This is a genomic window from Candidatus Omnitrophota bacterium (assembly GCA_034717435.1).
Classification (GTDB): Bacteria; Omnitrophota; JAUWXU01; order JAUWXU01; family JAUWXU01; genus JAYELI01.
Window position 1 is genome coordinate 1 of the sequence record JAYELI010000020.1, and the last position, 42413, is coordinate 42413.

A 42413-nucleotide genomic window follows, 5' to 3' on the forward strand; every position below is an offset into this window, starting at 1 on the left:
TCCCTACAGATAAATTATCATTGTCCGATATTATTCATCGGTTCAAAACCCTAACAACAAAAAAATATATTGACGGTGTAAAAAATGATAATTGGGAACCGTTCAATAAACATCTATGGCAACGGTCGTTTCATGACCATATAATCAGGAACGATAAATCATTGAACGATATCCGTGAATATATAATCAATAATCCGGCCACGTGGATTGATGATGCGGATTTTGCCTGCGGCAAACCCGCTGATTTCTGTGTTATAAAAATTCCAAAAGACTTTACATCCCGCCGCATTTATACTATATTATCAACATGCTGATCAAATACTTAATCTTAGGCCTGGTCCAGGGGCTAACTGAGTTTTTGCCGGTAAGTTCATCCGGCCATTTGGTGCTCTTTCAGGACTACTTCAATTTAAACACCAACCGCTGCCTGATAGATTTAATCCTCCACGCCGGAACCTTGCTGGCTGTAATAGTTTTTTTCTTTAAGGATATAAAAAACCTGATCCGGGAAAAGAATTTAAAAATTCTCATTTATATCGCGGCTGCCACAGCTATTACCGGCATATGCGGAGTGACAGGCAGCGGATTTTTCAAAACTCTTTTTGATTCCGCAAGTTTAGTTTGTGTTATGCTTATTATAAATGGCGTAGTGTTACTGTCCACCAAGAAGTTTTTGAACGGAAAAAGGGAATTTTCCGATCTGAATATAACCGATGCCCTCTTGTTGGGAATCAGCCAGAGCCTGGCTATTATTCCCGGGATTTCCCGCTCCGGCCTGACTATAAGCGCTATGTTGTTTAAGGGGGTAAAAAAAGAAAGCGCCTTTAGATTTTCTTTTCTGGCTGCTATACCAGCAATCTTAGGCGCTTTGATTTATGAATTGAAAAGTTTGACTTGCCTTACGCTTAATACTACCAGCTATGTATTACTTGGAGCGCTGGTGGCTTTTATAAGCGGCTTATTTGCTCTTAAGATATTATATATCATAATCCGGCGGGCAAAACTACCACTTTTCGGTTATTACTGTCTGGCAACTGCTTCTATTTACCTGCTTCTTCACACTTAATCAAGAGTTCTTTCCATCTTTTGTCAACATTGGCCTGAAGTTCCTCAACCGCTTTTTTATTTTCCTCTTTTTTCAGGTGTTTAAATCTACCCTGTAAATACAACCAATCGGCCAAAGGACGAATTTGTTTAGGCTTATAACTTAACTTCCATTTACCATCTTCAATTTCATACAAAGGCCAAAATCCTGTTTCAACCGCCAGCTTAGAAACCTCAACTACTTTTTCCGATGGAAATCTCCAGCCCCGGGGGCATGGAGCTAAAACATTTAAAAATGCCGGGCCGTTAACACTAAATGCCTTCTGGGATTTAGTGACCAGGTCGTTCCAGTTAGAAATTGAAGCCTGGGCAACATAAGGAATATTATGAGCGGCTACTATGGCTGTGAGATCTTTTCTGAACTGGCTCTTTCCAAAGCTGGCCTTTCCGGCAGGCGCGGTAGTAGTAGAGGCGCCATAAGGGGTAGCGCCTGAGCGCTGAATGCCGGTATTCATATAGGCCTCATTATCATAACAAACATAAACAAAATTATGTCCTCTTTCAAGCGCGCCGGATAGGGATTGAATACCTATATCATAAGTCCCTCCGTCCCCTCCAAAGGCCACGAATTTTATATCTTTTTTTATCTTTCCCTGTTTTTTCAATGCCCGATAAGCTGTTTCAACGCCGCTTATGGTAGCAGCCACATTTTCAAACGCGTTATGAATAAAAGGAACTTCCCAGGCAGTATAAGGGTAAATAGTAGTAGCGACCTCAAGACAACCTGTAGAACAGCCTACTACCACCGGATTTTCGGTCCCCATCAATATCTGGCGGGCCGCTATCGAGGCGCCGCACCCTGCGCACAGCCTGTGACCGCTTGAAAGACGCTCCGGAATAACGCGGGAAAGTTCTTTTAAATTAGCCATCTTTTAACGCACCCCTAAATAATTGACCTTTGTCTCAAGCTTATTATCTTTTACCGCCTTAATTAAATCTCTAAAAACACTCTCTATTTCTTCTATGCCTATGTCGCGGCCGCCCAGGCCAAAAATATGGTTATTCATCAAAGGCTTGTTGTCTAATTCATAAAGCGCTGACCTGATGTCTATAAACAACGGCCCTCCCTGAGTAGAAAAAGACTCGCTTCTATCCAGTATACTGACCGCTTTCAGGCCGAAAAGTTGTTTTGCGATTTCTTCTTTGGGAAATGGCCTGAAAAAACGGGGCCTTAAAAGCCCCGCCTTAATGCCTTCTGCCCTGAGGTTATCCACTACAACCTTTGCCGTACCCGCGGTAGAGCTCATTACAACCAGCGCTATTTCGGCGTCATCCAGCCTATAGGCCTCAAACAATCCATAATTTCTTTTAAACTCTTTATTAAATTCCCCTAATACCCCGGGTATTATAGTAAGCGCGTTTTTCATTGCTTCTGACTGCTGGCGCTTGTGTTCAAAGTAGTAATCCTGCAAATCTAAAGGACCGACGGTTATCGGCCGTTCTATATCCAGAAGAGAAAACCGGGATTTATACTCTCCGATAAATTCCTTTACTTTCTTATCATCGAAGATTTCCAGGCCCTCAACAGCGTGGCTGGTAATAAAACCGTCCTGACAAACCATTATCGGCAGTTGGATATCTTTGTGTTCGGCAATTTTTACTGCCGCGATAATGCTTTCATAAACCTCCTGGGCATTTTCACAGTAAACCTGGAGCCAGCCCGAATCGCGCGCCCCCATTGTATCTGAATGGTCGCAATGGATATTAATCGGCGCAGACAATGCCCTGTTTACAGTCGGCATTACAATGGGAAGTCTTGTGGAAGCCGCGATATAAACTATCTCCCACATAAGCGCCAGCCCATTAGCTGAAGTAGCGGTCATTGCGCGCGCGCCGGCAGCTGCAGCGCCCACACAGGCGCTCATTGCGCTGTGTTCTGATTCAACCGGAATTATCTCTGTTTTAACCCGGCCGTCGGCCACAAACTGGGAAAAATTCATAGCTATCTCTGTCTGCGGGGTAATCGGATAAGCAGCGACAACATCCGGCTCAATTTGCCTCATTGCCTCGGCCGCCGCCTGATCCCCTGTCAAAGCTATAAGCTTGTTCATTTTTCCTCTTAACCGTAAACTGTAAACTAAGTTATTACCCCTTCTCCATCGTAATACATTTTACCGGACAAACAGACGCGCAGATCCCGCACCCCTTACAATAATCATAATTAAAACCGGTCATTTTACCGTCTTTAACCATAATGCAGGAATCAGGACAATATACCCAGCAGATCAAACAATTAATACATTTGGATTCATTTCTCACAGGCTTAAATGTCCGCCAATCGCCTGTTTTATATTCTTTGGCTGTTCCTCCCTGAGCGATCAATCCCCCGATCGGTATCTGCTTCCAGCCTTTTTTCTCTATTTTATTCATCCTATTTTTACCTCTTCATAGGCCTTTTTGACTGCTTCGATATTCGCCTGGGTCTTTTTTTCACCAAGTTTTTTTAAAAATTTTGCTTTTAGTTTTTCAATCACCATATCCACCGACAAAACGGGAAAAACCTTGAGAAGCGCGCCAAGCATAGGCGTGTTGGGTGTAGAAATACCTACAATGTCTAACGAAATCCGGGTAGCGTCCACTGCGGCTATTTTGCCATTTTTATAGTTCAGTTTTTCTTTTAAAGTTTGAGGGGTATCCGGTGAATTTATAACAACAATGCCGTCTTTGGCCAAACCCTCCAGAACTGAAGGCGTGGCCAGGCTTGGATCAATAATCACCATTGCTTGAGGATTTTTGACTCCGGAATGAACTCTTATCGGATGAGAACTGATCCGGGTATAAGTATTTATCGGCGCGCCCGCCCTTTCCGGGCCATACTCAGGAAACGCCTGGATATATTTACCGTCTTCTAGGGCTGCTTCTGCTAAAAACTGGGCAGCGGTCTTTGCCCCCTGCCCTCCTCTTCCGTGCCAGCGAATCTCTGTTATTTGGTCCATAAATCCTTTATTTTTTTTCCTCCGTCAAGCCCAGGTATAAACTCATAAACGTGATCATAGCCACCAAACCGAAATAGGCATTGACTCCGCTGGCTAAGATTCCTCCAATCATCTGACGCTGAGAGACAGCTACGGGAACAAGCAGTATGCCCACTACAACAGTCGCGCCAATAATCATCAGCATCATCAAGGCCAGGGTTCCCATGGCGCTCCCCAGAAATTTCCTGGCAAAACCTACGGATTTACGGACAGATTCAATAATCCCGCATTCCTCGGCTACCAGAACATAGGGCGAATAGAAAAAGAGAATACTCACGCATGCTGTTATGATTCCGAGAATCATATAGATAAAGAAACCCAGGGACTTAAGAATCGTATTACCGATAACCCGGTCTGCTAAAGCAAGGGTGCCCTGGCAAAATATAACCAGCAGCCCTATTATCAGACCGATCAGCATGCCTAAACCAAGCAGGCGCCAGAAAAATTTCTTTCCTGAAGAAAATAAATTATTTAAACGAGTTGACCCTTTTTTGATTATATCCCTGACAGAACCCAAAAGCCCTGCCTGGACAAAAATACTTAAAAACAAAAATATTATGATAACCCCTATGGCCAGTGATGATTCACTTAAAGACGGAGAAACTCCCTCCTTTATGGATTTAAGCGGAAGGCCGATCAAATTTGAGAAAATATTAAGAAGAAACAGCACTCCGACTAAAACCCAATTTTTCCCGGCGAGCATAAAACCTTTTTTAATCGCTTCTTTTGTCCCCATTTCCTACCCCCTTTTTTTCTTATTAAGTTACCAAAAAAACGGCTTGTTGTCAAGCATGGAGTTCTCCTCTGGCCTCCATTGCCTTACTTAAGGTCGCCCGATCGGCATACTCCAGGTTACTGCCGACAGGAATACCGCGGGCGATACGGCTCACCCTTACCCCTAAAGGCTTGATGAGTTTGACCAAATAGAGCGCTGTGGACTCTCCGTTTGTGTTACAGTTGGTAGCGATTATGACTTCTTTAACGCCTCCTGAATTCACCCGCTCCAAAAGCTGGTTTATTGTTAATTCAGCCGGTCCCATTCCGTCTAACGGCGAAAGCACACCCAATAAAACATGATATACACCGTTAAAACTGCCCGTTTTTTCAATGGCCGCGATATCGCTAGGCTCCTCAACCACGCAAATAATAGATTTATCCCTTCCCCCGCCCCGGCAGATCCGGCAAATAGGAGCCTCGGAAAGATTATTACAGACCACACAATAAGTTATCTTTTTCTTTACCTCGATTATTGACCGGGCAAGGGATTCTGCTTCCTGAACCGAGGATTTCAGGATATACAGGACTAATCTCTCAGCCGTCCTGGACCCTATTCCCGGGAACTTTGCCAGTTTTTTTATCAGCCCCTCTATTATCTGGTTATAACTAACCACTTCTTTTAATTATCCTTCCTTTAAATACTTCCAGGGCAGATTGAATAATCGGCGCGGAACTAGCCCGGGGGTTTTCAGGCAGTGCCTTATCAGCCAGGCTATCCACAGTAGTAATATCGATTTTTATCTTTTGACCCAACATGTGTTTGAAGCTGTTTTCAACCATGGTCCTATTTTTTATATCTTCCAAGCTTTCTTTGTGAAGCGGCATTCCGGCCGAAAAACCAAGGGTTATCACGTTGTTTTCTACCTTGACCGGTTCTCCTTCTGCTAAAAATGTCCCAACTGACATCTTTTGTTTTTTTACCCTTTCCAGCAATTCTGGCCAGATTTGTTTAACTCCGGACAGATTAAGGCCGGTTTTTTTTGGGTCTTCTAATGGTTCATCAGGCAAGTTACCAACAACAGGGTTTTGAGTTACGGAATGTTCGGTCGCAGGATCTTCGGCCACAGGGTTTTCAGCCGCAGGCCGCTCAGCCGTCCCCCCTAATTTTGATTCCAGTTCGTTCAGCTTATCTAAAACTTCATTCAGAGAAGCAACTGTTCCCCTGCGAGCTATCTTTATTGCAGCTATCTCCAGGGCTATTCTTATCGTAACTCCTTTTTTTATCGACAGTTGGGTATTGGTTAGAAGATTAATAATGTAAACAAGCTCCTCAACAGAAAATGAATGCGACTGGGCAACGACCTGGCTGATAGATTCTGGAGGCAGGTTTATCAGCTTGGAAGGATCATCGCTCAATTTGGCCATGACCAGATTACGAAAATAACCTACCAGGCCGGATAGAAACCGATCGCCGTTTCTGCCGCTATTCATCATCTGGCCGACTAGGTTTAACAAGCCCGGAGCATCTTTAGCAATCACTGCCTGAGTAAACTCAAACAGAATGCGCTGGTCAAATATACCCAGAACAGATATCACATCCTCGAAGCCGACCTCGCCTTCAGAAAAGCTGGCCACCTGGTCTAAAATGGATTCAGCGTCTCTCATGCTTCCCTGGGAGGAACGGGCTATATAAAATAGGGCATCGTCCCTGACCTTTAATTTTTCTCTGTCGATTATCTGTCTTAGCTTAGCCAGGATTTTGTCCATCGGAATTATTCTAAAATCAAACCTCTGGCACCTGGAAAGAATGGTTAAGGGAAGTTTGTAAGGCTGGGTGGTGGCAAAAATAAACTTTACGTGAGCAGGCGGCTCCTCTAAGGTCTTGAGAAGCGCATTAAACGCGTGTTCGGTCAACATATGAACTTCATCAATAATATATATTTTGAATTTTCCCTTAATCGGGGAAAATTTTACGTTTTCCCGCAAGTTCCTGATTTCATCTATCCCCCGGTTAGAGGCCCCGTCTATTTCTAAGACATCCATGCTGATCGAAGAGGCTATTTCTTTGCAGGCCTCGCATTCCCCGCAGGGCGAAACAGTCGGGCCTTTTACGCAATTTAAAGCCTTGGCCAGGATCCGGGCAGCTGACGTCTTGCCCACCCCCCGCTGGCCGCAAAACAAATAAGCATGAGCCAGGCGCTCGGTCTTGATAGCATTTTTTAAAGTAGTAACAATATGCTCCTGGCCGATTATCTGGTCAAACGTTTGAGGTCTGAATTTCCTGGCTAATACAAGGTAAGACATAACACGATCTATCCTCTTACTAGAAAAAACAAAAAGGTAAAATACCCTAAAACTAAAGCCGCGCCTTCCAGCCTGTTTATTACAAAACCCCTCTTGATTAGCGGAACCAGGGCTACGCTAAAAGCCAGCATTACCGGAAAGGTGAATCTTAACGCCCTGACATCTATGGCCAAAGAGCCTATCATGCCGGTTATGCCGATTACAAACAAAATATTAAGAATGTTGCTTCCGATAATATTGCCTACAGCAATATCTTCCTTCCCGCGAAAAGCGCTGACTACAGAAGTAGCCAACTCGGGTAAAGACGTCCCGACGGCAAACACGGTCAGGGCAATAACCCACTGTTTTATTCCTAACGCCCCGGCAATAAACGTACCTGAGTAAACCATTAAATATGCGCCGGATAGTAAAATAACCAGGCCAGCCAGACCTAAAAATATGCTTTTAAGTTTATTGTTTTTTCTGTCTAAAATCGGCCGGGCGCTTTCCTCAATTTCCGAAGCCAGGGCGGGCCTAAAAAATAGAAATCCGACAAACAATATTAGCCCAATTAAAAGGATTAGTCCATCAAAAAAATTAATCTTTAAATCCAGGGCCATTAGATATAGAAGGAACGCCGCGCCGATCATTATTGGAAGCTCTCTTCTTAAAATCCTTCTTTCTATCTTCAGGGGAGAAACCAGCGCTGTCAGGCCCAACACCAGGCCGATATTGGCAATGTTACTGCCGATAACATCACCCAGGGCAATATCAGCCGCGCCCTTGATAACCGCCACTATGCTTACTGCGGCCTCAGGAGCAGATGTTCCGAATGCGATAAAGGTAAGGGCGATAACAACCGGCTTTATACCCATAGCCCCGGCAAAGTTTGAAGAACCGCGGACCAGCCAGCCGGCTCCGGTTATTAATAATACCAGGCCGAAAATAAAAACAATAGACTGCGTAAGCACGTTGAATATAATACTCTCTTAGGCAAAATAAGTCAATTTTTTGTTTCGAAATTTAAAAAACTATGATATACTTTTTATGACGTAATTTTTTGTGAAAAAACACAAACAGCTGGAGACTTTATGATAAAATTTAAAGGAAAGCTATTGGTTATTGGTTGCGGTTCTGTTTCTCAATGCGCTATTCCGCTGATACTTGAGCTGATCGAAATGCCCCCCCAAAAAATCACCGTTATAGATTTTGTTGACAACCGCTCGCGGGTTAAAAATGCCTTGGCTAAAGGGGTAAACTATGTCCTAACGAAAGTAACCTCTGACAATTACAGCCAACTGCTTAAAAAATACGCAGGCCCTGGCGATATGATCATTGATCTTGCCTGGAATATTGATTGTAATACCATGCTCCAATGGTGCCGGGACAACCAGGTGTTATACGCAAATACTTCTGTCGAAGAGTGGAACCCTTACAAGGATTCCGAGCGCAATGACCCGACTAAATATACCCTCTATTCCCGGCATATGATACTCCGTGAAATGATAGCCAGGTGGGGGAATAATACCGGAACCACTTCTATTGTTGACCACGGAGCCAACCCCGGGCTTGTATCGCATTTTACCAAGTACGCCCTGATAGACATTGCCAAAAAGATTTTAAAAGAAAAACCTAACGACCCAAGAAAAAGTAATTTGGAAAATGCACTGCAGGATAAAAATTTTGCAAAACTGGCCCAGCTCCAAGGAGTTAAGACCATTCACATCAGCGAGCGGGACACACAGATTACCGACAAACCCAAGCAGGTAAATGAATTTGTCAACACATGGAGCATTGAGGGTTTTTTTGAGGAGGGAATTGCCCCGGCAGAATTAGGCTGGGGAACGCACGAGCGTTATGTTCCTCAAAATGCTTATTTTCACCAGGTCGGCCCGAAAAACCAGATCTGCCTTAGTTCGATCGGCATGAAAACATGGGTGCGTTCCTGGGTCCCTTGCGGAGAAATTACCGGAATGGTTATCCGCCACGGAGAAGCATTCAGTATTTCCGACCGGCTCACGGTCTGGAAAAACGGAAAAGCTGTTTACCGGCCGACGGTTCATTATGCATACTGCCCATGCAATGCCGCTGTTAACTCATTGCTGGAGCTTGAAATGAGACAGTACAACCTGCAAGAAAAACAGAGGATAATGAACGATGAAATTATCGACGGCCGCGACGAACTCGGAGTGCTTCTGATGGGGCATGATTTTAAATCATGGTGGTGCGGCAGCCTGCTTGATATCCATAAAGCACGGAGGCTCGTCCCCCACCAGCAGGCAACTACTCTCCAGGTAGCAATTTCTGTGGTAGCAGCTGCTGTCTGGATGATCAAAAATCCAAAAAGAGGATTCTTGCTGCCCGACGATGTAGACCACGAAGAAATATTAAACACCTCCCTGCCCTATATAAAACCTTTTATCTCAAAAGCAGTTGACTGGACACCGCTAAAGAATCTGAATACAAAATTCACCAAGTTTGACATTTCCCGGCCCAAACACGAAGATGTCTGGCAGTTTACAACGTTTTTGGCCAATGCAAAAGAAAGGTTAAACGCTTATGACCCCGATGCAAAACAGCCTGAGCTTAAAATCGATAAAGCCTAAACTTAACGCAGCAAACACCGGGAACGGCGCTGGTGGAATTGGAAGCATTATCAGGAAAATGTTAAAAAAACACCGCACGCCCCTGATGTTGATCAAGCGCCGCGTCCTTGAAAAACAGTACAAGCGTTTTCGTAAATGCCTGCCTGATGTTACGCCTTACTATGCCATAAAAGCCAACCCCCATCCCGGCGTGATCAGAAAATTCATCAAGCTCGGGGCTGGTTTTGACGTGGCAAGCGCTGCCGAAGCAAAAAAAGTTTTGGATCTTGGCGCTTCGGCGGAAAAAATCATCTTTGCTAATACTATTAAAACTCCCGAAGACATTATATTTGCCCGAAAGCGCAAGGTTAATCTTATAACCTTTGACAATGAGCCGGAGCTTTATAAACTTGCAAAACATTACCCCGGCGCACGTGTACTTGTCCGTATTAAAGTAGCAAATTCAGGGAGCATAGTGGAGCTTTCCCTTAAATTTGGCGCAGATCCGGAACATGCATTTCTTCTTCTACACAAGGCAAAGACCATGGGTTTAGTGCCGATGGGTATCAGCTTTCATGTGGGTTCTCAGGCTACCAACGTTGAAAACTATTTGCAGGCACTTGAGATTTCAGCCGGTATTTTTAAAAAAGCAAAAGAAAACGGGCTGGAGTTAAAGATTATGGACATTGGAGGGGGTTTTCCAATTCAACACTTTGACAATGAAACCGGAATAAATTTTGAAAGAATGGCCTGTCAGATAAAGCGTCCAATGAAGGCCTTGTTCGATAAAGGTGTTAAATTTATTGCTGAACCGGGACGATTTTTAGTCGGGCCGGCTGGAATTTTAACTACGCAGGTTATAGGGAGGACATTCCGCAACAACAAAAATTATTACTACCTTAATGACGGCATTTATGCTGATTTTTCCGGTATGGTATTCGATCACTGCAAATATGAATTTAAGACGTTAAGGCGGGGCCAAAAATTTTTAAGCACACTTGCCGGACCTACCTGCGACTCTTTTGATACTCTTGCCCTGAATGAAGAAATCCCCGAACTCTATGTAGGCGATGTGGTTTACGTAAAAAATATCGGCGCCTACTCCTGCGCTAGCGCCACCGCCGGCTTCAACGGCTTCCCTCCGGCAAAAATTGTTATGGTCTGATCTTACGGGTTAGCTGTTGTTGTATGTGGTGGGTAAATATTGACGTTATGACGATTTTGGTTAGATTGCTTCGGGCACTGCGTGCCCTCGCAATGACGATGGCGGAGAGGCAGGGATTCGAACCCTGGGTACGGAAAACCGTACACGTGCTCTCCAGGCACGCGCGCTAAACCGGGCTACGCGACCTCTCCAATAAAAACATAATCCCGAAGTTTCGGAATTATTTGTCTGAAGGAATAAAGAACATCTCCTGTCTTTTCTTCTTAAAGAATTCCTTTAACAGCTGGCCGCTTTCTTCAGCCAAAACACCTTTTTTTACTTTTATCCTGTGATTTAATTTTTTATTACTAGTAATATCAAACACTGACCCGCAGGCACCGGTCTTGGGGTCTTCCGCCCCGTAAACCAGCCTCTTTACTCTGGCCAACACCAACGCGCCGGCGCACATTGCGCAAGGCTCAACCGTAACATACATCGTGCAATCATTAAGCCGCTCATTCCTTAGATAACCAGCAGCCTGGGTTAGGGCAATCATCTCTGCGTGGGCAGTTGGGTCTTTTAGCAATTTGATCTGATTGTGGGCCCGACTGATGATTTTTCTGTTATAAACTATAACGGCGCCTATTGGAACTTCGTCTTTTTTAAAAGCCCTTCCGGCTTCCTTCAGCGCCTCGTCCATATATATATTATCTATCTTGCTCACTTAGTAAACCCTTAGAAAGCACCGACAATTTGTCCTAATGGCAAATTGTCGGTGCTAATTCGAACATATCCCGAAACTTCGGAATGATTTCATTGGCGTGCCTGGAGGGACTTGAACCCCCGACACCCTGGTTCGTAGCCAGGTACTCTATCCAACTGAGTTACAGGCACTATTTTCATGGCACCAAAAAGCATATGCTTGCCACATACCATTCGCTTTGCTCAGGTATGTGGCATGAACCCGAGCAAAAATTTCGTAAGAAATTTTTTGTGAGTGGTTCATGGCGGAGAGAGAGGGATTTGAACCCCCGAGCCTTTTTCAAGACTACTCGCTTTCGAGGCGAGCCGGATCAACCAGACTCTCGCATCTCTCCAATGAGGACATAATTTACGAAAACTCTTCGAGTTTTCGTAAATTATAAGTCCGAATTGGATTCCGGACCCCGAAGGGGTTCGGAATCTTCTTCATCACTCTTCAGTGCTTACTCCTCAATACTCTTAATAGCAGCCTTTGCGACCGTCCGCACATCGCTAAATTCATCTTTCAGCATCGGCTCAAGCAGGTTTAAGACAGACTTGTCTTTGATCCTAGCCAAGGCCTCAATCGTCTTTACTTTTATTTTTATGTTTGTTGTGTCTAATTTCGCCACCAGCACAGCCACGACTTCTTTATCCTTGAAACGGGACAACGCCTCGATCGCCTGGATAACCACGCTGCTGTTTACGTCGTTTAATCTTGCAATCAAGTCCGGAATGGCTGATTTATCACTCATTATTGACAACGCCTCTGCTGCCTTCAGCCGGACGCCTGCGGATAGATCTGAAAGAGACGCGATGAAATCAGGAACAGCGCTCTGGTCTCTTATCTCGGTCAAGGAAGACAAAGCTGCGATCCTTATGTTGGCATTAACGTCTTTTAGTGCCGCTTTAAAAATATCAGCTGAATCATGAACCTCCATTGCGCCTAAAGCCCTGATCGACTCCAGCCGGATCCGCACCCTGGAACTGCTTGTCAACTCTCTGAGAACCGGAGCTGCCTCCCTGATCTCATTCTCTTTGATTATTTGAATGACGCTGATTAATACTGATGTCTTGAGATAATCATCTTTTAAAGCGCCTGTTAATTCAGACGCTGCCCTCTGACCGGCTTGGATAAGATGTTTTTTGGCAACTACTCTTTTTTGGGAATCGGCTAATTCGTCGATCCACTGTTTAATTTTTTCATTCTCGCCGGCACATAAATAATCCGCTGACAACAATGAAAAAACCAAAGATACAACTGCTGTTAAAATAAAAAGTTTCTTGGTTTTCATATTACCCACCTCCCTTATTTTATTGGTTAATCTCTGCGAAGCCAGATAAGTTACGGAATCCTGAATTTATCGAAGGATGAGGTAATTTATTGGCGGAGAGACCGGGATTCGAACCCGGGGATCCGGTTTAAATCAGATCAACCGCTTAGCAGGCGGCTCCTTTCAGCCAGCTCAGGCACCTCTCCATAAAACATCTTGTGCATCTTTTTTTTAATCAATTCCTATGAAACATGAAACAGGGCAAGGCGGAGGAAAGAGGATTCGAACCCCTGGAGGCCTTACGGCCTCAACGGTTTTCAAGACCGCCGCATTCAACCACTCTGCCATTCCTCCAGCTAAAACATTCTACTACGGGCTTGCCGCCATGTCAATTTACAATAATAAACCTGTAACCAGGTATTGATAAAAATTCAAGGTCTGGCGGGAGCTGTCCTTGACAAACTCCAGAAAACTGACCTCTGCAAAAAGCAAACTTAAAATAAAAACCAGGATAGCCAGGTTAATAATATAAATCACGCTGATAGAAAACAGCGTCCCGAACCTCAGGATGTCGGGCTGTTTCATTTTTATAAAGTGCGCGGTAAATACCACGTGAAACGCCCAGCTAAACCCGACCAAAAATATAAACTGACTGACATATTCATAGGCCCCGAAAAAAAGAAAGGCGCCAAGATACACACAACAAACCAGGACCGTATAAAACGGAAAAAAATAAGGTCCGAGAACTATAAAAAAATTCGATTTTGTAGTAGTTACTTCTCCGCCTTCGGGCATCGCCCGGAAAGACCGGACTTTACCCCCGCAAAACCAGGTAAATATGACGTGGGTTAGTTCGTGACCCACAACATAAAAATAAGACGGTTTATAAAACAGGGAATGGATTATTAAATAACCCCCTACCCCGCCTAAAAAATAAAGTTGATCCTGCCCAAGATCGCTGACCAGGGCTAACTGGCCGTATAAAGACCTGGAGGCAACTGCTGCTATGGGTATGGCCAGCAACCCCAGCAAAAACCTTAATATTTTTTTCATTCTATCTTATTCCGGCCATCCATATACGGCACAAGGGCCTTAGGCAGCTTAACGTTTCCATCGCGCTGTTGAAAGTTCTCCAGCAGCGCCGCCACTGTTCTGGCCAAGGCAACACCTGACCCATTAAGCGTATGAACGTACTGCGGTTTAGCGCCGGTCTTGGGTTTATACTTTATATTTGCGCGCCGGGCCTGAAAATCGTTAAACATAGAACAGCTGGATACCTCCAGCCAGCGCTTGATGCCCGGGGCCCATACCTCTAAGTCATAGCACTTAGCAGCCGCAAAGCTAATGCCCCGGGTGGGAAGAAGCACAACGCGATAGGGAAGCTCCAGGAGCTCTAACACCTTCTGCGCATCCTTAAGCAGGGATTCTAATTCGTCGGAAGAACTCTCGGGCCTTACAAACTTTACCAACTCTACCTTGTCAAACTGATGGACCCTAACCAGGCCTTTGGTTTCTTTTCCGTAAGAACCGGCCTCCCGTCTAAAACAAGGGGTATAAGCAGTATAATAAATAGGCAAATCATCCTCTTTTAAGATTTCATTCTGGTGAATGTTAGTCAACGGAACCTCAGCTGTCGGTACCAGGAAATAATCCTCATCTTTTAACCGATACATATCTTCTTCTAATTTCGGCAATTGTCCTGTGCCGGTCATTGAGCTGCGGTTAACAAGAGAGGGCGGCCAGATCTCAACATAGTTATGCTTTCTGGTGTGCAAATCAAGCATAAAATTTATCAGCGCCCTTTCCAGTTTTGCACCCTGGCCTTTAAACAGGCTAAAATGAGAACCCACCAGTTTGCTGGCCCGGCCAAAATCCATGATTCCCAGTGCTTCTCCTATTTCCAGATGGGTCCTTGGCTCAAACTTAAGCTTTGGTAAATCCTTGTGTTGCCTGACTATCTTGTTGGCTGCAGGCTCAGAGCCCACAGGTACTGAAGGATGAGGTATATTTGGGATTGTAAGGCTAATTTCTCGGATTTTCTGCCCAAGTTCTCCTACTTTCTTATCTATGCCCTTTATTTTTTGGGAAATGACCTTCATTGAGTCTATTTTGGCCCGGCTATCCTTTTTCTCCCTAACAAGATTGGCTATCTCTGCTGAAGCCAGGTTCTTTTTGTATTTAAGATCCTCCGCCTTGATCAATAAAGTTTTTCTCTTCTCGTACAAATCCAACAGGATATCTATACCAATTTTTATTCCCCGGTCTTTTAAAGACTTGTTTACTATTTGTTCGTTTTCTTTGATAAATTTTATATCCAACATCAGCCTTTTATCACCCCTAACGGCCTCATTCGGCAAACCTTTTTGCCAATACCGGCTTTATGAACCACATTCACTACATCATTTATGTTTTTATATGCCTGGGGCGCTTCTTCTGCCAGGGTAGCTCTTCCCTTGGCACGGACAACAATCCCTTTATCTTTCAGCTCCTTTTCCAACACCCAGCTTTTAATAGACCTGACCGCTGCTGTCCGGCTCATAACTCTGCCCGCGCCGTGGCATACTGTTCCGAATGTCTCCTCCATTGCCTTCTCGGTGCCCACTAAAAGATAGGAGTTCCTACCCATATCACCGGGAATAATTACCGGCTGGCCTATTTCTTTATATGCCGGCGGAATATCCCGATGGCCTGCCGGAAAAGCCCGGGTCGCGCCTTTTCTATGAACACAAAGAAGTTTTTCCTTCCCGTTAATTTTGTGCCTTTCGAATTTGGCAATATTATGAGCAACATCGTAAATAAGATCCATGCCTAATTTTTTAGGGCCTTTATTAAAAATTCTTTCAAATACTTTCCTGGTTAAATGCATAAGGCACTGCCTGTTTGCCCAGGCATAATTGGCCGCGCAAGCCATAGCCCCGATATACGACTTGCCTTCAGGAGAATTCACCGGCACGCAGGCAAGCTGGCGGTCAGGAACACTAATATTATATTTAGACAGGGATCTGACCATGCTTTTAGCATAATCATCGCAGACCTGATATCCCAGGCCCCTTGAACCGGAATGAATCATAACTGTTATCAATCCCCTGGCTAAATTAAGCTGAGAGCATATCCGCTCATCATATATCTCATCGATTACTTGTATTTCTACAAAGTGATTCCCCGAACCAAGGGTTCCTGCCTGGTTCCTGCCTCTTTCTAACGCCCTTTCTGAAAGCTTAGAGGGATCTGCGCCTTTTAATGCCCCACATTCTTCAGTCACCTCCAGATCCTCCTTCCAGCCACACCCTCTTTCCACAGCCCAACGGGCGCCCTTTATCAAAAGGTTCTCCTCGTCTTTACCGGCGGTTTTTATCTTACCGCCCACCCCTACTCCGCAGGGGACATTGGCAAAAAGGCCGTTAACCAATTCTGTAAGCCGGGCTTGCACTTCAGCCAATTCCAAATCAGTGCGCATCAGCCTCACACCGCAATTGATGTCAAAACCAACCCCTCCCGGTGAAATTACTCCGCCGGCCTCAATGTCCGTAGCCGCTACTCCGCCAATGCAAAAACCATACCCCCAATGAATATCAGGCATTGCCAGGGAATGTTTGACTATTCCCGGCAGGACCGCTACGTTGGCTACCTGGTTAAGGGACTGCTCTTTCTCGATGTCTTTTAACAGCTTCTCATCGGCATAAACCATTCCCGGCACACGCATCCCCGGCTGATAGCTCTTGGGTATGCGCCAGCGATAATCATCTATTTTTTCTAACGGCCCCTTCCACCCTTCCTTCATTGTTCACCTTTCTGTTTTTTGTCTTCTGGCTTCTGATCTCCGCATATCATACGTCAAATATCACCTCTGCCTGCCATGCGTCTTTAATTTTTCGCACCTTAAGCCCATGATAGGTTACTGCTTTGATCTCTGTTTTTAAACAGTGTCTTTTTAGGTTCAACTTCTCTCCTGTCACCCGGGCAACAAGCCTCTTTCCGGTCAACTCTTCGATCAAAAACTCTTTAAGGATTATTCCCTTGCCGTTAAGTTGATAGAGAAGTTCGCCCAGCCATAACAAAAAAAGCTCCTCAACGTCGGGAGCCTCTAATTTTATCTCAACCTCTTTCTCTTTGCGAACATTTTTTAGATCCGCCAGGATTCCAAACATCCCGCAGGCAGCGTTAACAAACAATTTCTTCAAATTTTTCCCGTACGCTTTGATTCCGATATCAGCAGTATGGTCTATGAGTTCGTATCCTCGGCTCTTGGGCTTTGAGTTGTTTGTGCCCGTTAGAATATGAGCTTTGAGCTGGTCGTGCCCGTTAGGATATGTGCTTCTGTCTTCTATTATTCTTCCCCCTCCTTGGTTACTATTTTTGCAATAGAAACCACCTTATCTTTGCTTTTCAAAGAAATAATTTTTACCCCCTGCGTATTCCTGCCCATAACCCTAATACCCCGGCTGGCGCACCTCACCACCATGCCGCTCTCGGTAATAACCATTAACTGATCATCATCAACCACTGTTTCAACGCCGGCTACTGTTCCGTTCTTTTTGCTTGTTTTAATATTTATAACACCTTTACCGCCCCTGCCAATTAATCTATATTGAGACAGGAATGTCCGCTTGCCATAACCATTAGTTGTTATCGTGAACAAAGTGGCTTTGGGCTCTACTATCTCCATGCCGATAACCTCATCCTTCTTACCCAGCCTTACCCCCTTAACCCCGCGGGCTGAACGGCCCATTGACCTGATCAGGCTTTCTTTAAAGCGAATAGCACGCCCTTCTTTGGTAACCAGAAGTATTTCTTTTTTCCCGTCAGTCAGGCCGGCGCTTATTAAACGGTCGCTCTTTTCTAAGTTAATGGCCATTATCCCGTTCTTCCTGGGATGGCTAAAGGCGGAAAGATTTACTTTTTTTATCAGGCCGTTCCTGGTAGCCATAACCAAAAAATGCTTATCGTCAAATTCCTTAACCGGAATAAATGAAGTTATGTTTTCCCCCGCTGAAAGGCTTAACAGGTTAATAACAGCCCTGCCTTTAGCCAGCCGGCTTGCAGCCGGGATCTCATGAACCTTGAGCCAATAAATCTTTCCTTTATCGGTAAAGAAAAGGATGTGGTCATGGGTCGCGGCTATAAACAGGTCTTCGATAAAGTCTTCTTCTTTTATATCCGCGCCGCTTACCCCCCGGCCTCCGCGCCTTTGAACTTTATAGGTCGTAAGAGGCACCCTTTTTATATAGCCGGAATGGGTTATTGGAATAACCACGTCTTCCTCGGCAATCAGGTCTTCTATGTCGAGCTCTTCAACTCTTTTTACTATCTCGGTGCATCTTTCGTCCCCAAATCTTTTTTTGATATCCAGCAGTTCTTCTTTAATAATGGCCAGGACCTTTTTTCTGCTTTTTAAAATAGACTCATAGAGCTCTATTTTTTTGATCACATCAAGGTATTCTTTTTCTATTTTTTCTCTTTCCAGGCCGGTCAACCGCTGAAGCTGCATCTCCAAAATCGCCTTTGCCTGGATCTCGCTTAATGAAAAATCTTTTATCAGCTTTTCTTTGGCTATTTCTACTGTTTTAGAAGACCTTATGGCCTTGATTATTTTATCAAGGCAGCGGAGCGCTATCTTAAGGCCCTCCAATATATGCGCTCTGTGTTTGGCTTTCTCCAGCTCAAAAATCGTGCGCCGGGTTATCACCAACTCCCTGTGTTCGATAAAAGACGAGATCAACTGCTTTAACGACAGCAGTCTGGGCCGGTTATGGACCAGGGCAAGCATAATTATCCCATAAGTAACCTGCATCTGGGTATGTTTATACAATTGATTTAAAACAATCTGCGCATTTTGGCCCCGGCGCAGCTCCACAACCATTCTCATTCCGTCCCGGTCCGATTCATCCCTTAAATCAGCAATTCCCTCTATTTTTTTTGCCTCAATAAGCCGGGCTATGGACTCTATTAGGTTGGCCTTGTTTACCTGATATGGCAGTTCGGTAACTATTATTGACTCCTTGCCGCTTTTTTTCTGGGTTTCTATCAATGCCCTTGCCCGGAGCTGGATAAGTCCTTTGCCGGTCTGATAGGCCTTTTTAATCCCTTCCCGGCCGCAGATAATCCCGCCGGTAGGAAAATCCGGCCCAGGGATAGACTGCATCAATGACCCCAAAGAAACTTCCGGATCATCTATCACCTTGATTATTCCGCTAATCGTTTCTTTTAGGTTGTGAGGAGGAACATTGGTCGCCATGCCCACAGCTATTCCCGAAGAGCCGTTTATCAACAGGTTGGGGATCCTGGCCGGCAGGACCGTGGGTTCGTTGAGGGAACCGTCAAAATTAGGCGCAAAATCCACTGTATTTTTGTCAATGTCGGTCAGCATTTCGCCGGTAATGGAGGCCAGGCGTGCCTCGGTATAACGCATAGCTGCCGCGGAATCGCCGTCAACGCTTCCAAAATTGCCTTGCCCGTCGATCAGCGGGTATCTTAATGAAAATTTCTGGACCATTCTGACCAGGGCGTCATAAACCGCTGTATCGCCATGCGGATGATATTTGCCAAGCGTCTCACCGGTAATCCTGGCACACTTTTTATATGGCTTGCTATGCTCAAGGCCCAGGTCTTTCATGCTGTAAAGAATCCTCCGGTGAACGGGCTTTAACCCGTCTCTGGCATCCGGCAAAGCCCGGCCAACGATCACGCTCATAGCATAATCAATATATGAGTCTTTTACTTCATCTTCTATATATCTGGAGATTATCTTCTCGCCCTTGGTGTACATTCGCCGCTCCGCTCCTCTATGTACAAATATTTTTATCTTTTCTCTCTACCTTCCACCCTTCTCATCTGTGCTCGTCTGTGTATTAGATGTCCAAATTCTTCACTTCCAGCGCATGCTTCTCAATGAACTGACGCCGGGGCTCGACCTGGTCGCCCATTAAAACAGTAAACATTTCATCTGCCTCTACAACGTCTTCCAGTGTTACCTTCACCGTGGTCCGACGGCTGGGGTCCATAGTGGTCTCCCAGAGTTGTTCCGGATTCATCTCCCCCAAACCTTTATACCTCTGGACAACCATACCTTCTTTACCAAGTTTTTTAACGGTCAAAAGCAGGTGCTTAAGGCCCAAAATGGACACCTTGGTTTTTTTGGCCCCATTAACCAGATAATATACGGGCTTGTCTGAATTGCCATATTCAACTATGTTCATCCCCAGTTTCCCCAGCTTTTCCACAACCTTTTGCAGTTCAAGATGTTCAAAAAACTCTACTATATCAAGCTCTTCTTCTTTATCTGTGCCAGCCAAATTAGCCAGCTGTTTGCTGTCGTAAAGAAAATGGTCTTTACCCTCCACTTTTATCTTATAAACAGGTAGTTTTTTGGTCTTAGGGTGTATAAATTGGTAATAGGTTTCAAATTTTACTCCCTTTCTACCAATAGCCTCTGCTATTTTTACCATTTCAACCAAAAGATCGAGTATGGTCTTAAATTGAGAATTGGTAAATTCCCGCTTATCCTTAGCCCCGACAAGCGTTAAGCCTTCCGCCCCCATTTCCAAAAGCGTGTTCGATACTTCTTCCTCGGTCCAAATATATTCCTCACGTTTGCCTTTCTTTATCCGATATAGCGGAGGTTGAGCAAGATACACATGGCCCTGTTTTATTAACTCAGGCATCTGCCGGTAAAAAAAGGTTAAAAGCAGTGTCTTAATATGGGCGCCGTCAACATCCGCGTCGCACATAATAATTATTTTATCATACCGCCGTTTTTCAATATTAAAATCATCCTCGCCCACACCGGTGCCCAATGCGGTAATTATTGTCCGGATCTCATTATTGCTTAACACCTTATCAAGTCTTGCCTTTTCAACATTTAAAATTTTTCCTCTTAACGGTAAAATTGCCTGAAAGCGGCGGTCGCGGCCCTGTTTGCTCGAGCCGGCAGCCGAGTCCCCTTCTACCAGATAAAGCTCACAAAGGCTGGGGTCTTTTTCGGAACAATCTGCTAATTTACCCGGCAGGCCTCCTCCGCCAAGCGCGCTTTTGCGCCTGGTAAGCTCCCTTGCCTTTCTGGCTGCTTCCCTTGCCCGGCTGGCAGTAACACTTTTTTCGATTATGCGTCTGGCTACCGGAGGATTTTCTTCAAAAAACGCACCCAGAGATTCATTAACCACCGCCTCTACCGCCCCCTGAACCTCGCTATTGCCCAACTTGGCTTTGGTCTGGCCCTCAAATTGAGGATCGGGAAGCTTAACATTCAACACCGCTGTCAACCCCTCTCTGATATCTTCGCCCGAAAGCCCGCTTTCTCCTCCCTTAAGAAAACCCTTGTTTTTGGCATACTGTTTTGCTGTTCTGGTAAGAGCGGACCTGAACCCGCTTAGGTGGGTACCGCCGTCGATAGTATGGATATTGTTGGCATAAGCAAAAACATTTTCAGCGTAGCCGTCATTATACTGCATAGCAAGCTCGACATAGATGCTGTCTTTTTCCTTCTCAAGAGAAATTACCTTTTTATGAACCGGCGTTTTGTTTTTATTAAGGTGCTCCACAAAAGAAGCTATGCCGTTTTTATAACTAAAGGCGTGCTCTCTGTCTGTTCTTTCATCTTTAACCGTAATCTCCAAACCCTTATTTAAGAACGCCAACTCCCTGAGCCTATCGGAAATAAGATCAAAACTATATTCGGTGTTCTCAAAAATAGTTCCGTCGGGTTTAAACGTAACAGTGGTTCCTGTTTTTTTGCTCTTACCGATAACCGCGAGTTTGGAAGCGGTCTGGCCTCTTTTATACTTCTGGTGATATACCTTCCCGTCTCTCCTCACCTGGACTTCCAACCATTCCGAAAGCGCGTTAACCACGCTAACCCCCACACCATGCAATCCGCCGGCAACCTTGTATGTGCGATGATCGAACTTGCCTCCAGCGTGCAGGGTGGTCATTACCACCTCTACTGCCGGTTTTTTTTGGGTCTTGTGAAGGTCTACCGGAATTCCCCTTCCGTTGTCGGCAACCGTAATAGCGCCATTTCTGTGGACAATAACATCGATTTTGTCGCAATGGCCAGCCATTGCTTCGTCAATACTGTTATCTACTATTTCCTCCACCAGATGATGTAGGCCCGTCTGGGCAGTATCCCCGATATACATAGCCGGTCTTTTCCTGACCGCCTCTATGCCCTTTAAAACATGGATGGTCATGGCGTCGTATTTTACCACCGCGTATCTCCTATTTTAAATCGTATCTCGGCCAAAGCCTCATTGCCCATTCTTTTTTGAAGTTTTTTTAATAACCTTTTTCTGTGCCTCTGGGTTAACTCATACAACCAAACAGACCCGTCCACGTTAATGGTCAAACGGCCGTTCTTTACCCCCGCAGGCCTTGTGTGCCGGCCTATTTTTCTACCAGCTACTTCCGGCCATAGTTGTAAAACACGGCCCCCGATAGACCTTTTGGGCAAGGATATGTTTTTTATAATCCTGTTAACGGTTTTGCCGATCTGTTCTGGTTGGGTTTTCATATAATAAATTGTTAAGTTCAGATTGTGTCGTAATTCATTTTAGACGATTTAAGTTTTAAAAGTGCACACCTTAACCGAAATTAAAAATAATAACGCTAAAAAGGTCATTCTGAGGCCGAAGGCCGAAGAATCTCAGAAAACACGGTTTTATGGGAGATCCTTCGGTCGCCCTTCGGGAATACTCAGGACTTCCTTCGGTCGCTTACGCTCCCTCAGGATGACACCTATCTTAAAAAGAACAAGATTAAGGACTTAGGGAGTGTGCAGTTTTAAACTTTAAACTGTGCAGTTTTAATTTTTAAATAACACTTCTTGATACACAATATATTGTAGTTGCCCAGTTTATTGGGCGCTCTATGCTGTGCCTGATAAATCAGGCAACCACTACACTGCGACACAGTCTGAGTTTAACCATGTGTGTTTTTAGCTTAACTGCATCGGCATAAGCACATAAAGATACTCATCGCCAACCCTTATCACCCCTGGTTTCTCGGGACCGGCCAACTCCAACACCACTTCGTCTTGCTCTATTCTTTTTAAAACATCTATTAAATAGCCCGGGTTAAACCCCACAACCATTTGTTTTCCTTTATAAAATGCAGCCAACTCCTCCCTGGCCTCTCCTATCTCTGGCGCTTGATTAGAAGCCAAAACCTTGTCTCTAAATAACTCCAACCTCACAATCCGGGAATTGGGTGACGCCAAAAGACCGGTCCTTTTTATCGCCCCCAAAAAATCTTCCCTTTTTACCCCTAGTTTTTGCTCAACCACCGAGGGGATTATTTGTTCATAAGCGGGAAAGTGGCCGTCTATTAGCCTGGAAACAATAACGGTGTCTTCGAGTTTAAAAACAATCTGATTTTGATTGAAAAACATCGTTACCTCACCCTCCTCTTTTAGCGCCCGGTTAAGTTCGCTGATGGTTTTAGAGGGGATTATCGCTTCTTTTTTTACTTTACCGGGGTTGGAAATTTGTTTTTGAACCAAAGCCAACCTCCTGCCGTCAGTGGCCACTAAACGAAGTTGGTTGTCTTTTAAAACAAACAATATTCCACTTAAAACATACCTTGTTTCATCTTTGGAAACAGCAAATGATGTTCTGTTTAATAGTGTTTTTAGGGTGTTTTGTTTCATGGTTAACGGATCTTTTGTCTCTGTTTTTGGTAATTCAGGAAAATCCTCTTTAGGCAGACCCATTATTTTAAAAAACGCTTTTTCACAGGTTATCACCACGTTGTTGTTTTTTTGGGTTGAAATAACCACATCGTTATTGGGTAATTCTTTTATGATGTCGCCTATTTTTTTAGCAGGCATAGTAATACCGCCTTCTTCTAAAACCTCGGTCGGTACGGTGTGGGAAGTGGTTATCTCTAAGTCGGTGCCAACCATGTGAATTTTGTTGTTTTTGGCCTCTATTAAAATATTGGATAGTATTGGTAGTGTGTTTTTTTGGGTTATTGTATTAGATACCTTTTGAACCGCTGTTTGTAGTTTTTCTTTAGGCGCTCTTATTTTCATTAAACCCCCTCTTCTATTAATATATTTTACTATTTAAAAAAATCGTAGTAGTAGTCTTGGTTGTGAATATGTGGATAAAAACACAACCCCAAACAACCCAACTAAATAACACAAAAAAACAAACAAACAAAACCGTTTACCTATCCACAAACTCAATTTTTTATACTGCGGGATAACACGCCTAATAAATGTTCTAACTTTTGATTGTTTTTTAAACCCTTTTTTATTTTATTGTGGGCGTATAAAATAGTGGTGTGGTCTCTTCCCCCGAAAAACTCTCCTATCTCGGGCAGGGAGTGGTCGGTTAACTCTCTAACCAGATACATCGCTATTTGGCGCGGATAAACAACAACCCTGCTTCTTTTTTTAGCCCGCATATCAGATATCCGAACATCAAAATACTCAGCAACCCTTTTTTGTATCAACTCGATGGTTATTTTTTTGGCTTCCTCGTCCAGGGTGTTTTTTAATACCTGCTGGGCCAACTGGGTATTGATTTTTTCTCCCAAAAGCGAGGCGTAAGCAACCACCCTGATCAACGCCCCCTCTAACTCCCGGATGTTTGATTTTATTTTACTGGCAATAAAAAAAATAACATCATCAGGGACGGCCGCTGTTTCTCTTTCAAGTTTCTTTTTCAAAATAGCGATTCGTGTTTCAAGATCCGGGGGTTGGATATCCGTTATCAAACCCCACTCAAACCTCGAAACCAGCCTTTCCTCCAGGCCCGGTATCTCTTTCGGCGGCCGGTCGCTGGAAAGAACTATTTGTTTATGGGCGTCGTAAAGCGTATTAAATGTGTGGAAAAACTCTTCCTGGGTGCTTTCCTTGCCGGCAATAAAATGAATATCATCTATCAGGAGAACATCCACAGTCCTGTATTTTTGCCGGAACCTCAGGGTGGTTTTATTTTGGATAGCACTGATCAGTTGGTTGGTGAACCGCTCGCTGGAAATATAGACCACATGGCCATCTTTGTTGTTTTCCGTTACGCAGCCGGAAATAGCCTGCAGGAGATGGGTTTTGCCTAACCCCACGCTGCCGTAGATAAACAAGGGATTGTAGGCCCTGGCCGGCGATTGGGCCACGGCCATGGAGGCGGCATGAGCAAAACGATTGCCGGAGCCGACTACGAAGTTATCAAAAGAATACCTGTGATTTAAGCGTTTTTGCTGGGTTGGGGTTTTTTGTTTTTGGGAAAACGTTGGTTTTTTTTCCGGGGGCTGAACAACAAACTCTACATTTATTTTTTTATTCGCGTTAACCCCCAGGGCTTTTTTGATTAACGGCCGGTAGTGCTCTATTAACCAGTCTTTGAAAAATTTATTCGGGACAGCTACCTTAACTAATTTTTCTGTACTTGAAATCAAAGTGGTGGGGCTAAACCATGTTTGAAAACTTTGGTTATTTAAATCCCGTTTGATTATTTTTAACGTTTTTAACCAGAGATCGTTGCCGTTATCGGTGTTTTCAACCATTTTGATTTCCTTGTGTATGTTAACAGCCTGCTCCGCTGGTTGAGAAAATAGCGCCATTTTATAACTAATTGACTTGCAGGGTGTTATGACGGAAAGATTTTATTCGGCACGTGCGTTGATGCAAGAAAGAGAAATTATTCACAAGTTATCCACAGCCTGTTTTGCCCAATAAATAAACCGCTTACAAACCAATTTTAGAAAATCTAGTATATAATACATCTTATTTTTTAACAAAGCAAGAAAAAGTTTTGTTTTTTCTTGACCGCTGTATCCTTTTATGTTATATTTAACAAGTTATGAAACAGACCTATCAACCATCTAAGCGCCGACGCAAAACAACCCATGGTTTCCGCAAGCGGATGGCCAGCCCGGCCGGCCGGGCGATACTCCGAAGGCGCCGGCGTAAGGCACGGGTAAAGCTTTCCAGTTAAAGGAAGCACCGCCACAAAGAAGATCGTGAAGAAAATACTGATTTTTCTTATTAGTCTTTATCGTAACTATCTGTCGCCACTGAAGATACCGACCTGCCGTTTTTATCCTACCTGTTCTGCTTATGCCATGGAGAGCATAGCGAAAAAAGGCGCATCTAAGGGTTTGATAGTCAGCTTAAAACGGATATTAAAATGCCACCCGTTGAGCAAAGGCGGCTATGACCCGGTGGAGTAAAATTTAGCGCATTATGGAAAAAAGAGTAATTTTGGCTGTTGTACTTTCAATTTTAATAATTATCACTTTTCAGCATATCACAGCCAAAAACTATCACAGTCAATCCCCGGCAGAACAAACCGGCCTGGTTTCGCAACAAATCGAACCCGGCGCTGAACTTTCCAGCCTCGAACCTTCTGCCCAAAAACCCATGCCTTCAGGCGCTAAGGATGTGGTTGTAGAAACCGGCTTGTTCAAGCTGGTGTTTACTACCAGCGGTGCCAGGATCAAGAGCTTCCAATTAAAAAAGTATGATGGAGTGGAGCTTGTTTCTTTAATTTCTCGCGAAAACCAGGATTATCCCCTGACCGTAGTGTTCCCGGGCAGGAAAGATCTTTCAGGGATAAACTTAGCTATCTATAAGCCAGACAAGAAGTTACTACTTTTAAATGATAGCAACAAATCTGGCTCGATCAAGTTTGTTTATCTAAATAACAAAGGTTTCAAAATAACCAAACGGTACACCTTTTCTTATGACTCCTATGTTTTTGATTTAGGCCTTACAATAGACAGAGAGCATGGCCAAACATTAAAAGACAAAGTCTTTTTGATAAAATATGGGCCAGGCATTACCCAGCCGGACACAAAAGAAGTCAGAAGGGTTTATAAGGGGCCTGTAGTGCGTATCCAACAGGATCCCGGTGTGCCACCAATAATAAAAAGGGAAAAGTATGGCCGGGATGAAAGGTCTCAGTTTGTTACGCGCAGGTATAAGGGAGACATATCCTGGATCAGCCTGCAGGATAAATATTTCATAGCCGCCCTGATCCCGTTTGAGGCTACAGGAGCAGCAATAATAGAAAAAGATGAACAAGGGCAGTGCAGTATAGCCCTGGAAGGCGTTAGCAAGCCGGAACAAACCTATAATGTCGGGTTTTATCTTGGTCCTAAGCACGAAAAAAAACTTAAAGCCTTAAACATAGGCCTGGAAGAGATAATTGACTATGGGTTTTTCGGGCCGATTGCCAGATTACTCGCCGTTGTCCTGAATATTTTTTATCAGTGGACGCATAACTATGGTTATGCCATAATATTATTAGCCTTTGCTACCAAGATAATTTTTTATCCTTTGACCCATCGAAGCTTTGAAGCAATGAGAAAAATGCAGGAGGATATGAAGGTTGTTCAGCCTGAGTTGGACGCTTTAAAGGGGAAATATAAAGATAATCCCCAGAAACTGAACAAAGAAACCATGGAGCTTTACAGAAAAACAGGGGTTAATCCTTTGGCTGGCTGCCGGGGTGGGTGTCTGCCTTTGTTGTTGCAGATGCCTGTGTTCATAGCGCTTTACGTTGTACTGTATAACGCTATCACGCTGAGGGGTGCTCCATTTGTATGGTGGATTACGGATCTTTCGGTCAAAGACCCTTATTATGTCCTGCCGATATTAATGGGTGTAAGCACGCTTGTCCAGCAAAAAGTAACCGGCTTAGGTAAGACAGGCGCTGACACACAACAAGCAAAGATGATGATGTGGATGATGCCCTTGTTTTTAATTTGGATATTTGCGAAATTTCCGTCAGGGGTGGTGTTATACTGGTTTGCTTTTAATGTGTTTACGTCTATACAGCAACTATTGATTACTAAAGTTAAACCGCCAAAGCAGGTGCTTAAATGAACGAGAAGCCATTGACACGCGTAGAAGCAGAAGGTAGGACCACTGAAGAGGCGATTAAGATAGCCCTGGCTAAACTAGGTGTACCTCGTGATGAAGCAAAAATAGAGATATTGGCTGAGGGGAATAAGGGGCTGTTTAACATGAAGGGTATCAAACAGACAAAAGTAAGAGCAACCCTGAAGAAATAATGTTTTACGTGAAAATATTCTAACTGAAACATTTTGAAAAAATTGTTTCACGATAAACAATTTTGTAACGTGTTGAAATAAACAGGGATACAGCGTAGGTGTTTTTTCGCTGGGGTTGTAGGTTACAAATTACAAGTTACAGGCCGTAGGTTTTTACTTTCGTCATTGCGAGGCTGGCGGAGCCAGTCGAAGCAATCTCATTTAAGGAGATTACGTCGGTCGCTCCGAAAATTTAGGGTTTCTTCCAATGAATGACAAAAGGGGCGAAAATGATTCGGCAACAAGGATATTTTTATTTAATGACGAATAAAACAGACACGGTTATCTATGCCGGTGTTACCAGCGAGTTGCAAAAGAGGGCTTATGAACACAAACAAAAGACAATAGAGGGATTTACCAAGAAATACAAGATTAATAAACTGGTTTATTATGAAGTATTTGATGATATAGAAAATGCGATTTTACGCGAGAAACAAATTAAAGCAGGCTCTAGGCGAAAAAAGATAGATTTGATCAAAAGCGTGAATGCGGAGTTTAAAGACTTATACGGCGAACTTTGAGATTGCTTCGTCGTCCTTGACATCAAAGATGTCAAGGGCTCCTCGCAATGACGATGAAGGACGATCGCTCGCAATGACGATGAAGGACGATCACTTGCAATGACGATGAAGGACGATCGCTCGCAATGACGATGAAGGACGATCGCTCGCAATGACGAGGAGAAGCCGGTACTTGCAATGTCAGAAGGGAAAAAATTGTTTCACGATAAACAATTTTGTAACGTGTTGAAATAAAAAGGGATACAGCGTAGGTGTTTTTTCGCTGGGGTTGTAGGTTACAAATTACAAGTTACAGGCCGTAGGTTTTTACTTTCGTCATTGCGAGGCTGGCGGAGCCAGTCGAAGCAATCTCATTTAAGGAGATTACGTCGGTCGCTCCGAAAATTTAGGGTTTCTTCCAATGAATGACAAAAGGGGCGAAAATGATTCGGCAACAAGGATATTTTTATTTAATGACGAATAAAACAGACACGGTTATCTATGCCGGTGTTACCAGCGAGTTGCAAAAGAGGGCTTATGAACACAAACAAAAGACAATAGAGGGATTTACCAAGAAATACAAGATTAATAAACTGGTTTATTATGAAGTATTTGATGATATAGAAAATGCGATTTTACGCGAGAAACAAATTAAAGCAGGCTCTAGGCGAAAAAAGATAGATTTGATCAAAAGCCTGAATGCGGAGTTTAAAGACTTATACGGCGAACTTTGAGATTGCTTCGTCGTCCTTGACATCAAAGATGTCAAGGGCTCCTCGCAATGACGATGAAGGACGATCACTCGCAATGACGATGAAGGACGATCGCTCGCAATGACGATGAAGGACGATCGCTCGCAATGACGATGAAGGACGATCGCTCGCAATGACGAGGAAGGACGATTGCTCGCAATGACGAGGAGAAGCCGGTACTTGCAATGTCAGAAGGGAAAAAATTGTTTCACGATAAACAATTTTGTAACGTGTTGAAATAAACAGGGATACAGCGTAGGTGTTTTTTCGCTGGGGCTTATATGGCTAAGGTTATAACAATATGTAACCAAAAAGGCGGTACCGGCAAAACCACTACTGCTGTAAATTTGGCTGCTTATCTGGCTGAGCAGGCTAAATCAGTACTTTTAATCGATATAGACCCCCAGAGCAATGCTACCAGTGGGTTAGGAATTGACAAAACCTCTGTAAAAACAAGTATTTACGAAGCGTTATTAAGTTTGCACACCTCAATTAAAGACATAATTCTTAATACCCCCATAAGTAACCTGAGCTTAATACCATCTAAATTTGACCTTAGCGGAGCAGAAATAGAATTAGTACACATCCAGAAACGGGAGTTTGTGTTAGGGGTTGCTATAGACCAGGTTAAACCAATGTATGATTATATTTTTATTGATTCTCCGCCGTCCCTGGGTCTGCTTACTGTAAACGCAATAAATGCCGCTGATTCTGTTCTTATGCCAATTCAGTGCGAATATTACGCTTTAGAAGGGTTGAGCCAACTGCTTAATACCATAGAACTTATAAAAACCAACCTCAATCCGCGCTTAGAGATAGAAGGCGCGGTTTTAACCATGGCTGATTTTCGAACCAACCTTTGTCAGCAGGTGATTGATGAGGTGAGGAGTTTTTTTAAAGGCAAGGCCTATCAAACAGTGATTCCCCGTAGCGTGCGGCTTTCCGAGGCTCCGAGTTTTGGCAAGCCGATATTGCTTTATGATAGAACATCCAAGGGCGCTATAGCATATCGGGAACTTGCCCAGGAGTTTTTACAACGCCAGGTGGTTAAAGAAGATACAACAGCAGGAGATAGAAGCTTGCAACCTGAAACAATAAGTGAATAAAACTAAAGGCTGTAGGTTGGGAAGCTGATTTTATGAATGCAAACAATACGGAGGTTTAACATGAAAAAAGGGGGTTTGGGAAGAGGGTTAAACGCCTTAATCCCGGAAAAAATCGAGACACAAAAAGCTTCCCCGGCAGAACAAATCACCCGCGTTAAAATTAACCAAATAGCCACCAACAAATATCAGCCCCGCCAGGAATTTGACCAGGGAAAAATGAATCAATTAATTGCCTCAATCAAAGAAAAAGGCATTATCCAACCGGTGTTGGTTAGAAAAACTTCGGAAGGTTATGAATTAATCTGCGGAGAAAGAAGAATTAAGGCAGCGCAGGCTGCCGGGCTTGAAGAGATCCCGGTTGCGGTCAGGAATGTTTCCGACGTTGAAAGCCTGGAACTTTCTTTGATTGAAAATATCCAGAGGCAAGACCTGAATTCAATAGAGCGGGCAAAAGCCTATAAAAGATTAATAAATGAATTTGGCCTTTCTCAGGATGAACTGGCAGCTGCGCTTAGCAAAGACCGGTCTTCGGTCGCTAATACCCTGCGCTTACTGAAGCTACCCCAGCCTGTCCAGGATTCTCTGGCTCAGGGAAGGATTACTGTTGGCCACGGCCTGGCTATACTTTCTTTGGCCAGCCCCCGCTTGCAAATAGAAGCCTGCAAAAATATAATCCTTCACGGTCTTTCAGTAAGGGAAATAGAAGTTGCAGTAAAAAAAAGAGCCGCGGTCAAAAACACGGTTAAAAAATCTCCCCAAATCATTGAGATAGAAGAAAGGCTTCAGCGGGTTATGGCTACCAAAGTAAACATCAAGGCCGGCCGCAAAAAAGGAAGAATAGAAATAGAATATTATTCATCAGAAGACTTGAACAGGATTGTGGATATACTTACAAAAAAATAAAAATACTAAATACCACACATTAAGTCATAGGTCATAGGTTTTATGATTTAAAACTTACAACTTATGACCTTACCGCTTAGGTTTTAATGTATTGAAGGAGTTTTTATGATGCAGCAGACATTAGTATTAATAAAACCGGATGGTCTCAAAAAATCCCTTACCGGTAATATATTAACCCGGCTTTCTGAAACCAAAATGGATATTATCGCTGCCAAAATAGTTCGGGTAAGCCGGCAGCTTGCCGAACAACATTACTTCCAGCTTAAGGAAAAACCTTTCTACGAAGAACTGATTAAATATATTCGGGGGGCATATCACAAGAAAAAAATAATGGCCCTTGTCTATTATGGGAAAGATGCAATCAGAAAGGTGAGAGAGATAGCCGGTTCCACCAATCCTGAAGAGGCCGACAGCGTCTCTATTCGCGGAGCTTACGGAAGAATAACAACCAAAGGGGTTTATGAAAATGTGATCCACTCTTCTACCAGCGAAAAAGAAGCGGAACGAGAAATAAAACTGTGGTTTCAGCCCGATGACATCATCGTTAACCTTTACCCCTCCAAGAAAGTAACCCAAAAAAATACCAAAAGAAAAGTTTGGGCTTGACTTTATTTTCCCGTAAGGTTAAAATATTATTGTAATGGATAAACGGACAACAAAAACCATCCTTTTAGTAATGGTCTTGGTCTGCGCGTTGAGCGTTATTGTTGCGGCCAAGTCCTTTTTTTTAGAGCAGGCCACGTATCAAAGATATCTGGAAACGAAACAGACCTTGACCGGGGAAAATCTCCGGCTGACTGCGAAAATAGAGGAATCCGGCAGGGCAATTTCCAAATTTAAGCTAAAGCTGCAGGAGACGGCTGAGAGGTTTGAGCAGGCCAACCGTCAGTACAGCGAGCTTGAGCAAAGACATAAAATGCTGGTTTCCGAGAAGGATAAGCTGAATACAGAGTTAACCAACCTGGCCAAAGAAAAGATGGCTTTAGAGGGAAAAACAGAACGGATGAAGTCAGATCTGTTTTTCGGCCGGGTGCTGAAAGAAAGAGCCTCTTTAAGGCTGCAGGTAACGAGGCTGGAGCAGAAATTTTGCCAACAGGAACTGGAAACAAAAAAATTAACTGCTGAAAAAGCGGATCTAAAGGCAGATCTTCGGACCGTGGTTGGGGAACGCCGGGAAACAGAAGAGAAAGCTGAGGAAATGCTTGAGGTTTCCGATATCCTGGGCCAGGAGCTGGCCAGAGAGAAAAAGAACAGGCTTAAGGTTGTTGAGAAACTAGACAGGGAAAAGGCAGAAAATAAATATCTGCAGAACCGGATGAATGATTTAACCAGGCAAAATGCCGGGTTAGAACGCAGGCTTACTCTGACAGACAACAGACTGGCAAAGAAAGAGGCAGATAAAAGCCGGTTAGCAGATAAAATAGCTGAATTAAATTCATCGCTTAAAGAAAAACTGGATGAAATAGAGGGGTTGAGGCTGGTGTTGGGTTCGTTAGAAAACAGGGTTGCAATACTGGATGATAAACTGAAGCAAAACAAAGCAGCCAACGTCCGGTTGACGAAAAAATCAGCCGGGGTAGATGTATCAGAGAATATTGTCGAGTTATCCCCGATAATAATTAAAGCAGCCCTATCTTCTGGTAGCGCTGAATCTGAATCAGCTGATTCAACAGGGGTTGAAGCGAATTTTCCACAAGGCCGGGTGCTGACAGTAAACAAGGAATACGAATTTGTGGTTATTGACCTTGGGCAAAAAGACGGGGTAGAGGCCGGGATGCCGATGACGGTTTACCGCAGCGGCAGGGAGATCGGTAAGCTTGAAATACTCGAGGTCCACTCCAGGATATCGGCCGCTGACATAAAACCTGTCAGCGGAAGAAAAAAGAAAAAGGACATCAGAATAGATGATGTAGTAGTGCTGGATGCCGGAAGATAAAATATGTCCTATCTGCAAAAGAAAATTCCTGCCTAACAAACATAAAAAAAATCAAAAAGTCTGTTCGCGGCAGGAATGCCAGCGCCAAAGACAGCTTCAAAACCTGGCTGCCTGGCGCCAAAAAAACCCCAATTATTTTAAAAACCTATTTCCTCGATCGCGGTGATCTGCACCAGAGACCCATCCTGTAATTCTCCCCGGGCCTCGATTACTACCAGGTCATTTACCTTCAACCCCTCAACAATCTGTACATAGTCGCTGGTGGCATAACCCCTGGTTACCCGGGACAGCCTTACCTTACCGGTCTTTACCTCGTTTTCATTTACCTTGAAGGACTCTGCCGGGATAACCGGCACCATCATTGTTTCCGAGCCGGTGATTATTAAACTTGCCGAAGGGATTATCAGGGCATCGGACAATTCAATGATCACAACTTCGGCGCGGCAAAACATTCCAGGCAGCAGCAGTCCCTTCGTGTTATTAACTTTTATTTTGGCGGTCAGGGTCCGGCTTCTTCCTTCCACTATTGGAAAAATATTATCAATTTTTCCGTTAAAAGCAGTATCGGGATAGGCATCCACAAAGACTTTTGCTTTTTGGCCCAGCTTTATCTTGTGGATATCCCTTTCGACTATACCTACCTCAATAAGCACATTCTTTGTTTCTAAAAGCGAGCCAACCTTGTCCTGAGGAGTAACAAATTCTCCTTCTTCGGCCTCGCGCGGGCCCATCAGCGCGTCCATTAATGCGTAAAGGCTGGTTTTTTTCAGCTCATTCTCGGCTAATTCCTGTTCGGCCTTGATTGTTTCTGATTGAAATTTAGCGCTTTCACACTCTAGTTCTATTTCTTCCAACCGTGCTTTAATGATTGCTCCAGCTTCATAAAGCTTTTGCTGGACCTCTAATTTTTTCAGGCTGGAGCGATAGGCAGCCCGGGAAGAAGCAAGTTTGCTTTTAGCGTATTCTAATTTGAGCTGAGCATCTTCGGGATTTAGGCTGACGATAAGATCTCCCTTTTTTATTTTTGCTCCTTCGCGGAAATGGATAGTTTTTATGACTCCGTTTATTTCAAACCTGAGCTCGATTTCCCGCTCGCCTTTAACAGTTCCCATTACCGGCAGAACGTCAGAAAAGCTTATCGGCATGACCTTCAGCGCCCTGACCAGGATAGGGCGGGCTTCCGGTTGTTCAAGCGGTTTAGGTATTTCTTCGAAAGATGTTTTTTCAGTTGACAGCCGGGAGGATTTTGTTGGCGTAGAAGCTTTAGATAATGACTTTTGCCCGGGCAGGCGGATGGAGGTGGTTTTAACAACGCCCCAGGCAATAAACAGTATCCAAAATACGAGAAATATAATAATGATTAACCATGATTTTTTGATTTTCATAATCTTTTTCCTCGTTACTTTCTTATATCTTCAAATACAAGATAAATACTAGGAATGACAAAAAGAGTTAAAATCGTTGACACGCTTAAACCTCCGATTACCGTAATAGCCAGGGGCGACCAGAGGTTTGAAGATTCACTCCTGTCCATGGCCATTGGTAAAAGCCCCAAGATGGTAGTCAAGGAAGTCATTAGTATCGGCCTTAGTCTGTCGCGGGAAGCAGCGATTATTGCCTGGCGCACTCCGGTTTTGCTGACGTAAGAACCGCGCCTGCGGATTAAAAAATTAATCCGGTCAATCAGCATAATTGCGTTATTAACAACTATACCGGCTAACATAATTGCGCCGATCAGGACGCCTGTACCTACGGGTTTGCCGGTTATCCGCAGGGCAGTTATTGCGCCTACTGCTGCCAGCGGTACAGAAAACAATATAATAAACGGCTGACTGAATGATTCGAAAAGACCGGCCAGAATCATATACACCAGAATTATGCTCAACAAAAGCGCAAAGCTTAACTCTTTCTGATTTTTAATCATTTTATCATAATTACCGCCGAATTGCCAGAAATAATCTTTGGGAAGTTTTAATTTTGAAAGCGCAAGCTTCACCTTGCCGGCAGCAGTGCCCAGGGCCGTACCTCCGGTGTTGGCGCTGACCTGGACCATGCGTGATTTATTTTTTCGCCAGATTTCGCTCGGGCCGAGGTCATATTCAAAATCAGCCAACTGCGATAAATAAATTTGTTCTTTGTCAGGGGTAAGTATGCTGAGCCGGCGCAGGTCTTGAAATGTCTTACGGTGTTCTTCTTCTAAGCGCACGATTGTCTCAATCTCTTCGGAACATTGCTGTTCCGGGGTAGAGACGGGTATGGCCGTTTGGCTGGTTTCCCGCTTAAGCCGGATCAGCGGCTGGCTGGTTCCCCGGTAGTGCGTGGCCACCAGGCCGCGCATCTGGGTATGAAGGCCGAGGGCAATGTCTTCTACCGATAGGCCAAAAAAGGCCGCTTGTTTTTTGTCAACATTCAGGCGCATCTCCGGCCGGCCTTGCCGCATCCTGATTTTGACATCAGTAAACTTAGGGATTGGCTGTATTCCCTGCGCTATCTGCATCGCCAGGCTTTTTAATACTTCATAGTTATATCCATAGATCTCCAGGAGGACTTCCTTTGTGCCGACCTCTTCGGGTTCCTCGTAGTAGATGAACGCTGTTTCAATCTTATCAGTAAGGGGCCTTAGTTTTCCAATTACCTCGGCGGTAGAAATTTTTCGTTTATCTAAAGGTAAGAGTTCCACGTATACCTTGCTTGACCAAGGCTCAACCTTGGCAGTAACTGTTTTTATCTCGGGCCGGCTGGCGGCGATTTTTTCCACCTGGGAGACAATTTTATCGGAGATTTCCAGCCTTGTTCCTGTGGGCAGCTGCACGAAGATGGTAAACTTATTTTGTTCAGCCACACCGATGAACTCCCTTTCTAATTTCTGCGATTCCTGAAATATATAGACAAAACTGCAGATGATCAGGATGATAACCAGATAGCGGAGGTTTAAACCAAAACCGGCAAGCCGCTGGTAAAGATTAAAGCGTTTTTTAAAAGGGATCTTTGGAAGAGGGGAGGCAGAGAGTGTTTCGGTTATTTTAGGAGACCGGGGTTTTTTTATCTTCATCTTTGCCGTTAACATCGGCACAAAGGCTAAGGAAGCCAATAAAGAGGCAAGAAGAGAAAAAGTGATTGTCAGGGCAATTCCGCTGTAAAGCATTTTGATTTCAGGGTTGATAAAAACCAGCGGCAGAAAGACGACCAGGGTGGTCATTGTTGAAGCAACGATTGCCAGAAGCATTTCATTGGCTCCGGTAATTGCCGTGTTTTTTTCATCAGGCTGGCCGGCTGGCTGGCCAGCTGAGGGTTGTCTTTTTTTGAAGATATTTTCTAAAACAACAATTGAATTATCCAGGAGCATCCCGATACCCAGGGCCAGGCCGGATAAGCTCATTACATTCAGGGTAATCTTTCCGAAGAACATCAGGCTGAAGGTAAGCAAAAGAGAAATAGGAATAGTCGCGGTAATAATAAACACTGACCGGAGGTTTCTTAAGAAAAGCAGAAGAACCAATGTTGCCAGAATTGCGCCGTAGCCCAGAGAGATTTTAACCCGGTTTACTGCACTCTGGATGTAGGCGGCCTGATTAAAAGTTGAAGTAACCTTTGTATCCCGGGGCAGGCTTTGCTTTAAGGATTTTATTTCTTCGTCGATCAACTGGGATATCTTGACTGTATTGGCGGTGGATTCCTTCTGGATATAAATAGAAACTACCGGCTGGGTATTTACCCGGGCAAAGGCAGTTGGTTCTAAATAAGAATCAAGAACATTGCCGATGTCCTTAAGCCTGATTACCGAACCTTGTTCGGTCGTAGCAATTGCTAAGTTTTCGATCTCGGATAGAGACTTAAGCTCACCGATTGTCCGCACCAGGTATTTATCCTTCTGCCTTTTTATTTCTCCGGAGAGGAGGTTGACATTATTGAGATTGATGGTGTCTACTATCTGATTTATTGACAGGGAATAAGCCCGGAGTTTATGCTGGTCTATTTCAATCAGGATTTTTCCTTCTCTTCCGCCGCTGACTTCAGCCCGGGCAACCCCTTCGATCCTCTGGATACGGCTTTTTATTTTTTCGTCAACTATCTTACGCAGGTCTTCCGGAGTACGGATATTGCTGGTTATCGCCAGGATCATTATCGGTACGTCCATATATTCGTATTTGGCGATTACCGGTTTTTCGATTTCCCGAGGGAGCTTGTTTCTGATCCGGTTGAATTTTTCCCGCACCTCCAGGGCGGCAAAATCCATATTCGTGCCTGGTTCGAACTCCAGGATGATCGTGGCATTTCCCTCTTTGGATATGGAGAGGATGTTTTTAAGGTGAGTGACCGTGCCTACTGCTTCTTCAACCGGCCGGCTGATGCGTTTCTCAACCTCTGAAGCCGGAATCCCGCCGCGCACATTAATATTAATCGTGATATCACCGAAGCTGGTGTTAGGCATCATTTCTACCGGCAAAAGCTTAAAGGCAATTACGCCGATCAGCACTATGCCGACAAAAAACATCGATATTGCGGTAGGTCGTCTTACGGATAATTGAGGTAAATTCATGTTAGTCTGCCGGTCGTCCGGTCTAGGGTTATCGCTTCCTTGTTTCTTGCCAGACAGTTAAATCTTCAAACCTTTTTATTTTCATCTTTATTTTTTCCTTTGACTGGTTGACCGGTGGACCGGCTGACCGGCTGACTAATCTCATACCACCGCCCCGGTCCCAATGGTCCGTGGGCTTGTAAAAGTTTTTTGTCCAGCAGTTGTTTCAGGTCGCGCGCTGCCGTGGGGGTAGAGACGTTAAACAATCCGGCATACTGCTTGCGGGTTATTTTGTTGATGGTTTTTAGTTTTTCTAAGACTTCTGTTTGCCGCAGATTTAATTCCTCTGTCTGGGGCGGCGGTTCAGGCTTAGGTTTGACTTCAGGCTTAGCCTCAATTTTGGCCTCAGATTTAATCTCAGGCTTAGCCTCAACCTCAGGCTTAACCTCCTCGGGTTTTTCTTCGGTGAGTTTTGGTTTTATCCGTTCAGCCACAGTTAGATACAGAGCAGGAATTATCACCAGGGTTAAAAAAGTAGCCGAGGTTAAGCCGCCGATTACGGTCAGGGCTAAAGGCGCGCGCAGTTCTGCGCCTTCTCCGATGCCCAGGGCTAAAGGAGTGAGGCCTAAGACGGTTGTGAGAGAGGTCATCAATATTGGCCTGAGCCGGGTCTTGCTGGCCAGGATTACCGCCTCTTTTGGCTCGTGGCCTTGTTTTCTCATCCGGTTGATAAAATCAATTAGTACTATTCCGTTGTTAACCACGATCCCGCCAAGCATAATTATGCCCAGGTAGGCAACCACGCTAAGAGGAGTGCGGGTAATAAAAAGAATAAGACTTACGCCGATCAGGGAAAGGGGGACAGTAAACATTATAATAAACGGCTGCCAGAGTGATTCAAACTCCGCAGCCATAATCATATAAACCAGAACAAAAGCCAGGATTAAAGCAAATGCCAGGCTCTGAAACGACTCTGACATTTTTTGTTGTTCCCCGGCAAAGCGAAAGGAGTAATCCTGTTTAAAAAAAGGAAATTTTTCTCTGGTTGAATCTAATACTGCGCTGATTTCGTTAGTTACCTTGCCTAAAGGCCGGTTAAATATATTGGCAGTAACCAATATTGTTCGCTGTTGGCCGACCCGCCTGATTTCAGTGGGTCCGGTACCCTTGGTCAGGTAGGCGACCTCTGAAAGAGGTATGTTCATTGCCAGAGGTGAATGGATCAACAGCCTTCTTAACATACTCATGTCACTGCGGTCTTCGGGCCGCAGACGGACGCGGATATCTATTTCTTCCCCGTCTTTTTCCTTAAATTTTGTAGCCACATAGCCCTTAAGCGCAACCTGGGCAGTAAGCGCAATGTCCCGCACCGAAAGCCCGTAAAGCGAGGCCCGGTCTTTGATGATATGAAGTTTTGTTTCCGGGCTGGATAAGACAAGGCTGTTCTTAACCCCGTATACCCCTTTTATTTTGCATATCTTTTGTTGAACTGCCTTGGAGATGTCGGTCAGGCGTTCAAGATTTGGGCCGCTGACTTCCACGACGATCGGCGCCCCTTCTTCTAAAGTAGTGCTTAATGATGATTCCTGGGCAATGTATTCGATCTGGCCGCCTTGCAGATCCTGGTGCCGGAGATTATTTTTGAGATACTGGATCACCTCTTCGGTTGAAAGCCGCATCCCTTTCTTAAAGGACAGCTTTTTCAGGTTAACCATGACCTGGGCTTGGTGCGAGCCCATGGTCTGCAGGGTTGCTTCTGCTGAAGCCTTTTCTTCGCTCGAACCGATATTTATGGTTACGTTTTTGATTTCTTTAAGCTTAAGAAGCAGCTGCTCAATCTTGGTTGCCACCTGGTTGGTGACGCTTAAGCGGGTTCCCGGAGCCATATCCACCTTGACAATAAATTGCCGTTGGTCAACGCTGGGCAAAAACCGGCGCTCCTGTTTAGCCAATATCACCAGGCTTATTAAAAAGGCTGCAAAGACCACTGCAATAATAAACAATTTGCCGGAGAGCAGGCCGGAGATAAAATCGCCGTAATCCTCGGTCCATTTATTCAATAGCCCTTTACTGTCATTGCGAATTCCGCGAAGTCCCGAGCGAAGCGAGGGGAAGGGACGAAGCAATCTCAAAAAACGAGATTGCTTCGTCCCTTTTGCTCCCGGCAACGACGACGAACGGAATTGGCGCCGGCCCAAAGAAATCAACACAGGCACCAGAGAAATAGCGATAACTATGGACATCAATAAAGAAAAGGTTATGGTCATCGAAAGCTGTTTAAATATCTGTCCGGCAATTCCGGTTACAAAGGCAAACGGTATAAATACCGCTACAGTAGTCAGGGTTGAGCCGATAATCGGGCCGGTCATTTCGCCTGCCCCGTCAATACAGGCCTGGGACAGGCCCTTGTCCATTTGACGGTGCCGAAAGATGTTTTCAATTACTACGACCGCATTATCAACAAGCATTCCTACCCCAAGGGCAAGGCCGCCTAAGGACATCATGTTGAGGTTTATCTTGTTGAAATACATCAGGCAAAAAGTGGCCATGATCGAAATTGGCATCGAGACAGTAATTACTACTGAGGAACGCACCTGACGCAGGAAAAACAGAAGGACGAAGAAAGCCAGTATTCCTCCCTGGATCGCTGCATTGCGCACATTAGCGATTGCCGCCCGGATAAATTGAGACTGGTCGTAAGTTACCTCGATCTTAATACCCGGGGGGAGTTTCTCAGAGAGCAGTTTTTGGATTTCGGTCTTTACTTTTTTAACCACGTTCATAGTGTTAGTGCCGGACTGCTTCCTGATCACCAGGGAGATGCTGTCTTTTCCGTTGTAGCGGGAGATGCTCGTTTTTTCCTTTACTGTATCGTGGACCAGAGCAACGTCTTTAATATATACCAGCCGCCGGCCTTTCTTTTCCTTTTCTTCCTTTTCTTTGGTTGTTTCGGCTTCCTCTTCAGGCAGGTCAAGCGCGGTGGGTGTTTCCTGGATTTCGCTGATATCCTGGTATTCGCCCATTGTCCGGATCAGGTATTCGTAGAAGCTTTCTTTTATTGTTCCGGCCGGATAGTTAAGGTTGGCTTTTTTCAGGCTGTCTACGATGGAGATGATTGAAATCTGCGACGCCCGCAGCCGGGGCTGGTCGATTTCAACCACGATTTCCCGTTCAGCCCCGCCGCTGATGATTACCGAGGCTACACCCTCAGCCTTTTCAATCGCTTCTTTGATGTATTTCCGGCAAGTCTCCCGCAGTTCCAGAGAAGGCATTGGCCCGGTTACGGCCAGGTTCATAATCGGCAGGTCAAAAGGATTATACTTCATTACAATCGGCTCTTCTGCTTCGCGGGGAAGCCGTTCTTTGATCAGGTCAATTTTTTCCCGCACGTTTAAGGCGGCAAAGTCCATATTTGTTCCCCAGTTGAATTCAACGATTACCAGGGACAGACCTTCTTTAGAGATTGAACTGATTCTTTTGACGTTATTGACCGTGCCGGTCGCCTCTTCGATAATTTTGGTGATCAGGCTTTCTATTTCTTCCGGGGCGGCGTTTTCATAGGAGGTGACTACGGTGATCTGGGGGTAAGTGATGGAGGGAAACAGCTCCTGGGGGAGTTTGCTCCAGGAGATAAACCCTAAAAGCAGAACCGCAGTAAAAACCATTATCGCGGTAACCGGCCTGTTTACAGAGAGTTTTGATATGTTCATATTAGTCTGCCAGTCGTCCGGTCTGCCAGTCGTCCGGTCTGGTTGACTGGGCGACAATTAAAAACAAAAAAAGGGGATTACCGCATCGTTGTTGATGTTTGGTTACCCCTAAGGATATTTAGTGTCAGATGTTATATGGTTATTAGTTCTTATCTAAGATTGTGATCATGCGGGCAAAGTTTTGGTCCCCCCTTTGTTCATACCACATGTCTACTCTGTCGCCTTTCTTAATTGCTGTCAACATGAGCTGCATAGGGTTGCCATCAACAACCTTGATTACCCTGGTGTCATTAGGGAGGATAAGAATAAGGCGGTATTTATCGTCCTTTTTTGTCTTATATTCTATCTCCAGGGTTGAAACAGGTGTTTTTACGCTTAAGGTACAGGACACAACCATTCCTTTAATCCTGCGCAGGTTTATTTTAGCTAGATTCAAGGTTTGAGAAAGGGCCTGTTGGGAGAGCGCAGTTGTCGAAGATCCGTCTTGCACAACAAGATACGGGACATGGATCTCTTTATCAGCGCTTTTTATTTCCTCAATAGATACAACCTCAAAAGCCTTATATTTGAATATAGTTGTTTTCCGGCTCAAAGACCTGCCGTTTTCATCAAATGTGGTTTCTGTATCGCTAACTTCGATATTAAACGATGATTCGATACCGGTCAGGGAAATTATCTTTTTCTCCAGGTTTTTCTTCGGCCTTATCTCTTTCTCGATAATCTCACCGCTCAGAGAGTAGTTTTTTCGCCCGGCAGTGGTTAAGATAACAAGCTCTTTTTTTGTGCCGAATTTTCCGACAGAAACCATTCCTTTAATTTGGGAAAGAGTGGTCAATCTAACGGGGGTGGTATCTGACTGTTGGGCAGAGGCGGAATAACAAAAGCAACAAAAAAGAAAAAGAATAAACAGTTTTTTTATCACGATTTCAGTATATAGCTCTTTTCTTTTAGTGTCAAGCATAATCCGTGGTTTTGTTATCTACGAATTAAAAGTGCGCACCTTAACCGAAATTAAAAATAATAACGCTAAAAAGGTCATTCTGAGGCCGAAGGCCGAAGAATCTCAGAAAACACGGTTTTATGGGAGATCCTTCGGTCGCCCTTCGGGAATAC

The 42413-nt window shown here is 44.4% G+C and carries 37 protein-coding genes and 5 tRNA genes; 14 read left to right on the top strand and 28 right to left on the bottom strand.

Annotation, left to right across the window (positions count from 1 at the left end; translation table 11 throughout):
• Together U9Q08_01325 and U9Q08_01330 are read left to right on the top strand one after the other, a co-directional pair.
• A partial coding sequence (locus U9Q08_01325; GenBank protein ID MEA3328375.1) for a transposase occupies positions 1-314 on the top strand: 314 nt, incomplete at its 5' end.
• Positions 308-1066: an undecaprenyl-diphosphate phosphatase gene (locus tag U9Q08_01330; GenBank protein MEA3328376.1), complete on the top strand. Its 759-nt coding sequence runs from the start codon at positions 308-310 to the stop codon at positions 1064-1066. The genes U9Q08_01325 and U9Q08_01330, both read left to right, overlap by 7 nt.
• On the opposite strand, the gene U9Q08_01335 is transcribed toward U9Q08_01330, so the two are convergent.
• The 8 genes from U9Q08_01335 to U9Q08_01370 are packed head-to-tail and all read right to left on the bottom strand — an operon-like array spanning position 1041 to position 8050.
• Positions 1041-1973 (bottom strand): thiamine pyrophosphate-dependent enzyme, encoded by a 933-nt coding sequence (locus U9Q08_01335; GenBank protein MEA3328377.1) that lies wholly within the window; start codon positions 1971-1973, stop codon positions 1041-1043. The two genes, U9Q08_01330 and U9Q08_01335, sit on opposite strands and share 26 nt — an antisense overlap.
• A gap of 3 nt (positions 1974-1976) precedes the next feature.
• Positions 1977-3155, bottom strand: coding sequence for a pyruvate ferredoxin oxidoreductase (gene porA, locus U9Q08_01340; GenBank protein MEA3328378.1), 1179 nt, complete (start codon positions 3153-3155; stop codon positions 1977-1979).
• Positions 3156-3189: 34 nt separating this feature from the next.
• Positions 3190-3465, bottom strand: a complete 276-nt coding sequence (locus U9Q08_01345; protein ID MEA3328379.1) for a 4Fe-4S dicluster-binding protein — start codon at positions 3463-3465, stop codon at positions 3190-3192.
• A gap of 5 nt (positions 3466-3470) precedes the next feature.
• Positions 3471-4040 carry a 2-oxoacid:acceptor oxidoreductase family protein gene (locus U9Q08_01350; GenBank protein MEA3328380.1) on the bottom strand — a complete coding sequence of 190 codons (570 nt, stop codon included), beginning with the start codon at positions 4038-4040 and terminating at the stop codon, positions 3471-3473.
• Between the two features lie 7 nt (positions 4041-4047).
• A complete protein-coding gene (locus U9Q08_01355; GenBank protein MEA3328381.1) occupies positions 4048-4815 on the bottom strand; it encodes a hypothetical protein in 768 nt (255 codons plus the stop codon).
• Positions 4816-4864: 49 nt separating this feature from the next.
• Positions 4865-5470 carry a recombination mediator RecR gene (gene recR, locus U9Q08_01360; GenBank protein MEA3328382.1) on the bottom strand — a complete coding sequence of 202 codons (606 nt, stop codon included), beginning with the start codon at positions 5468-5470 and terminating at the stop codon, positions 4865-4867.
• Positions 5463-7100 (bottom strand): DNA polymerase III subunit gamma/tau, encoded by a 1638-nt coding sequence (gene dnaX, locus U9Q08_01365; protein ID MEA3328383.1) that lies wholly within the window; start codon positions 7098-7100, stop codon positions 5463-5465. The genes recR and dnaX overlap by 8 nt, the downstream gene beginning before the upstream one ends.
• A gap of 8 nt (positions 7101-7108) precedes the next feature.
• Positions 7109-8050 (bottom strand): calcium/sodium antiporter, encoded by a 942-nt coding sequence (locus U9Q08_01370; GenBank protein MEA3328384.1) that lies wholly within the window; start codon positions 8048-8050, stop codon positions 7109-7111.
• 120 nt (positions 8051-8170) lie between these two features.
• Between U9Q08_01370 and U9Q08_01375 the strand changes: the two genes are divergently transcribed.
• Both U9Q08_01375 and U9Q08_01380 read left to right on the top strand, forming a co-directional pair.
• Positions 8171-9685: a saccharopine dehydrogenase C-terminal domain-containing protein gene (locus U9Q08_01375; GenBank protein MEA3328385.1), complete on the top strand. Its 1515-nt coding sequence runs from the start codon at positions 8171-8173 to the stop codon at positions 9683-9685.
• A 58-nt stretch (positions 9686-9743) separates the two neighbouring features.
• A complete protein-coding gene (locus tag U9Q08_01380; protein MEA3328386.1) occupies positions 9744-10829 on the top strand; it encodes a type III PLP-dependent enzyme in 1086 nt (361 codons plus the stop codon).
• Between the two features lie 99 nt (positions 10830-10928).
• Here the strand turns inward: U9Q08_01380 and U9Q08_01385 are convergent.
• The 16 genes from U9Q08_01385 to dnaA all read right to left on the bottom strand — a co-directional run bounded on the left by U9Q08_01385 (position 10929) and on the right by dnaA (position 25381).
• A tRNA-Ser gene (locus U9Q08_01385) sits at positions 10929-11020 on the bottom strand.
• A gap of 29 nt (positions 11021-11049) precedes the next feature.
• Positions 11050-11532 (bottom strand): tRNA adenosine(34) deaminase TadA, encoded by a 483-nt coding sequence (gene tadA / locus U9Q08_01390; protein MEA3328387.1) that lies wholly within the window; start codon positions 11530-11532, stop codon positions 11050-11052.
• Positions 11533-11625: 93 nt separating this feature from the next.
• Positions 11626-11702, bottom strand: a tRNA-Arg gene (locus U9Q08_01395).
• A 111-nt stretch (positions 11703-11813) separates the two neighbouring features.
• Positions 11814-11905 (bottom strand) — tRNA-Ser (locus tag U9Q08_01400).
• Positions 11906-12013: 108 nt separating this feature from the next.
• Complete coding sequence (locus tag U9Q08_01405; protein MEA3328388.1) at positions 12014-12844, bottom strand: HEAT repeat domain-containing protein; 831 nt, start codon at positions 12842-12844, stop codon at positions 12014-12016.
• Between the two features lie 90 nt (positions 12845-12934).
• Positions 12935-13029: transfer RNA gene (locus U9Q08_01410), tRNA-Ser, on the bottom strand.
• A 61-nt stretch (positions 13030-13090) separates the two neighbouring features.
• A tRNA-Ser gene (locus U9Q08_01415) sits at positions 13091-13177 on the bottom strand.
• A gap of 39 nt (positions 13178-13216) precedes the next feature.
• On the bottom strand, positions 13217-13876 hold the full coding sequence (locus U9Q08_01420) for a hypothetical protein (protein ID MEA3328389.1): 660 nt from the start codon (positions 13874-13876) through the stop codon (positions 13217-13219).
• On the bottom strand, positions 13873-15144 hold the full coding sequence (serS, locus tag U9Q08_01425; GenBank protein ID MEA3328390.1) for a serine--tRNA ligase: 1272 nt from the start codon (positions 15142-15144) through the stop codon (positions 13873-13875). Before serS ends, U9Q08_01420 begins: the two co-directional genes overlap by 4 nt.
• On the bottom strand, positions 15144-16604 hold the full coding sequence (locus tag U9Q08_01430; protein MEA3328391.1) for an RtcB family protein: 1461 nt from the start codon (positions 16602-16604) through the stop codon (positions 15144-15146). Before U9Q08_01430 ends, serS begins: the two co-directional genes overlap by 1 nt.
• A 46-nt stretch (positions 16605-16650) precedes the next feature.
• Complete coding sequence (locus U9Q08_01435; GenBank protein ID MEA3328392.1) at positions 16651-17154, bottom strand: archease; 504 nt, start codon at positions 17152-17154, stop codon at positions 16651-16653.
• Entirely contained in the window at positions 17151-19589 is a 2439-nt protein-coding gene (gene gyrA, locus U9Q08_01440) for a DNA gyrase subunit A (GenBank protein MEA3328393.1), read from the bottom strand. The genes U9Q08_01435 and gyrA overlap by 4 nt, the downstream gene beginning before the upstream one ends.
• Before the next feature lie 82 nt (positions 19590-19671).
• Positions 19672-22026 carry a DNA topoisomerase (ATP-hydrolyzing) subunit B gene (gene gyrB / locus U9Q08_01445; GenBank protein MEA3328394.1) on the bottom strand — a complete coding sequence of 785 codons (2355 nt, stop codon included), beginning with the start codon at positions 22024-22026 and terminating at the stop codon, positions 19672-19674.
• Positions 22020-22328, bottom strand: coding sequence for a DUF721 domain-containing protein (locus U9Q08_01450; protein ID MEA3328395.1), 309 nt, complete (start codon positions 22326-22328; stop codon positions 22020-22022). The genes gyrB and U9Q08_01450 overlap by 7 nt, the downstream gene beginning before the upstream one ends.
• A 423-nt stretch (positions 22329-22751) precedes the next feature.
• A complete protein-coding gene (dnaN, locus tag U9Q08_01455; protein ID MEA3328396.1) occupies positions 22752-23846 on the bottom strand; it encodes a DNA polymerase III subunit beta in 1095 nt (364 codons plus the stop codon).
• A gap of 152 nt (positions 23847-23998) precedes the next feature.
• Positions 23999-25381, bottom strand: coding sequence for a chromosomal replication initiator protein DnaA (dnaA, locus tag U9Q08_01460; protein MEA3328397.1), 1383 nt, complete (start codon positions 25379-25381; stop codon positions 23999-24001).
• 239 nt (positions 25382-25620) lie between these two features.
• Here dnaA and rpmH point away from each other — a divergent pair, with 239 nt between their 5' ends.
• The 10 genes from rpmH to U9Q08_01510 all read left to right on the top strand — a co-directional run bounded on the left by rpmH (position 25621) and on the right by U9Q08_01510 (position 33071).
• Entirely contained in the window at positions 25621-25755 is a 135-nt protein-coding gene (gene rpmH, locus U9Q08_01465; protein MEA3328398.1) for a 50S ribosomal protein L34, read from the top strand.
• Between the two features lie 25 nt (positions 25756-25780).
• The gene (gene yidD / locus U9Q08_01470) at positions 25781-25990 is read left to right on the top strand and encodes a membrane protein insertion efficiency factor YidD (GenBank protein ID MEA3328399.1); all 210 of its coding nucleotides are present in this window, start codon (positions 25781-25783) and stop codon (positions 25988-25990) included.
• 13 nt (positions 25991-26003) lie between these two features.
• A complete protein-coding gene (yidC, locus tag U9Q08_01475) occupies positions 26004-27647 on the top strand; it encodes a membrane protein insertase YidC (protein MEA3328400.1) in 1644 nt (547 codons plus the stop codon).
• Complete coding sequence (locus U9Q08_01480) at positions 27644-27835, top strand: Jag N-terminal domain-containing protein (protein ID MEA3328401.1); 192 nt, start codon at positions 27644-27646, stop codon at positions 27833-27835. The genes yidC and U9Q08_01480 overlap by 4 nt, the downstream gene beginning before the upstream one ends.
• 269 nt (positions 27836-28104) lie before the next feature.
• Entirely contained in the window at positions 28105-28395 is a 291-nt protein-coding gene (locus tag U9Q08_01485) for a GIY-YIG nuclease family protein (GenBank protein MEA3328402.1), read from the top strand.
• A 422-nt stretch (positions 28396-28817) separates the two neighbouring features.
• A complete protein-coding gene (locus U9Q08_01490) occupies positions 28818-29108 on the top strand; it encodes a GIY-YIG nuclease family protein (GenBank protein MEA3328403.1) in 291 nt (96 codons plus the stop codon).
• Between the two features lie 299 nt (positions 29109-29407).
• Positions 29408-30232 carry an AAA family ATPase gene (locus U9Q08_01495; GenBank protein ID MEA3328404.1) on the top strand — a complete coding sequence of 275 codons (825 nt, stop codon included), beginning with the start codon at positions 29408-29410 and terminating at the stop codon, positions 30230-30232.
• Between the two features lie 60 nt (positions 30233-30292).
• Positions 30293-31135 carry a ParB/RepB/Spo0J family partition protein gene (locus U9Q08_01500; protein MEA3328405.1) on the top strand — a complete coding sequence of 281 codons (843 nt, stop codon included), beginning with the start codon at positions 30293-30295 and terminating at the stop codon, positions 31133-31135.
• A 105-nt stretch (positions 31136-31240) separates the two neighbouring features.
• Positions 31241-31741, top strand: a complete 501-nt coding sequence (locus U9Q08_01505) for a nucleoside-diphosphate kinase (GenBank protein MEA3328406.1) — start codon at positions 31241-31243, stop codon at positions 31739-31741.
• Between the two features lie 34 nt (positions 31742-31775).
• Positions 31776-33071, top strand: coding sequence for a hypothetical protein (locus U9Q08_01510; protein MEA3328407.1), 1296 nt, complete (start codon positions 31776-31778; stop codon positions 33069-33071).
• A 137-nt stretch (positions 33072-33208) separates the two neighbouring features.
• Here U9Q08_01510 and U9Q08_01515 read toward each other — a convergent pair whose 3' ends face one another.
• The 4 genes from U9Q08_01515 to U9Q08_01530 all read right to left on the bottom strand — a co-directional run bounded on the left by U9Q08_01515 (position 33209) and on the right by U9Q08_01530 (position 42108).
• Positions 33209-34456, bottom strand: coding sequence for an efflux RND transporter periplasmic adaptor subunit (locus U9Q08_01515; GenBank protein ID MEA3328408.1), 1248 nt, complete (start codon positions 34454-34456; stop codon positions 33209-33211).
• Positions 34457-34470: 14 nt separating this feature from the next.
• A complete protein-coding gene (locus U9Q08_01520; protein MEA3328409.1) occupies positions 34471-37611 on the bottom strand; it encodes an efflux RND transporter permease subunit in 3141 nt (1046 codons plus the stop codon).
• 65 nt (positions 37612-37676) lie between these two features.
• Entirely contained in the window at positions 37677-41300 is a 3624-nt protein-coding gene (locus U9Q08_01525) for an efflux RND transporter permease subunit (protein MEA3328410.1), read from the bottom strand.
• Positions 41301-41442: 142 nt separating this feature from the next.
• Entirely contained in the window at positions 41443-42108 is a 666-nt protein-coding gene (locus U9Q08_01530) for a hypothetical protein (protein ID MEA3328411.1), read from the bottom strand.
• Positions 42109-42413 lie beyond the last annotated feature (305 nt).

Bases quoted from the DNA above. Each gene is read 5' to 3' on its own strand.
- U9Q08_01430 (MEA3328391.1), bottom strand. From the start codon at position 16,604: ATGAAGGAAGGGTGGAAGGGGCCGTTAGAAAAAATAGATGATTATCGC.
- U9Q08_01515 (MEA3328408.1), bottom strand. From the start codon at position 34,456: ATGAAAATCAAAAAATCATGGTTAATCATTATTATATTTCTCGTATTT.
- serS (MEA3328390.1), bottom strand. From the start codon at position 15,144: ATGTTGGATATAAAATTTATCAAAGAAAACGAACAAATAGTAAACAAG.
- dnaN (MEA3328396.1), bottom strand. From the start codon at position 23,846: ATGAAAATAAGAGCGCCTAAAGAAAAACTACAAACAGCGGTTCAAAAG.
- U9Q08_01380 (MEA3328386.1), top strand. From the start codon at position 9,744: ATGTTAAAAAAACACCGCACGCCCCTGATGTTGATCAAGCGCCGCGTC.
- U9Q08_01490 (MEA3328403.1), top strand. From the start codon at position 28,818: ATGATTCGGCAACAAGGATATTTTTATTTAATGACGAATAAAACAGAC.
- U9Q08_01350 (MEA3328380.1), bottom strand. From the start codon at position 4,040: ATGGACCAAATAACAGAGATTCGCTGGCACGGAAGAGGAGGGCAGGGG.
- yidC (MEA3328400.1), top strand. From the start codon at position 26,004: ATGGAAAAAAGAGTAATTTTGGCTGTTGTACTTTCAATTTTAATAATT.
- U9Q08_01525 (MEA3328410.1), bottom strand. From the start codon at position 41,300: ATGAACATATCAAAACTCTCTGTAAACAGGCCGGTTACCGCGATAATG.
- U9Q08_01510 (MEA3328407.1), top strand. From the start codon at position 31,776: ATGGATAAACGGACAACAAAAACCATCCTTTTAGTAATGGTCTTGGTC.
- U9Q08_01375 (MEA3328385.1), top strand. From the start codon at position 8,171: ATGATAAAATTTAAAGGAAAGCTATTGGTTATTGGTTGCGGTTCTGTT.
- U9Q08_01530 (MEA3328411.1), bottom strand. From the start codon at position 42,108: ATGGTTTCTGTCGGAAAATTCGGCACAAAAAAAGAGCTTGTTATCTTA.
- dnaX (MEA3328383.1), bottom strand. From the start codon at position 7,100: ATGTCTTACCTTGTATTAGCCAGGAAATTCAGACCTCAAACGTTTGAC.
- U9Q08_01355 (MEA3328381.1), bottom strand. From the start codon at position 4,815: ATGGGGACAAAAGAAGCGATTAAAAAAGGTTTTATGCTCGCCGGGAAA.
- dnaA (MEA3328397.1), bottom strand. From the start codon at position 25,381: ATGGCGCTATTTTCTCAACCAGCGGAGCAGGCTGTTAACATACACAAG.
- U9Q08_01450 (MEA3328395.1), bottom strand. From the start codon at position 22,328: ATGAAAACCCAACCAGAACAGATCGGCAAAACCGTTAACAGGATTATA.
- U9Q08_01480 (MEA3328401.1), top strand. From the start codon at position 27,644: ATGAACGAGAAGCCATTGACACGCGTAGAAGCAGAAGGTAGGACCACT.
- rpmH (MEA3328398.1), top strand. From the start codon at position 25,621: ATGAAACAGACCTATCAACCATCTAAGCGCCGACGCAAAACAACCCAT.
- U9Q08_01485 (MEA3328402.1), top strand. From the start codon at position 28,105: ATGATTCGGCAACAAGGATATTTTTATTTAATGACGAATAAAACAGAC.
- U9Q08_01335 (MEA3328377.1), bottom strand. From the start codon at position 1,973: ATGGCTAATTTAAAAGAACTTTCCCGCGTTATTCCGGAGCGTCTTTCA.
- gyrA (MEA3328393.1), bottom strand. From the start codon at position 19,589: ATGTACACCAAGGGCGAGAAGATAATCTCCAGATATATAGAAGATGAA.
- U9Q08_01505 (MEA3328406.1), top strand. From the start codon at position 31,241: ATGATGCAGCAGACATTAGTATTAATAAAACCGGATGGTCTCAAAAAA.
- U9Q08_01520 (MEA3328409.1), bottom strand. From the start codon at position 37,611: ATGAATTTACCTCAATTATCCGTAAGACGACCTACCGCAATATCGATG.
- U9Q08_01405 (MEA3328388.1), bottom strand. From the start codon at position 12,844: ATGAAAACCAAGAAACTTTTTATTTTAACAGCAGTTGTATCTTTGGTT.
- U9Q08_01420 (MEA3328389.1), bottom strand. From the start codon at position 13,876: ATGAAAAAAATATTAAGGTTTTTGCTGGGGTTGCTGGCCATACCCATA.
- porA (MEA3328378.1), bottom strand. From the start codon at position 3,155: ATGAACAAGCTTATAGCTTTGACAGGGGATCAGGCGGCGGCCGAGGCA.
- U9Q08_01495 (MEA3328404.1), top strand. From the start codon at position 29,408: ATGGCTAAGGTTATAACAATATGTAACCAAAAAGGCGGTACCGGCAAA.
- U9Q08_01500 (MEA3328405.1), top strand. From the start codon at position 30,293: ATGAAAAAAGGGGGTTTGGGAAGAGGGTTAAACGCCTTAATCCCGGAA.
- U9Q08_01330 (MEA3328376.1), top strand. From the start codon at position 308: ATGCTGATCAAATACTTAATCTTAGGCCTGGTCCAGGGGCTAACTGAG.